The sequence below is a fragment of the Rothia sp. ZJ932 genome (assembly GCF_016924835.1).
Taxonomy (GTDB): Bacteria; Actinomycetota; Actinomycetes; order Actinomycetales; family Micrococcaceae; genus Rothia.
Map to the genome: position 1 here is coordinate 807,003 of NZ_CP070480.1, position 57,671 is coordinate 864,673.

Annotated in this window: 50 protein-coding genes, 2 tRNA genes, 1 other RNA gene and 4 pseudogenes (2 of these 57 cut by a window edge); 40 read left to right on the forward strand and 17 right to left on the reverse strand. The window is 54.1% G+C overall.

All coding sequences use genetic code 11. The features are described from left to right. Both JR346_RS03715 and JR346_RS03720 read left to right on the forward strand, forming a co-directional pair. On the forward strand, positions 1-706 hold the final stretch of the coding sequence (locus JR346_RS03715; RefSeq protein WP_204877032.1) for an ATP-dependent helicase. Its footprint begins 1,106 nt before the window's first position; the window shows 706 of its 1,812 coding nt (coding positions 1,107-1,812); its start codon lies off the left edge, out of view; it ends in the stop codon at positions 704-706. A gap of 23 nt (positions 707-729) precedes the next feature. Then, positions 730-1,326: a M48 family metallopeptidase gene (locus tag JR346_RS03720; RefSeq protein WP_240334011.1), complete on the forward strand. Its 597-nt coding sequence runs from the start codon at positions 730-732 to the stop codon at positions 1,324-1,326. A 102-nt stretch (positions 1,327-1,428) separates the two neighbouring features. On the opposite strand, the gene JR346_RS03725 is transcribed toward JR346_RS03720, so the two are convergent. After that, positions 1,429-2,790 (reverse strand): zinc-dependent metalloprotease, encoded by a 1,362-nt coding sequence (locus JR346_RS03725; RefSeq protein ID WP_205483334.1) that lies wholly within the window; start codon positions 2,788-2,790, stop codon positions 1,429-1,431. 140 nt (positions 2,791-2,930) lie between these two features. On the opposite strand from JR346_RS03725, the gene JR346_RS03730 reads away from it, so the two are divergent. The 3 genes from JR346_RS03730 (at position 2,931) to JR346_RS03740 (ending at position 7,553) form a co-directional block, all read left to right on the forward strand. After that, complete coding sequence (locus tag JR346_RS03730; protein WP_205483336.1) at positions 2,931-4,052, forward strand: PDZ domain-containing protein; 1,122 nt, start codon at positions 2,931-2,933, stop codon at positions 4,050-4,052. Positions 4,053-4,208: 156 nt separating this feature from the next. Beyond that, the gene (locus JR346_RS03735; protein ID WP_205483337.1) at positions 4,209-7,271 is read left to right on the forward strand and encodes a UPF0182 family protein; all 3,063 of its coding nucleotides are present in this window, start codon (positions 4,209-4,211) and stop codon (positions 7,269-7,271) included. 205 nt (positions 7,272-7,476) lie between these two features. Further along, positions 7,477-7,553, forward strand: a tRNA-Met gene (locus JR346_RS03740). Here the strand turns inward: JR346_RS03740 and JR346_RS10595 are convergent. After that, complete coding sequence (locus tag JR346_RS10595) at positions 7,510-7,878, reverse strand: helix-turn-helix domain-containing protein (protein ID WP_204877213.1); 369 nt, start codon at positions 7,876-7,878, stop codon at positions 7,510-7,512. The genes JR346_RS03740 and JR346_RS10595 overlap by 44 nt on opposite strands. 566 nt (positions 7,879-8,444) lie before the next feature. On the opposite strand from JR346_RS10595, the gene JR346_RS03750 reads away from it, so the two are divergent. From JR346_RS03750 to JR346_RS03765, 4 genes are all read left to right on the forward strand, one after another. Then, a complete protein-coding gene (locus tag JR346_RS03750) occupies positions 8,445-8,606 on the forward strand; it encodes a hypothetical protein (RefSeq protein ID WP_204877022.1) in 162 nt (53 codons plus the stop codon). Between the two features lie 20 nt (positions 8,607-8,626). Next, a complete protein-coding gene (locus tag JR346_RS03755) occupies positions 8,627-8,899 on the forward strand; it encodes a hypothetical protein (RefSeq protein ID WP_205483339.1) in 273 nt (90 codons plus the stop codon). A 130-nt stretch (positions 8,900-9,029) separates the two neighbouring features. Next, on the forward strand, positions 9,030-9,611 hold the full coding sequence (locus tag JR346_RS03760) for a sigma factor (RefSeq protein ID WP_205483340.1): 582 nt from the start codon (positions 9,030-9,032) through the stop codon (positions 9,609-9,611). After that, positions 9,574-9,885: a hypothetical protein gene (locus JR346_RS03765; RefSeq protein ID WP_205483342.1), complete on the forward strand. Its 312-nt coding sequence runs from the start codon at positions 9,574-9,576 to the stop codon at positions 9,883-9,885. Before JR346_RS03760 ends, JR346_RS03765 begins: the two co-directional genes overlap by 38 nt. A 337-nt stretch (positions 9,886-10,222) precedes the next feature. Here JR346_RS03765 and JR346_RS03770 read toward each other — a convergent pair whose 3' ends face one another. Next, positions 10,223-10,819: a hypothetical protein gene (locus JR346_RS03770; protein ID WP_205483343.1), complete on the reverse strand. Its 597-nt coding sequence runs from the start codon at positions 10,817-10,819 to the stop codon at positions 10,223-10,225. A 415-nt stretch (positions 10,820-11,234) separates the two neighbouring features. On the opposite strand from JR346_RS03770, the gene JR346_RS03775 reads away from it, so the two are divergent. Beyond that, entirely contained in the window at positions 11,235-11,615 is a 381-nt protein-coding gene (locus JR346_RS03775; RefSeq protein ID WP_205483345.1) for a DUF4190 domain-containing protein, read from the forward strand. Between the two features lie 91 nt (positions 11,616-11,706). Here JR346_RS03775 and hisN read toward each other — a convergent pair whose 3' ends face one another. From hisN to JR346_RS03795, 4 genes are all read right to left on the reverse strand, one after another. Further along, positions 11,707-12,531 (reverse strand): histidinol-phosphatase, encoded by an 825-nt coding sequence (gene hisN / locus JR346_RS03780; protein WP_205483353.1) that lies wholly within the window; start codon positions 12,529-12,531, stop codon positions 11,707-11,709. Between the two features lie 40 nt (positions 12,532-12,571). Next, positions 12,572-13,660: a ribosome small subunit-dependent GTPase A gene (gene rsgA, locus JR346_RS03785; RefSeq protein ID WP_205483364.1), complete on the reverse strand. Its 1,089-nt coding sequence runs from the start codon at positions 13,658-13,660 to the stop codon at positions 12,572-12,574. Further along, complete coding sequence (aroA, locus tag JR346_RS03790; RefSeq protein WP_370592593.1) at positions 13,660-15,036, reverse strand: 3-phosphoshikimate 1-carboxyvinyltransferase; 1,377 nt, start codon at positions 15,034-15,036, stop codon at positions 13,660-13,662. Before aroA ends, rsgA begins: the two co-directional genes overlap by 1 nt. A gap of 123 nt (positions 15,037-15,159) precedes the next feature. Then, positions 15,160-15,672, reverse strand: a complete 513-nt coding sequence (locus JR346_RS03795; protein ID WP_204877009.1) for a DoxX family protein — start codon at positions 15,670-15,672, stop codon at positions 15,160-15,162. A 278-nt stretch (positions 15,673-15,950) separates the two neighbouring features. Between JR346_RS03795 and JR346_RS03800 the strand changes: the two genes are divergently transcribed. Both JR346_RS03800 and rsrA read left to right on the forward strand, forming a co-directional pair. After that, on the forward strand, positions 15,951-16,583 hold the full coding sequence (locus tag JR346_RS03800; RefSeq protein ID WP_204877007.1) for a sigma-70 family RNA polymerase sigma factor: 633 nt from the start codon (positions 15,951-15,953) through the stop codon (positions 16,581-16,583). An 8-nt stretch (positions 16,584-16,591) separates the two neighbouring features. Continuing rightward, positions 16,592-16,852 (forward strand): mycothiol system anti-sigma-R factor, encoded by a 261-nt coding sequence (gene rsrA / locus JR346_RS03805; RefSeq protein ID WP_205483366.1) that lies wholly within the window; start codon positions 16,592-16,594, stop codon positions 16,850-16,852. 131 nt (positions 16,853-16,983) lie between these two features. Here rsrA and JR346_RS10600 read toward each other — a convergent pair whose 3' ends face one another. The 3 genes from JR346_RS10600 to JR346_RS03815 all read right to left on the reverse strand — a co-directional run bounded on the left by JR346_RS10600 (position 16,984) and on the right by JR346_RS03815 (position 21,796). Further along, a complete protein-coding gene (locus tag JR346_RS10600; RefSeq protein ID WP_370592494.1) occupies positions 16,984-17,058 on the reverse strand; it encodes a 50S ribosomal protein bL37 in 75 nt (24 codons plus the stop codon). Positions 17,059-17,251: 193 nt separating this feature from the next. Continuing rightward, positions 17,252-17,851, reverse strand: a complete 600-nt coding sequence (locus JR346_RS03810) for a GDSL-type esterase/lipase family protein (RefSeq protein WP_204877004.1) — start codon at positions 17,849-17,851, stop codon at positions 17,252-17,254. 222 nt (positions 17,852-18,073) lie between these two features. After that, on the reverse strand, positions 18,074-21,796 hold the full coding sequence (locus JR346_RS03815; RefSeq protein WP_370592594.1) for a multifunctional oxoglutarate decarboxylase/oxoglutarate dehydrogenase thiamine pyrophosphate-binding subunit/dihydrolipoyllysine-residue succinyltransferase subunit: 3,723 nt from the start codon (positions 21,794-21,796) through the stop codon (positions 18,074-18,076). A gap of 661 nt (positions 21,797-22,457) precedes the next feature. On the opposite strand from JR346_RS03815, the gene JR346_RS03820 reads away from it, so the two are divergent. The 5 genes from JR346_RS03820 to JR346_RS03840 all read left to right on the forward strand — a co-directional run bounded on the left by JR346_RS03820 (position 22,458) and on the right by JR346_RS03840 (position 27,887). Next, positions 22,458-23,798, forward strand: coding sequence for a hemolysin family protein (locus JR346_RS03820; RefSeq protein ID WP_204877000.1), 1,341 nt, complete (start codon positions 22,458-22,460; stop codon positions 23,796-23,798). After that, positions 23,795-24,874 carry a hemolysin family protein gene (locus JR346_RS03825; RefSeq protein WP_205483370.1) on the forward strand — a complete coding sequence of 360 codons (1,080 nt, stop codon included), beginning with the start codon at positions 23,795-23,797 and terminating at the stop codon, positions 24,872-24,874. Before JR346_RS03820 ends, JR346_RS03825 begins: the two co-directional genes overlap by 4 nt. A 229-nt stretch (positions 24,875-25,103) precedes the next feature. Then, positions 25,104-26,147: a metal ABC transporter solute-binding protein, Zn/Mn family gene (locus JR346_RS03830; RefSeq protein ID WP_205483379.1), complete on the forward strand. Its 1,044-nt coding sequence runs from the start codon at positions 25,104-25,106 to the stop codon at positions 26,145-26,147. Between the two features lie 4 nt (positions 26,148-26,151). Further along, entirely contained in the window at positions 26,152-26,994 is an 843-nt protein-coding gene (locus JR346_RS03835; protein WP_205483386.1) for a metal ABC transporter ATP-binding protein, read from the forward strand. Beyond that, complete coding sequence (locus JR346_RS03840; protein ID WP_205483388.1) at positions 26,991-27,887, forward strand: metal ABC transporter permease; 897 nt, start codon at positions 26,991-26,993, stop codon at positions 27,885-27,887. The genes JR346_RS03835 and JR346_RS03840 overlap by 4 nt, the downstream gene beginning before the upstream one ends. A gap of 100 nt (positions 27,888-27,987) precedes the next feature. Here JR346_RS03840 and JR346_RS03845 read toward each other — a convergent pair whose 3' ends face one another. Then, positions 27,988-28,395 carry a Fur family transcriptional regulator gene (locus JR346_RS03845; protein WP_204876984.1) on the reverse strand — a complete coding sequence of 136 codons (408 nt, stop codon included), beginning with the start codon at positions 28,393-28,395 and terminating at the stop codon, positions 27,988-27,990. 169 nt (positions 28,396-28,564) lie between these two features. Between JR346_RS03845 and JR346_RS03850 the strand changes: the two genes are divergently transcribed. Continuing rightward, positions 28,565-29,215, forward strand: a complete 651-nt coding sequence (locus JR346_RS03850) for an MBL fold metallo-hydrolase (RefSeq protein ID WP_204876982.1) — start codon at positions 28,565-28,567, stop codon at positions 29,213-29,215. Between the two features lie 27 nt (positions 29,216-29,242). Continuing rightward, positions 29,243-29,671, forward strand: a complete 429-nt coding sequence (locus tag JR346_RS03855) for an HIT family protein (RefSeq protein WP_205483390.1) — start codon at positions 29,243-29,245, stop codon at positions 29,669-29,671. A gap of 118 nt (positions 29,672-29,789) precedes the next feature. Here the strand turns inward: JR346_RS03855 and hrpA are convergent, their stop codons facing one another. Further along, a complete protein-coding gene (hrpA, locus tag JR346_RS03860; RefSeq protein ID WP_205483392.1) occupies positions 29,790-34,151 on the reverse strand; it encodes an ATP-dependent RNA helicase HrpA in 4,362 nt (1,453 codons plus the stop codon). A gap of 89 nt (positions 34,152-34,240) precedes the next feature. Here hrpA and JR346_RS03865 point away from each other — a divergent pair, with 89 nt between their 5' ends. Together JR346_RS03865 and JR346_RS03870 are read left to right on the forward strand one after the other, a co-directional pair. Continuing rightward, entirely contained in the window at positions 34,241-35,230 is a 990-nt protein-coding gene (locus JR346_RS03865) for a GNAT family N-acetyltransferase (RefSeq protein WP_205483394.1), read from the forward strand. A 338-nt stretch (positions 35,231-35,568) separates the two neighbouring features. Next, a pseudogene (locus JR346_RS03870) lies at positions 35,569-36,006 on the forward strand (CpaF family protein); the annotation flags it as partial. On the opposite strand, the pseudogene JR346_RS10605 reads toward JR346_RS03870, so the two are convergent. Continuing rightward, positions 35,945-36,257 (reverse strand): annotated as a pseudogene (locus JR346_RS10605) (recombinase family protein). The pseudogenes JR346_RS03870 and JR346_RS10605 overlap by 62 nt on opposite strands. 647 nt (positions 36,258-36,904) lie before the next feature. On the opposite strand from JR346_RS10605, the pseudogene JR346_RS03880 reads away from it, so the two are divergent. The 10 genes and pseudogenes from JR346_RS03880 to ssrA all read left to right on the forward strand — a co-directional run. Next, a pseudogene (locus JR346_RS03880) lies at positions 36,905-37,447 on the forward strand (type II secretion system F family protein); the annotation flags it as partial. Next, positions 37,444-38,376 (forward strand): type II secretion system F family protein, encoded by a 933-nt coding sequence (locus tag JR346_RS03885; protein ID WP_205483408.1) that lies wholly within the window; start codon positions 37,444-37,446, stop codon positions 38,374-38,376. The pseudogene JR346_RS03880 and the gene JR346_RS03885, both read left to right, overlap by 4 nt. A gap of 26 nt (positions 38,377-38,402) precedes the next feature. After that, a complete protein-coding gene (locus JR346_RS03890) occupies positions 38,403-38,606 on the forward strand; it encodes a hypothetical protein (RefSeq protein WP_204876959.1) in 204 nt (67 codons plus the stop codon). 4 nt (positions 38,607-38,610) lie between these two features. Further along, positions 38,611-39,003, forward strand: coding sequence for a TadE family protein (locus JR346_RS03895; protein WP_205483410.1), 393 nt, complete (start codon positions 38,611-38,613; stop codon positions 39,001-39,003). Then, positions 38,981-39,508: a hypothetical protein gene (locus JR346_RS03900; protein ID WP_204876955.1), complete on the forward strand. Its 528-nt coding sequence runs from the start codon at positions 38,981-38,983 to the stop codon at positions 39,506-39,508. Before JR346_RS03895 ends, JR346_RS03900 begins: the two co-directional genes overlap by 23 nt. Next, entirely contained in the window at positions 39,505-40,041 is a 537-nt protein-coding gene (locus tag JR346_RS03905) for a pilus assembly protein TadG-related protein (RefSeq protein ID WP_205483412.1), read from the forward strand. The genes JR346_RS03900 and JR346_RS03905 overlap by 4 nt, the downstream gene beginning before the upstream one ends. Positions 40,042-40,177: 136 nt before the next feature. Then, positions 40,178-41,299: a peptide chain release factor 2 gene (prfB, locus tag JR346_RS03910; protein ID WP_205483414.1), complete on the forward strand. Its 1,122-nt coding sequence runs from the start codon at positions 40,178-40,180 to the stop codon at positions 41,297-41,299. Positions 41,300-41,316: 17 nt separating this feature from the next. Continuing rightward, positions 41,317-41,811, forward strand: coding sequence for an SsrA-binding protein SmpB (gene smpB / locus JR346_RS03915; protein ID WP_204876949.1), 495 nt, complete (start codon positions 41,317-41,319; stop codon positions 41,809-41,811). A gap of 26 nt (positions 41,812-41,837) precedes the next feature. After that, a complete protein-coding gene (locus JR346_RS03920; protein WP_205483416.1) occupies positions 41,838-42,530 on the forward strand; it encodes a hypothetical protein in 693 nt (230 codons plus the stop codon). 161 nt (positions 42,531-42,691) lie between these two features. Next, positions 42,692-43,064, forward strand: a transfer-messenger RNA (tmRNA) gene (gene ssrA, locus JR346_RS03925). A gap of 73 nt (positions 43,065-43,137) precedes the next feature. Here ssrA and JR346_RS10610 read toward each other — a convergent pair. The 3 genes and pseudogenes from JR346_RS10610 to JR346_RS03940 form a co-directional block, all read right to left on the reverse strand. Beyond that, a pseudogene (locus JR346_RS10610) lies at positions 43,138-43,254 on the reverse strand (helix-turn-helix domain-containing protein); the annotation flags it as partial. A 128-nt stretch (positions 43,255-43,382) separates the two neighbouring features. Continuing rightward, the gene (locus JR346_RS03935; RefSeq protein WP_205483420.1) at positions 43,383-44,264 is read right to left on the reverse strand and encodes an alpha/beta hydrolase; all 882 of its coding nucleotides are present in this window, start codon (positions 44,262-44,264) and stop codon (positions 43,383-43,385) included. Between the two features lie 185 nt (positions 44,265-44,449). Next, positions 44,450-44,522, reverse strand: a tRNA-Arg gene (locus JR346_RS03940). A 231-nt stretch (positions 44,523-44,753) separates the two neighbouring features. Between JR346_RS03940 and argS the strand changes: the two genes are divergently transcribed. The 8 genes from argS (at position 44,754) to JR346_RS03980 (ending at position 56,183) form a co-directional block, all read left to right on the forward strand. Continuing rightward, positions 44,754-46,415, forward strand: a complete 1,662-nt coding sequence (gene argS / locus JR346_RS03945; protein WP_205483422.1) for an arginine--tRNA ligase — start codon at positions 44,754-44,756, stop codon at positions 46,413-46,415. Next, on the forward strand, positions 46,416-47,900 hold the full coding sequence (locus JR346_RS03950; RefSeq protein WP_205483424.1) for a diaminopimelate decarboxylase: 1,485 nt from the start codon (positions 46,416-46,418) through the stop codon (positions 47,898-47,900). It abuts the gene before it with no gap. Between the two features lie 145 nt (positions 47,901-48,045). After that, positions 48,046-49,344: a homoserine dehydrogenase gene (locus JR346_RS03955; protein WP_204876901.1), complete on the forward strand. Its 1,299-nt coding sequence runs from the start codon at positions 48,046-48,048 to the stop codon at positions 49,342-49,344. Positions 49,345-49,406: 62 nt separating this feature from the next. Then, positions 49,407-50,399 carry a homoserine kinase gene (thrB, locus tag JR346_RS03960; RefSeq protein ID WP_205483854.1) on the forward strand — a complete coding sequence of 331 codons (993 nt, stop codon included), beginning with the start codon at positions 49,407-49,409 and terminating at the stop codon, positions 50,397-50,399. A gap of 512 nt (positions 50,400-50,911) precedes the next feature. Then, on the forward strand, positions 50,912-53,008 hold the full coding sequence (gene rho / locus JR346_RS03965; RefSeq protein ID WP_205483426.1) for a transcription termination factor Rho: 2,097 nt from the start codon (positions 50,912-50,914) through the stop codon (positions 53,006-53,008). 142 nt (positions 53,009-53,150) lie between these two features. Then, on the forward strand, positions 53,151-54,230 hold the full coding sequence (gene prfA / locus JR346_RS03970) for a peptide chain release factor 1 (protein WP_204876897.1): 1,080 nt from the start codon (positions 53,151-53,153) through the stop codon (positions 54,228-54,230). Between the two features lie 6 nt (positions 54,231-54,236). Next, positions 54,237-55,142: a peptide chain release factor N(5)-glutamine methyltransferase gene (prmC, locus tag JR346_RS03975; protein WP_240334013.1), complete on the forward strand. Its 906-nt coding sequence runs from the start codon at positions 54,237-54,239 to the stop codon at positions 55,140-55,142. A gap of 39 nt (positions 55,143-55,181) precedes the next feature. Further along, the gene (locus tag JR346_RS03980; protein WP_240334014.1) at positions 55,182-56,183 is read left to right on the forward strand and encodes an L-threonylcarbamoyladenylate synthase; all 1,002 of its coding nucleotides are present in this window, start codon (positions 55,182-55,184) and stop codon (positions 56,181-56,183) included. Positions 56,184-56,298: 115 nt separating this feature from the next. On the opposite strand, the gene JR346_RS03985 is transcribed toward JR346_RS03980, so the two are convergent. Beyond that, a complete protein-coding gene (locus JR346_RS03985) occupies positions 56,299-57,369 on the reverse strand; it encodes an NAD(P)-dependent oxidoreductase (RefSeq protein WP_205483437.1) in 1,071 nt (356 codons plus the stop codon). Positions 57,370-57,630: 261 nt separating this feature from the next. Here JR346_RS03985 and JR346_RS03990 point away from each other — a divergent pair, with 261 nt between their 5' ends. Continuing rightward, positions 57,631-57,671 carry the start of a glycosyltransferase gene (locus JR346_RS03990; protein ID WP_240334015.1) on the forward strand. It continues 1,834 nt past the right edge of the window, so only the first 41 of its 1,875 coding nucleotides appear in the window; it begins with the start codon at positions 57,631-57,633; the stop codon falls past the right edge of the window.

Here is a 57,671-nt window from a genome sequence, read left to right on the forward strand (position 1 = left end):
TCGCGATATAGCGGTACTTTTTCGAACTAACGCGCAATCGGCTGCCCTTGAACAGGCTCTGAGCGAACACGGTATTAACTATCAGCTGCGCGGTGCCGAACAGTTTTTTGCCCGTCCTGAGGTTCGCAATGCACTTACCTTATTGCGTAATTCAGCCCAGGCGCAGACAGGGGAGAAGACTCCCAATTTTGTGCGCGATGTGCTGAAATCTTTGGGGTATTCCGATAAAGCCCCGGCATCTTCGGGGGCGGTGCGCGCCAAATGGGAGTCTCTTGCCGCTCTAGTATCAATGGCTGATTCGCTCACTGCGGTGCGAGACAAAGAAATCGAACAGGCACAGTCGAACGGTGCCAGCGAGCTACCCGCCCCGCTGTCTTTGCACGAGTTCGTGGCGCACCTTGCCCAGCGTCTTGCCAACCAGGACGCCCCCTCCATGGACGGCGTCACCCTCGCCTCCCTGCACGCAGCGAAAGGTCTGGAATGGGAAGCGGTCTATCTCTGCGGACTCAATGAGGGGCTCATGCCCATCTCTTTCGCTAAGACCAGCGATGACATCGATGAAGAACGCCGCCTGCTTTATGTTGGTATCACCCGTGCCCGCAAGTACATCACCTTTTCCTGGTCACTGTCACGCACCCCCGGCGGGCGCCCCAACCGTAAGCGTTCCCGCTTTTTGGACGCGCTCGCTCCACAGAGCATTTACTAATCTACTTCTTGAAAGGTTCGACCGTGCCCACTAGATTGCGCGCGTCCGTCCGCAAACCCTCTACCGAGTACCTTCCGGCAACGGACGATCACCCGGAACTTGAGATTGTTCGTTCGCCGCGTCGTACTAAAACGGTCTCAGGATCTTTCACGCCCGAGGGGCGGGTACGGCTTTTAGTGCCGGTGCAGACTACGGACGATGATATTTGGGAGTACCTGGAACACCTTTTGCCGCGCATCATCCGTCAGAAAGAAACCCAGGACGCGCGTAAGCGTACTTTCGTCAGTAACGACTACCTGGTGCAACGGGCACAAAATCTAATTGCGCAGTATCTGCCGGAAGTTGAGCTACCTCAAGAGATCCGATGGGTCACTAACCAATCAACCCGGTGGGGTTCAGCAACCCCCGCAACCTCGCGCATCCGCCTGAGCCACCTGCTGCAGGGGGCACCGGAGTACGTGATTGACTACGTGCTGCACCACGAGCTGTGCCATTTTGTGTACCTGAACCACAGCGCAGCTTTTAGAGGGCTGGAAGCACGTTATCCGCGCACCGCTGAAGCCAGAGCCTTCCTCGAAGGTCTGAGTTTTGGGCAGCAAAAGAACGCATCTGCTCGCTAGATGATAAAGAACCACCCGCTGCATGCCCGACAGAAAATATGCGGGCAAAACAGCGGGTGGTTTCTTCTACAGATAGGTAGCTAGTGAAAGCGTGAACAAACCTTAGGGCTTTTCATCGGGCTTGTTGTTGCCTTCTTCATCGGGGGCATCGTACCCACCGGAGAGCAACTTTTCTAGAGCCGCATCGAAGTCTTCATCGGTGGAGTTGAGGAACTCACTGCGATCCTCAAAAGCCTGAGAATCCTCTAGCTCATCGCTGGTGGGCAGGTTCTCGGGTGCGTTCCAGAGCTGGTCGCGGGCAGCTGCACCGTGCTCAGACTCGTAGCCGCGCCAGAAGTCGGTTGCCTCGCGGAACTTGCGGGGCTGAACCTTGAGACCGAGCAGACCCTGAAAGAGGTGCTGGACGGGGCCACCATCAGCGCGTCGGCGGTTCATTACCTCACTCATGCGGACGGTTGAGGGCAGGTTTTTGGTGGCTTCTTCGGTAACAACGGTTGCCCAGCCATCAATGAGCGCCAGTAAGTTCTCTAAACGGTCGAGAGCAAGTTTTTGATCTTCAGTGTGCTGGGGTTCGAACATCTCGGCACTGAAGGCTTCTTGAATACGTTCGGGATCCATGGAATCGAGATCGATTTCCATTGCCTGTGACTGCATACGTTCAATATCAACGTGAATGCCGCGGGCAAAACGCTGAATGAGTGCCATAATGTCTTCGCGCAGCCAGGGAACGGTCTTGTGCAGACGGACGAGGGCAGCCTCACGCACTGCCAGGTAGAGCATGACTTCTTGGGCTGGAATTTCAAGACCGTTGGTGAACTTCTTGATGGCATCGGGTAGCAGAGCACTACGTCCTGAGACCAGAGGAATACCGATATCGGTGGTGGAAAGAACCTCGGTGGAAAGGTGAGCTACGCCCGAGCCGATCTGCATACCGAACATCATGGAACCCAAGTTTCCCATAATGTTGATGCCACCGAGCATAGACTTCATCTCTTCAGGAATCTGCGATGAGATAGAAGAGTTCATAGCGGCGGTGGTCTCTTCGGCAACGGGCTGGGCAATCTCAGTCCAGGTGTCAAAGGAATTCTCAATCCATTCAGCGCGTGACCACGCCTCGGTGGAATACTCCGGACGCGAGAACTCAACCACAGGATCAAGCCATAAATCAGCCAGCTGTGAGGCGTCTTTAACCGCTGACTTCTGGTTCTCAGTCACAGAAGGATCCTCATTGCTTGCGGCAACCTGACGGGCGTGCTGACGCGCCTGATCCCAGTTCACGCCCTCACCCTGGTTGCTCATCATGGCAGAGAACTGCCCCATGATGTTCGAAAGCATCGCGGGGTCAAGGGGAATACCCATGTTCTTCATATCATCAGCGTTGAAACCGGCACCGCCGTTTTCTGAGAGCTTCTTAAAAAATTCTTCAAAGGGGTCTTGACCGTTGCCAAAAGGATTCTGTGACATACAAGTGTTACCTTTCTAGAGATTAATGCGTGCAGATTACTTTCAAGCCTACAGTTTTTTGCTGGGTATTTGGTGAGTATCGGCGCTCGCTGCTCGCGCGAACTGCGCTCGGTGAGAAGAGTCAGGGTATTCTAAAAGGCATGACTTCATCACCCCGCCGCCGTTTTTTTCGTGCATCGTCAGTATCTTCGGCATCCGCGTCCGCATCGCAGCCCCGGTGGACGTTGGCACGCACTTGTGGGGCAGTAACCGCTATCTTGACGCTGGGGTCTTTTGCCGTGCCAGTGAAGTATGTAACTGAGCAGCCCGGCCCTACCTTCAACACCATCGGTGAATACGAGGGCGCGCAGCTGATTGAGATTGAAGGGCGAGAATCACACCCGGTGACGGGCAATCTTGATATGACTACGGTATCTGTAGCGGGTGGTCCTAATACCAATATCACTGCTCTGTACGCGCTGGCGAATTTCTTTGATGCAAGTTCAACGGTGCTACCGAGCGATCTTATCTACGCTCCGACCGTGACCCACGAAGAAGTGACGGCGCAAAACACCGCGGAGATGACTAACTCTCAGGAGATTGCCCAGGCAGCTGCGCTGAATTATCTGGGGGAGGACGTGAACGAGAAGCTGGTGGTGAACGATTTAGCCCCCGACAGCGCGAGTAAAGGGCTCCTTGAGCCTGGGGACGTTGTTGTTGCGGTGAACGGTCAACGCCTGAATAAATACTCTGAGCTGACCGAGCAGGTACAAGCATCTGAGGGGCAAAAGCTGAGCGTCACCGTTGAGCGCGATGGCAAAGAACGCACCGTTGAGGTGACCCCTCGTTTTGATGAACAGTCACAAAACTACTTGCTGGGACTGATGATTACCCGCACCTACGATTTTCCTTTCACAGTGAACTATGGGCTTGAAGAGGTGGGCGGTCCCAGCGCGGGGCTCATGTTTGCCTTGGGTATTATTGACGAGCTGAACAAAGAAGAGATGACCGGTGGCAAGCACTTTGCCGGCACGGGAACCATTGACTCCGACGGCACTGTTGGCCCTATCGGCGGTGCGCCCCAAAAACTGGTGGGAGCAGCGGACGCCGGTGCCACCGTCTTTTTCCTGCCCCACGACAACTGCGCTGACGTTACCGGGAAAATCCCGGACGGGCTGACCATCATACCCGTCAAAACCCTCGACGATGCAGCCACCGCACTGAAAGATATCGGTGCCGGACGCGCGTCCGCACAGAGCTTCGACGCCTGCCCTGCGCCCTAAACACCAACAGTCACTGACGTAACACCGTTACTCATCGAGCACTATAACTGGCACAATAGAAGGTAAAACTTTATCTGCGGCTCAGCCTGCGGCAAAGCCCCTTCGCAACACCAGAAAACCCGGTGTTGCGCCACCCCCAATCGATGAGGATTCCTAGTGACTACCGGACCATCCCAACCACGGCCCGCCCCATCGGGTAAACGCAAAAACAACACACTGACACTCACACTGATAATCGTTGCAGTGCTCGTCATGGTCTTTGTTTTTGCCACCCAAATTTACACCGAGGTGCTGTGGTACAACCAGCTCGGCTTCTCCAACGTTTTCGTAACAGAGAACCTCACCAAAGCCGCTATTTTCGTACTCGGCACCTTACTCATTGCCCTGCCCCTGTGGGTCTCCCTCCGCTACGCTCTCAAGCACGGCAAAGCACCCCAGAGCGCACCGCGCAGACCCACCACCCCGCGTCCGCGCTTTGACGCCAACGGCAACCCCCTACCACCCCAGCAAGACCCTTTCGCTGACCTGCAGGAGATGTTCAACCAGAACCTCAACCGCTACCGCAAAAACGCAGACAACGCGTCCAAAGCCCTGACCTGGCTCATTCCCCTGGGCGTAGGTGCCTTCGTCGCAACCTCACTGATGACCCACTGGGAAACCGTACTGCTCTTTCTCAACGGAACAGAATTCGGTAGCACCGACCCCGAGTTCGGCAAAGACCTCGGCTTCTACATCTTCACCCTGCCCTTCTTGAACCTGCTAACCAGCATTGCCGGTTCAGCCATTTTGATTGCAGCCATCGGTGGCGCCTTCGCCCACTACCTCTACGGCGGAATCACCGTTCATGACAAAGGCATCGAAACCAGCAAACAGTTCAAGCGCCACGCGGCTCTACTGGTAACCCTCTACCTGCTGGTACGTGGCGCTCGCTACTGGCTGGAGCGTTACACCTCGATTCAGGAGCAATCCGGCAAGTGGGCTGGTGCTATGTATACCGATGTGAACGCGATTATTCCCACCCGCTCAATTTTGGCTGTTGCCGCGGTACTGGTTGCCCTGCTCTTTATCTACGCTCTGGTGCGTAACCAGTGGCGACTGCCTGTTATTGGCACCGCCCTGCTAGTCATCGTCAGCTTGGTTGTGGGTGGAATCTACCCCTGGATTATTCAGCGCTTTCAGGTAACCCCCAACGAACAGGCATACGAGAGCGAGTACATTCAGCGCAACATCGATATGACCCGCGCCGCCTACGGCCTGGATAAAATCGAAGCCAGCGATTATGACGCCACCACTAACGCACCCTCCGGCGCGCTCAAGGGCGAAAGCGAAACCATCTCAAACATCCGTTTGCTTGACCCCAACGTGGTCTCTGACGCTTTCTCACAGTTGCAGCAGTTCCGCCCTTACTACCAGTTCAACGACAACCTTTCGGTGGATCGTTACGAGGTAGACGGTGAAATCCAAGACACCGTCATCGCTGCGCGTGAGCTCAATCCCGCCCAGAACGCGTCCTCATCGTGGTTCAACCAGCATGTGGTCTACACCCACGGTTACGGCGTAATCGCAGCCTACGGTAACCAGGTCGAATCAGATGGTAAGCCCCGCTTCATACAGTCGGGCATCACCGCAACCGGTGAAATCTCTGAAGACTACGAACCCCGTATCTACTTTGGTCAGTCATCACCCAGTTACTCGATTGTGGGTGGCGCTGAGGGGGATGAGGCGCTTGAGCTTGACCGCCCAGCAACCGCCGGTGATGAAAGTTCAGACGCTAAGTACACCTTTGCCGGTAATGGTGGCCCGAACATCGGCAACGCTTTCAACCGCCTGGCATACGCTATCAAGTTCCAATCAACTGATATCTTGCTTTCTGACGGTGTGCGCCCTGAATCTCAGATTCTTTACGACCGCAACCCCTCAGAACGCGTGGAAAAGGTCGCTCCTTACCTGACCGTTGATGGTAACCCCTACCCGGCGATTATTGATGGTCAGGTGCAGTGGATTGTGGACGCCTACACCACCTCTGACCAGTACCCTTACGCTGAGAGCGCGCAGCTATCAGATGCAACTAGCGACTCTGAGACAGCAGCCGGTGTGACCCGCGCTCTGCCGCAGGACGAGGTCAACTACATCCGCAACTCCGTCAAGGCAACCGTGAACGCTTACGACGGTTCGGTGACACTATACGCCTGGGATGAAGAAGACCCGATTTTGCAGGCATGGCAGAAAGTGTTCCCCGGTAACCTTAAGAGCTACAGCGAGATGAGCGCTGAGCTTATGGACCACGTGCGCTACCCGCAGGATCTGTTTAAGGTTCAGCGTGAGATGCTCAACGCCTACCACGTGACTAACTCCGGCAGCCTTTACGCTGGCGATGATGTGTGGTCAACTCCGAAGGACCCGACAGTAAATAACGATCAGCCGCTGCCGCCCTACTACTTGTCTTTGCAGATACCCGGTCAGAAGCAGGCGTCCTTCTCACTCACCACCTCTTTTATTCCTCAGCAGTCTGATTCGAACACCCGTAACGTGATGTACGGCTTCCTCTCAGCGAACGGTGATGCCGGTACCGGCAAGGACGGTGAACGCAGTGAGGATTACGGCAAGCTGACCCTTTTGGAGATGCCTCGATCGTCCGTTGTTCCCGGCCCCGGTCAGGCGCAGAATAACTTCAACTCTGATGCTGATGTATCAACTGAGCTGAACCTGCTGCGTCGCGGTGCTTCGGACGTTATTAACGGTAACCTGCTGACCCTGCCCGTGGGTGGGGGTATCTTGTACGTTCAGCCGGTCTATGTGCAGTCATCGGGCGACTCTGCCTACCCGACCCTGCGTCGCGTGCTAGTGAGCTTCGGTGACAAGGTGGGTTTTGCTCCTACTTTGGAAGAGGCGTTGAACGAGGTCTTCGGCGGTAACTCTGGTGCTGCTGTTGCTGAGGATGCTGGCGTGAATGAATCTGCTGCGGCTCGGGCTGAGTCTGCTGATGCTGAGGAAAGCTCATCTGATGATTCTTCTGCCAGTGCGGTTGATTCCCGTTCATTGAAGGAGGCTCTGACCGATGCCAACCAGGCGATGAAGGATTCAGATGCCGCTATGAAGGCTGGCGACTGGTCAGCTTACGGTGAGGCTCAGGACCGTTTGCAGGAGGCACTCGACCGCGCTGTTGAGGCAGACAGCGGTGTAGGCACTGGCGCAGAAGAGGAAAACTCCGACAACTAGCCGGTAAGTACCCCTAGAAAACAGTTTCCCCGTTTCGCACCTGTCTACCTACCTAACGGTGGGTGGGCAGGGTGCGAGGCGGGGAAACTTTTGTTTAACTCCCTGGTAGTTGAGTGAGGCACCTGCTTATAATTGTGTTTTAGCTCTCAAATGCCAGTTTTGGTTTGCGCCGGTGAAAAAGGGCGTGTAGAGTAAATATCAACGCCGCGGGGTGGAGCAGTTCGGTAGCTCGCCGGGCTCATAACCCGGAGGTCGCAGGTTCAAATCCTGCCCCCGCAACCATTTCATAAGTCGTCCCGATTGGAACAAATCCGATCGGGGCGACTTTTTTCTTGCCCTTTTCGTCCTCTATAAAGCTTGGCATGGGGACGCGCTGGGCGGTGAGTGCTTCGCCTAGCAGCTCAGTGAGGGAGAGCTCTAGAACTCCAGCAATGGTAAGCAGATCCTCAAGACTGAAGGACAGTTTGCCGTTCATTTTTTCTGAGAGGTTACTAGCTGAGAAGCCTGCCTTGGTTGCAAGTTCTCGCTGTGTCATTTCTGCTCGCCCCATAGCGCTCTTGATTTCGCGAGTGATGGCTTGACGAGTGGTGATAGTCTTGGTGGTCATGGCGAAAGTCTATCGTCAATACGATAACACCGCAAGCATAAAACGATGGAAAGTTCTGAAAAAGAGAACATTTATCCTTGATTGATTCTGAAAACAAGAATATAGTTCTTAATTATGGCAGAACACCTGACAATCCAACAGATCGTAGCCCGCAACGTCCGCACCCAAGCCCGCCACAGGAAACTCAAATACAGGGATATAGGTGCAATCCTCGGAAAAAGTAGACCTGTTATCCAAAGCAGGATGTCAGGCAGCGTCGAGTTCAGAATCAGCGAACTCGAAACCCTTGCAACAGAGAGAATCTAGAAGTTATGGACTTCTTCGCAGGAACCACACACCGAGACAACAACACCTGATAACCAAAAATTTTTAAAAAATATCCGTCCCCAGCCCGCCGATTCGGTCATCTCAGTGCATATACATAATGACGGGTTAAAACGCTTAAACTTTGAGCTTTTCAATGACTGCCTCTAAAGGACCCATGTTCATGCAGCAACACCGCCCAGGAAACCCAGCTAGTTGCCTCATCTGCCCCGCTACCCTCAGCCCCTGTTGCTTTCTGCCAGGTGCACACTCGCGAGTACACCGGTCACTGCCCCTTGTGCCTCAAGGAAGCTACCGGTGCTCTGACTGTCGAAAGCCCTGAGACTCCAGCAGATCCTGAAGCTGGTAAAGCCTTCCGTGACCAAATCCGTGCCCGCCGCCTATCTCAGAACCCAGCTGCCTAACCAGGGTAAGAAAAACACTCATGAACCTCCAACAATCCACTCACTCACCTAGCATCATCCGTACCATCGCGACAAACCTCCTAAACCTGTTCTGTCTGTGCTTCACCGCTTTTCTGTGCGTCAGTGTTGGCGGTGCCGTGGCTCTCAAGAACCAACTAGGTGCTTCATCAGTAAACGAAGAAGCCATTGTATACGCCTCTGGTGGCCTGAACCTTTTCTTCATCGTGCTTGCCATCATCTTTGTGCTCAAGACTATCCGTGACCTTTACTGCCGCAAGAAACTAGCCGATTAAGTAGATCACGAGCATAACTCATGATGTGCCTAGCCCGCTCCGACCGTTTCCGCCCTGCCCCTATCACTTAGCCGCACCAGCAGAGCACCACCACCGACTAAAACATCAACCCCAAAGAAAGAAAACAAACATGACCCACACGCAAACAGGAGCTGCCCGCGCCTGGACACCCCAAATGCTCCAAGAATGGCAAAACACCCTCTCCTTGATCCGCTCCCGCCTCACCAGCGATAGCCCTGCCCACGACGCCCACGACGTCCACCAAAACACTTGGCTAGCAGCCCACCAACGCTTGGACTCCTATGACCCCACCAAAGGCCCCTTTGGTCCCTGGATGCGATACGTAGCCCTCACCGAAATCAAAACCTACCGGCGCAAAAAGCTCACCGAAGCCCGCCGCGATGAAGAATACAGCGACATGGCGCATATCGGCATCACCGAGACGCTTACCCTGATCGAAGAAGACATCGCAACCGGCATCATCGAAGAAGACGGCGACTATAACCGCCTGCATCACATCATGGGAATCCTGGCCACGATCATGGAAAACCCCGCCCACCTAGAGCGCACCCTCAAGATCGTTCTAGCCTTTGACGGCAACGTAGCTGCCGCCTCTAGAGCTTTGGGTATCGCCGCGAAGACCTTACGGGATAACCAGGCCAATAACCGTGAGATTGGCCCAAGTTATTCATCGGGCTCTGGATGCTCATGAACGGCTTGCTGCTCAGGGAGGCTCTGAGGCTGTTACTGTTGATGGTTTGCTGGACTGTCTGCCGGGTAAGGAGGCTAACTTGCCTGCTGGCTTTAGTGTGCTGGTTTCGATGATAGCTACCGGAACAGACCTTAATACCGCTGCTGTGGCCGCGCTTGGTGAACAGCTAGGCATCTCTCATTCTCTGAGCCGGGATTACTACAACCAGACTATCAAGATGCTGGCGGTGGCTAAGTTGGTGATTGATAGGGGGGGGCTAGCTGCTTATGGATAAGCAGAGTTATATAAAATGAAACCACATTATTTCATGTGATATGAAACGATGTGGTTTCAATGTGGAGGTGAGATGTCATTCCTTGTTCTGTTCTGCTTTTTCTGTAGGTGGCCGAACCATCCAAAGAAATTTATCAAAGCCACAAATGAGGCAATCCAACTCGCTAGCCCTAGCCATGTGAAGTCAACATCTTCGGGGGCACCAGGTTTCTGGCCGACAGAGATGTTGAACTCTACGCGTAGGTAGTAGAAAAATATGCCTAATGCTATTCCCTTTCCCATGAGAATTAGGCTTTGCTGCCAGAATGGCTGGTCTTCACGTTCTGTATTGAACATAATTATTGATTCAGATCTTTACAACTGAGGACAATATCTCTGTACCCTAATATCCTTCCAAGCAAAAATCCCATTTCCTTGCCATACTTACTGGTCGTGCGATTGGCCCAATCTTCTTCAGCAGTTGACTGGAGAATTTGGGAAATGCCCTGTGCGAGCTCCACCACTCCACCAATTGTTTCTACAAGGGACCAGAACTGCCCGATAGGTGTGCCATGTTTGACCAGTGTTGAAACAACAGCCTTTGCGCAGGCGCTAGCTTTGCCGATATCAATGCCACTTGCAATTGCTCCGCGAGCTAGTGATGGGGAAGTGGCTGCCAGTAAGGCATTTTGTACATCAGGTGAATCAAAGGGTGCTTCTTTGAGATGTTCAGGTAGGTTGTGATATGCGTTGATAACCTTTTGGAGTTCAATGGCAAGCTCTGTTGTCTCGGTATCCAAGCCTTTGGTTAGGGCTTCAGTTCGAATGTCTGCCAGTGATCTGTAGGGAAGATTTGCAGGTGTTGCCTGGCTGGTTGTCTCTGTTGCACTGGTCGAAGTGATTGAAGTGGGTAATGATGTTGTGGTTGCGTGGGCCGCTGGGAGCGTACCTGCCATGAGAGTGAGGCTGGTTGCTGCTACTAGGGATGGTGTGGGGCTAGTCTGGCGTACATGATTTCCTCCAGGAGGTTGGCACGGGACTTCTTTGTGATGTACGTCTTATATTTTAGTAACATCTTTGGGGCGAAACAGGTTCGCTTATCATTTGGGCGGGGGCTTCTATAGTTTTCGTCAAACTCAACTGCATACCGCAGAATCTGTGCGTAGTTTACCGCTCGGCGTACTATAACAACTACATCCACTCCAACATGTGGGGGTTTCCGCCTGCTGCGCGATCTCTAAAATGTTTCTGGTAAAGTCGGGGTGCCCGCAGCCTTATGATCGCGGGGCTTACCTCGGCTTTGACCGTGAGGGTGGACGCTGGTCTATACGGTAAGGTTGATATCACACGTTCATTGGCGAAGGAGTTTTCATGTCTACGATGCAGCAGCCCTTTGACTTTTCGACTCCGCGTGAGCCGCAGGAGTTCCGGATTCCTTCTGAGTATCGTCGCCCTCTGGGGGAGTTGCCCATTGATAAGCGGGGTAAGGGCTGGTACTTGGCGTGTGCCTCTATGGCAGCGATGGTGTTGTCTATTCTGACCCCGATACTGAGCGCCGGTATTCCGGGTATACCTTTGGTACCGCCGCTGGCAGCTATTGTCATGGGCGTTATCGCTCTGAAGCGTTATCAGAAGTATCCCAAGACTTTTCTTGCATCGCGCACTAAGACCTTTGCGATACTGGGTATCGTAGGTGGAATATTCGGGCTCATAATCGGCGCTGTGATTACCGTACTCATCACCTTCTCATAAAACTTCAGTTCTATTTACTAAACCCCGGTGGGGTAGCTACTTCTAGCTATCCCACCGGGGTTTTCTGTGCAAAGAGTGAGTACCTAAAAAATTACTCTTCGTTATCTGCTGCGTCTATACGAGCATCGGTGCCCAGACGTTCCAGAACCGCGTCGTGCAGCAACCCGTTGGATGCTACCGCGTTGCCGCCGAAGGGGCCATCTGCACCGGCAAGGGAGGTAAAGCGTCCGCCTGCTTCTTGAACAATGGGTACCAGTGCCGCCATGTCGTAGAGTGCGAGTTCGGGTTCAGCTGCGATATCAACTGAGCCTTCAGCCACCATGCAGTACGACCAGAAATCCCCGTAGGCACGGGTACGCCAGACCTCATCGGTGAGGTTGAGAAAATCATCGCGTTTGCCCAGCTGTTTCCACCCGGTCATCGAGGAGTAAGAGAAGGATGCATCCGCCAAAGATGAAACCTGCGAAACGTGGAGGCGCTTGGCTGATGAGAGGGAACGTCCGGTGTAGGCACCGATGCCCTCCGCAGCCCACCAGCGGCGTTGCAGGGCGGGTGCAGAGACAACGCCCACTACAGGCTTGCCGTTATCAATAAGGGCAATAAGGGTCGCCCACACGGGCACTCCGCGCACGAAGTTCTTGGTGCCGTCGATGGGGTCAATAACCCACTGACGCGGTGAAGAACCGGTCACGCCGAACTCTTCACCCAGTACAGAGTCGCGGGTGCGCACGCGCGATAGCTGGGAACGAATCAGCCGCTCAGCCTCGCAATCTGCCTCGGTGACGGGAGTAAGGTCTGGTTTGGTTTCAACGGTGAAGTCTTGCGTTTGAAACTTTGAGAGGGTGAGGCGGTCTACGGTGTCAGCGAGAATGTGTGCTAACCGCAGGTCGTCGGTGTAGTTACTGGAGGATTTCATACTGTTGTTTTTCTGATTAGAGGTGCGTGGAGTGAGGGGCTTAGAGGACGACGCCGAGCTCTTTATCGTGATCGCCTCCATCTGCGGCGGCAACCTGGAGAAGCTTTTGGAGAGATTCCAGGCGGGCTGCGCCTGCCTCACCAGCGTGCCCCGCCTTGACATAAGCGATAATGCCGCAGTCCGCGGTACCCGGCGCGTGCTCGCAGCCCTTGGGGCAGTGCGCTGAACCGGGGGAGAGGTCACTGAAAGACGCGACAATGGTTTCAGGTTCAACGTGCGCCAGCCCGAAGGAACGAATACCGGGGGTGTCAATAATCCAGGTGCCTGCGCTTCGATCTGCCGGACGCACCGCTAGGGCTGAGGAGGAGGTGTGGCGGCCTCGTCCGGTGTGGGCATTGACGTGGCTGGTGGCGCGTTCTGCCCCGGTCAGGGCATTGACGAGGGTGGATTTTCCAACCCCGGAGTGCCCCAGAAGCACGGAGACCTTACCTTCTAGTACCTCGCGTACTGCCTCAATGAGGGAATCTTCAAGACCTTGCGCGTCCTCTTCGCTGGGCGCTTTGCCGTCAGAAGATTTCGAGAGCACTATCTGTACGCCGGTGGCGCTGTAGTAGTCCAATAGCTCTTGGGGGTATTTGAGGTCTGTTTTGGTGATGCACAGAATGGGTGTGATGCCAGCGTCGAAAGCTGCGGCGACGGAGCGGTCAATAAAACCGGTGCGGGGCTCGGGGTTTTGCGCGGCCACCACAATGACGAGCTGATTAGCATTAGCTACCACCACACGTTCTACAGGGTCGGTATCGTCAGCGCTGCGTCGCAAGAGGGACGAGCGCTCTTGGAGTTTCACCAAACGCGAAAGGGTGTCAGTGCCTCCCGAGGTGTCACCCACCAGCCCCACGATATCGCCGGGAACAATGGGGGTGCGTCGTAAATCCTTGGCACGTACGGCGGTGACGGTGCGCTCGGTGTCACTGTTCTCGTCGATGACAGCGGTGTATCTGCCGCGGTCAACGGTAATAATGCGCCCCCACTCGGCGTGATCGTAGGTGGGGCGGTCTTTGGTGCGCGGGCGTGAGCCCTTTTTGTTGGGGCGGGCTTTGACCTCGTAGTCATCCCATGAGCGTGCCATTATGCACCCTTCTGCAGTTCAGCGAGCATGTTAGACCACAAACCGGTGAAATTCGGCAGGGTTTTTGAGGTGGTTTCAACGTTTTCGACGATGATTCCTTCGACAGCTAGACCCATCATTGCGGCGGCGGTTGCCATGCGGTGATCGGCGTAGGTGCGTACGGTGCCTGATTTTTGCACGGGGGCTGTAATACGAATACCGTCTTCGGTTTCTTCGCAGGTACCGCCTAATCGGTTAATTTCAGCGGTGAGGGCAGCCAGGCGATCCGTTTCATGTCCGCGTAAGTGGGCGATACCGCGCAGGACGCTGGTGCCTTCGCACAGGGCTGCAAGGGCAGCTACGGTGGGGGCTAGTTCGCCTGCCTCTGAGAGATCAAGATCAAGAGAAACCGTTCGTCGGTAGAGTCCGCCATCGGCGCCGGTAACGGTCAGTGAGTTTTCGCCCTGCTCGACGGTCGCGCCAAAGAGAGGTAGAATACTGCGCCAGTGGTCGCCACCCTGGGTCGTTTCAGCGGGCCAGTGAGGAATCTCCACTGTTCCCCCCGTAATCACAGCGGCACCAATAAAAGGCCCGGCGTTTGAAAGGTCAGGCTCAATGGTTACCTCAAAACCGGGGAATCTTTGTGGTTCAATGCGCCACTGATTCGGTACGGAGTCATCAATTTCAAGGCCCACCGACCGCAAAATCTCAACGGTCATCTCAACGTGGGGCATAGAGGGAATCGGCTTTCCACTGTGCTTGAGCGTCAAACCATGGGCAAAAGAAGCACCGGCTAACAGGAGAGCCGAGACAAACTGAGAAGAACCCGAAGCGTCAATGCTCAACTCCTGCCGCTCCACGCGTCCGAAACCCTCAACGGTAAAAGGCAAAGACCCCGAGCCGCCATCATCAACGCTCACACCCAAAGAACGTAGGGCATCAATCACCGGCAACATCGGGCGAGCATAAGCGTGCTCATCCCCGTCAAAATAAACCTGTGAGTTCACCAGAGCCGCTACCGGAGGAACAAAACGCATGACTGTACCGGCTAAGCCCACGTCCACGCGAACATCCCCCAAAGAAGTGCCCCGCGTCAAGGGAGTGACCCTGAGATCAGGACCAAACGGGGAGCCCGTCTCAACCTCGGTAAAACACGCCCCGAGAGCCTCCAACGCCGCAATCATCAAAGCGGAATCACGAGAATGAAGCGGCGCGTGAATCACCGACTCCGACGACGCAAGGGCAGCTAGCAATAGATACCGGTTAGTCAAAGACTTCGAACCGGGTACCTGAACCCGCGCCCGCCCGCTTGCCTGAGGCATGAAAAGCGCCAACCAGTCACCGGAATCCTGAACCTCGCCAACTGAGCGAGGACTATTTGCTAGGGGCACAGTCAATCCTTGAAAATCGGTAAAAATGTATTCTTCACCATTTTACGGGTGAGCCGGTTAAAGCACGAACGCCCCGCCCCTGCCCTTCACAAATATGAAGAGCAGAGCCAGGACGCTCGCACCCAGTATTTACTTACCGAAGATATCCTCAGCCTTCTCAGCAACATCAGCGGTAATCTTCTCAGACTTCTTCGCAACAGTCTCACCGAACTTGTTAGCGCGCCAAGCCAATGAGGGGTTGCCGTCAGTATCAACCGATGCCAAAGCAATAGCACCCAGCAAAGAACCGTTCTTCACCAAGTTATTGCGGCGAACAGCCTTCTGTTCCTTGGTATCGTGCTCCGCTGCCTTGTGCTCAATGTAAGCGTTCAGCGCACCAGCGCCCAACAACACAGTTGAAGAAATACGGGGCAGCTTACCCAAGGCAAAAAGCACACCGGCACCCACCTGAGCACCAGCCAACGCCTGACCCACCAAACGCTCCTGACCACGCAACACCGCGAGGCTGGGGTTAGTTGAAGCAGCCAAAGAAACAGCCTTCTTCAAGTGAGCGGACGAAGCCGGATCCTTTAAACGGTCAATGCCAGAAATAATAAAGCTAGAAGCCAAAGCAGGACGCGCAAGACGGCGTACGAGGGACATAAAGACACTCCTTAGTGCGTAATGTGATTGAAGAGGTATCGCATCTGAAACCTCACTCCTTACATCATAAACCTACTGGCAGAGCCAAAGGGATACGGCATCACACCCCGCCCAACACCAGAAATGACAATATTTCTTACCCCGACTCATTCATTTACTGAAATAAACAGAGGTGCTCTAGGGTTATACACAATGATTCTTTAACGGCACAGCCATAAGTGCCCACCACCGTCCCTCACCCGAGAACGACACCGGGCACTGTGAAGAAGGAAAACACTATGACCCCACCTGCTGTAGCTAACACTCAGCAAACGGTAGACCCCACCCAAGAGGACGCCGCTGCCCGCAAAGCGCGGTTCGAACGCGACGCCATGCAATATATCGACCAGCTCTACGCAGCAGCACTGCGCATGGCACGCAACCCAGCAGATGCCGAAGACCTGGTGCAAGAAGCGTACATGAAAGCCTTTTCGTCCTTTCACCAGTACACCCCCGGCACCAATCTCAAAGCGTGGCTTTACCGCATCCTCACAAACACTTACATCAACCTCTACCGCAAACGTCAGCGCGAACCTTATCAAGCAAACACTGACACCGTTGAAGACTGGCAACTTGCCCAAGCAAGTCAGCACGACTCCACCGGTCTAAAATCAGCCGAAATGCAGGCACTAGAAAACCTCCCCGACGCCGATGTAAAACAAGCTCTTCAACAAATCCCCGAAGATTTCAGAATGGCTGTCTACTACTCAGACGTCGAAGGATTCTCCTACAAAGAAATTTCAGAAATCATGGGCACTCCCTTAGGCACCGTGATGTCGCGCCTGCACCGCGGACGCAAACTCCTGCGGGACGCGCTCGCTGACTACGCCGTAGAACGCGGCTTCATTTCGACCACCACGCAGAAAGGATAACCACTGCAATGACCGATCTCAACGAGTGCAGCGGCAGCCGCTGCGAACAAGAAGTCAACAAAATTTATGAGTACCTTGATGGGGCAATCAGCAAAGACGATGTCATCACCCTCAAACAGCACCTCACCGCCTGCAGTAACTGCTCCCACGAGTACGATTTAGAGCTGATGATTCGCGACGCCATCAAGCGATCCTGCTGTGAGAAGGCACCCGAAGATCTCAAAGATAAAATCCGGGTGAGTCTTGATGAGATCAGAACTCAAAGCTAGGAAGTCACCCTCCTACCTTTTGCCCACGATGCCCAGTTATCTAATGTGGGTAGCTGGGTGCTGTGTTTTTTATACAAAAAACAGGCTCTGACACTTTTAGTGTCAGAGCCTGCAAAGTATTTCAAGGTACCTTATGCGTTGGGGCGCTTACCGTGGTTTGCGTTGCCCTTACGACGGTCCTTGCGCTTACGACCGCGCTTGCTCATGAGAGCCTCCTTTTACATGGTCGGTAGCAGCAATCATTCTCAAGAAGAATAATGAGCTACCGGTTGTACTGCTGCAACCGGAAAAATGGTCACAGCACTGCCGTCCATTTTCGCACATCTAGCAAGCGAATGCACCTTTGCGTCAGTGCAAGCTACCCCACGTTGAGCGGGGGATAGGCGAGAGGTAGCGAGTTTAGACAGGCTCGGGCAGGTTCAACCAGGAGTACCAACCGCGATGCAGTACCAGCCACGCAATCAAGCCGTAGCCTGACTGACCTGGCTTGCCGTCGTTAGCTGCCAAGTCGTTGCGCCACTGCTCATGGTGCAACAGCGGGTTGAACGTATCAACGTAAACATGGTTACGGCGGGTGACCACGTCAGCATATGCTGCGGAAAGGTCAGCGATACGGCGGTTGCGTTCAGCGTCCAAGGTGGGGGGCGGGCCAACTACTAACACCTTGATATTGCTCTGCGAGGCCATATCAACCATGTTCGCCAGGTTCAGGCGTGAACGCGCGTGAGTAAGACCCAAATCAATATCGAGGGTCGAGGGCGCAATGACCAGACGGTTATCTGCGCCCTGAGCAAAACGACGTGCCGCTTCTTCAAACCAGCGTGCATTCAGGGCTTCACCACCCTCGCCGGGAGCCGCCAGGTTGTAGGCAGCCACAGAGGCTACATTTTGCGGGGTACGTGCCATGACACGTCCGAACCAACCCAGGGCGCGCGGGTCGCCGACGCCTGAAAGCAGTTCATCACCCACCGCTACAATTCGAATGTTTCGCTGATCCACGAGAACCTTTTCTGTTGACTTAAACTCTTTAGACTCTAAAAATCTAAAAACTACTTATACATAAATATAGGCTGTGCAAGGCGGGCTACCCAAACTATCGCGGTTATTTCGTCACCTTACTGTCTCAGCACATTCTTTTACGCCGCAAAATGGGGTCTACGCCATGGAAAATGCGGTGCACAGGTTAGTTGATTAAACCTGTACACCGCATATTCTTTATTTTTAGCGTTCGAAGACCTCAGTCAAGATGTTATCAAGCTCAGCCTGGTGACGCTTACCGGTACCGGCAGCGGGTGAGGCTGACGCCGGGCGCGAAACCAGAGCCATCTTGTACCCAATATGAGGCATGAGATTGACCGCCAAGAAGGGCCACTGACCCTGATTAGCAGGCTCATCCTGAGCCCAAATGACCTCAGCATTGGGGTAGAGAGCAATCTGCTCCTTGATTTCATCTAAGGGCAGCGGGTAGAGCTGCTCTACACGAACAATCGCGGTCTTGGCGTCCTGACGCTTGATGCGCTCACCGTTCAAATCGTAGTAGAGACGACCAGATACAAAGACCAAGCGCTCAACTTCTGACGTGTTCAGGTTGCCCTGATCCTCAATGACGGGCTTGAAGCTGCCCTGAGTGAAGTCCTCAACCGATGACGCTGCTGCCTTCAAACGCAGAAGCTGCTTGGGGGTAATCAGCACCAGCGGCTTGTGCGGACGCGAGTGAGCGTGCTTGCGCAGCAGGTGGAAGTGCGATGCCGGGGTAGAAGGTACCGCTACGGTCATGTTGTTCTCAGCGCACAGCTGCAAGTAGCGTTCCATACGAGCTGACGAGTGGTCAGGGCCCTGACCCTCAAAACCGTGGGGGAGCATTAGAACCAGCGATGAGCGCTGTGCCCACTTCTGCTCTGCTGATGAGATGAACTCGTCAATCACGGTCTGGGCGCCGTTGGCGAAGTCACCGAACTGAGCCTCCCAGATCACCAGTGAGTCGGGGCGCTCTACGGAGTAACCGTACTCAAAGCCCAACACACCGTACTCAGAGAGCAGTGAGTTGTAGATGCTGAACTTACCCTGATCAGCGCTCAGATGCTCCAGCGGATTCCACTGGTTGCCGTTTTCGCGGTCGTGCAGAATCGCGTGACGCTGCACGAAGGTACCGCGCTGAACGTCCTGACCGCTCATACGAACGTCAATACCCTCAAGCAACAGTGAACCGAAGGCGGTGAGCTCACCGAAGCCCCAGTTGATGCCGCCCTTGGTTGACATAGCGGTGCGCTGCTCCAGCAGCTTCTTGAGCTTCTTGTGAATGGTGAAGCCTTCAGGAACATCAGCAAAAGCCTGACCAATGCGCTTGAGCATCTCGGGTGAAATCGAGGTGTTCTTGGGTACGTGTACTGAATCCTCAGACTGCTGGGCAGCCGGACGTTCAATGTTAGCAACAGCCGCCGCATCCGCGGTTACTAGGGGAGCAGAGGACGCCTGAGCCTCGTGAGTCTCAGTGAAGATCTGCTCCAGACGTGACTGGTAGTCCTTGAGCGCGCGCTCTGCTTCGTCCTGAGTGATGTCGCCGCGACCCACCAGAGCCTCGGTGTAGAGCTTACGGGTTGATGACTGAGCCTCAATCTGGGTGTACATGCTGGGTTGGGTCATCGAGGGATCATCCGCCTCATTGTGACCGCGACGGCGGTAGCATACGAGGTCGATGACCGCGTCCTTATTGAAGCGCTGGCGGTACTCGAAAGCGAGACGACCGGCGCGAACAACAGCTTCGGGATCATCTGCGTTGACGTGGAAAACGGGTGCCTGAACTACGCGAGCAACGTCGGTGGAGTAGGTGGAGCTGCGACCGTCTGCGGGGGTGGTGGTAAAGCCAACCTGGTTGTTAACCACGATGTGAACGGTACCGCCCACCTTATAGCCAGCAAGCTGTGACATCTGCAGGGTTTCAAAGACGATGCCCTGACCAGCAAATGCAGCGTCACCGTGAACCAGGATGGGGAGCACGGGGTAATCCTTGGTGCCGGTTGCTGTCAGAACGTCCTGCTTAGCGCGCACAATACCTTCAAGCACAGTGTTGACTGCCTCAAGATGTGAGGGGTTAGCGGCCAGGTACACCTGAGTCTGGTTGCCGTTATCAGAGGTGAATACGCCCTCGGTGCCTAGGTGGTATTTCACGTCGCCGGAGCCGCCGGTGAGGCGGGGATCCAGCTCGCCTTCGAATTCACGGAAAATCTGAGCGTAGGACTTGCCCGCAATGTTTGCCAAAACGTTGAGACGACCGCGGTGCGCCATACCAATAGCAACACCTGAGAGACCGTCATCTGCTGCTTCAGAGATGATGTAGTCCAGCAGTGGAATTAGTGATTCGCCGCCCTCAAGGGAGAAACGTTTCTGACCGAGGTACTTGGTCTGCAAGAAAGTTTCGAAGGCTTCAGCGGCGTTGAGCTTACCCATGACGCGGAACTGCTCTTCGCGGGTGGGCTTATTGTAGACGTGCTCAAGCTGTTCCTGGAACCACTCGCGCTCAGCGGGGGTTTCAATGTGCATGTACTCAACACCCATAGTGCCACAGTAGGCTTCGCGCAGCAGCTCAAGAATGGTCTTGAGAGTTAAGGTATCTTTCTCACCGAAGCCACCGGTGGGCCAGTAGCGATCAAGATCCCAGAGGGTCAAACCGTAGTTTTCTAAACGTAGATCGGGGTGGGAGAGCATCTCATAACCCAGGGGATTGGTCTGGGCGATGAGGTGACCGCGCACGCGGTAAGCGTGAATAAGTTGCTGGATGCGGGCAACCTTGGAGACCTCGATGGAAGGATCGACCTGGTTATCCACTGCCCAGCGAACAGGCTCAAAGGGAATACGCAGGGCGGTGAAGATATCGTCGTAGAAACCGTCGTTACCCAGCAGGTAGTTTTCGATGATCTTGAGGAACTCACCAGAACCTGCACCCTGAATGACGCGGTGGTCATAGGTTGAGGTCAGGGTCAGAATCTTTGAGACACCGGCGTTGGCAATGGTCTTTTCGGACGCGCCGCGGTACTCAGCGGGGTAATCCAGCGCGCCAGCGCCAATGATGGCAGCCTGACCCTTGGAGAGACGGGGCACGGAGTGTACGGTGCCGATGCCGCCGGGGTTGGTCAAAGAAACGGTGGTGCCGCGGAAGTCCTCGATAGTGAGCTTGCCGTCGCGTCCGCGCTTCACAATGTCATCGTATGCTGACCAGAACTCAGCGAAGGAGAGCTCTTCTGCACCCTTGATGTTAGGTACTACCAGGTTACGGCTACCATCGGGGCGGGGCAGGTCAATAGCGAGACCAAAGTTCACGTGTGCAGGCTGAACAGCAGCGGGGCGACCCTTCTCGTCCTCACCGTAAACAACGTTCATAGAGGGGAAGTTTGCTAGCGCACGAATGATGGCGTAACCAATGATGTGAGTGAAGGAAATCTTGCCACCACGGGTACGTGCTAGGTAGGTGTTGATAGCGGTGCGGTTGTCAATGAGAACCTTAGCGGGGACTGCACGCACAGTGGTTGCAGTTGGTACTGACAGGGACTCTTCCATAGTGGAGGCTACCGCCTTGGCAGGACCACGAAGGGTGGAGACGGTATCGACCTTCTCATCGGAGGAATCTGGGGTAACTGCGGTGTTTGACTCTGAGGGGCTCACTGAATCTGCCTTAGGTTGAACGGGTTGTGCTGTGGGAGTTGATGTCTGTTGCGGACGCGCGGGTTCGGCGTCTGTTGCCTCAGTTTTCTTCTCTGAAGCCTGAGATTCCTTCGTCGCTGAAGGGGAGTTTGAGGTGGTGGCGTCGCTGAGCTTTTCCTCAAAGAGCTGCCACCAGGACTCTTCAACGGATGACTTATCTTTTTTATACTTCTCGAACAGTTCGTCAATGAACCATTCGTTGCCAGCAAATTCTTCTGGCCAACTATTCTCTGACTGGTTTGGCACGCAATTCGCCTCTTCCATATCGTTTATTCTGTGCGCAGCGCCCACCGTGCGTTAGTCTTACTGCGCGGTGCGGTAACCCGCGTGCAAGTATTCAGCACAAATGATGGCGTCCTTTATAGATACAGTCTAGTAAGCTTGTAGGCTTATGACGAACACCACGGGTCGCTAAATGTCATAAATGACGATCGCGAAGGTGCGGTCGGTGAGTGGGACTTAGGGGGAAAAAGCTATTAACCACACTCTTGAGAGTCATTTTATGTGGTTTTTGAGGGGAGGTCGGTAAGATTCATGTGGTTTTTAGTGGGGTTTTGCTCTGTGGTTACAGGTTGGCTGTGGGTGGAAAAATTTTATAAAAATTTTAGGTTTTCACCGCGCGAGCACACCTTTGAATTCTTTCGGCAACAACCAAATGTAGCCCATTCCTCATGGTCTTAGCCCCTCACGAGGCAACTTCGCTATGCATACCTCAAGGTATCGTATTTCGCACCTGTTGCTGTAGGCGTCTTACCCTCAACTTCGCTACACTAGAAAACACTATGGACGACCCTTTTAGTTGCCGCCCACCCCAGAACGCCCCCTTGCAGGCAGCGCGTGCTGGACGCTCGGCTCATCTGATCATGAACCCTTGCTCCTTTAATAACTTCGCGGAGGTGACACCTTCGTGGAATGGATTCTCCTCGTTGTAGGTTTGCTGCTGATTCTCGGCACAGGCTTCTTCGTCGCCATGGAATTCGCGCTTGTAGCCCTTGACCAGTCAGCTGTTCAACAAGAAATCGAGAAGGGCGATTATAAAGGTAAAGCTGTTTTACAGTGCCTCAAGACTCTCTCAACCCAGCTTTCTTCGTGTCAGTTGGGCATCACGATTACAACCTTGCTCACCGGTTATACCCTTGATATTGCCTTGCAGTCGATGGCGGTTGGCACCATTTCAAGCTGGGGCTTATCAGAGTCGGTGGCTCGTGTTCTCACCTTAGTCTTCTCTATGGGTCTGGCTACCGCGCTTTCCATGATTATGGGTGAGTTGATTCCCAAGAACATGGCAATCGCCATCTCATACCCGACTGCTCGCGCGCTGGCGCCCTACCATCTTCTTTTCACCAAGATGATGGGCCCTTTGGTGCGCAGTATGAACGGTGCCGCGAATAAGATTCTCAACCTCTTTGGTCTTGAAGCTAAAGAAGAACTTTCGAGCGCACGTACCCCCGAAGAGCTTTCTTCGATGGTGCGTCGTTCAGCTGACCAGGGAACTCTCGATTCAGACACCGCTCGCTTTGTTGATAAAACCCTTTCCTTTGCTGAACTCACCGCAGTGGATGTCATGACATCGCGTCGTCAGATTCAAATGCTTGAAGACACTGCCCCTGTATCAGATGTCATTGAGCTGGCGCGTACCACCGGTCACTCACGTTTTCCTCTCTACCGTGAGGATCAAGATAACGTGGTTGGCGTAGTACACCTCAAGAAGGCTGTGGCTGTTCCCGAAGACATTAGACCCACTCTTGAGGCAGGGGCGCTCATGGAAGACGTACTGCGTGTTCCTGAGACCGTTCACCTTGATTCACTGCTCATGCAACTGCGTGAAGGCGCCTTGCAGCTTGCCATCGTCCTTGACGAGTACGGTGGCACAGCGGGTATGACCACCCTCGAAGATTTGGTAGAAGAAATTGTGGGTGAAGTATCTGATGAACACGACACCGGTAACACCGAAGAACTCGCTCTGAAACTCGGTAGCGGCGACTGGATTTTCTCAGGTTTGCGCCGTCCCGATGAGGTGAATGAATACATCGAACCGCTCACCGTCATGGAAAACCCTGCCTTTGAAACAATGGGCGGTTTTATGATGCATGCCCTCAGACGAGTCCCCGAAGAGGGCGATACCGTACCCGTTGACGGTGGCATCCTGCGCGTTGAAAAGATGGAACAACGACGCGTTGACCGACTGCGTTTCATTCCGCAAGCAACCGAGAATACTGAAATCACTGAGGGGAGCGTGCGCGCATGAACGACTGGTTAGCGCTTTCACTGCTGGTAGTTCTACTGGTGGGCAACGCCTTCTTCGTGGGTGCTGAGTTCGCGATTATGTCAACGCGCCGTTCGCAGATTGAACCGCTGGCGGACGCCGGTAACAAGCGGGCAAAAACAGCCCTTTACGCTATCGAAAACGTTTCTCTGATGCTGGCAACCTGTCAGCTGGGTATTACTGTCTGCTCGCTGTTGATTCTGAACGTTTCAGAACCCGCGCTGAAGCACCTGATGGCGGGTCCGCTTGAAGCTGTTGGTATTCCCTACCAAGTGGTATCAATTCTTAGCTTCGCGGTCGCTCTGATTATAGTGACCTACCTGCACGTGATTTTTGGTGAAATGATCCCCAAGAACGCAGCGGTATCGCTGGCAGCCCAGGGCGTTGCCCTGCTGTTCGCACCTCCGCTGGTACTACTCTCACGCATCTTCAAACCCGTGATTGCCCTCTTGAACTGGATTGCAGATCACACCCTCAAACTCATGAAGATTGAGCCTAAAGCTGAGGTCTCATCGACCTTCACCTTGGACGAGCTACAGAACATTGTGGCTCAATCTACGGCGGAGGGCACTGTGGCTGATGAAACCGGCGTGCTTTCGGGCGCTCTGGAATTTAGCTCAAAAAAGGTAGAAGAAATCATGGTGCCCCGAGAGGCAGTTGTTACCCTTAATTTCCCCTGTACACCCCACGACGTTGAGCGTTCCTGCGCGCAAACCGGTTACTCCCGCTTTGTTCTTCAAGACTCAGCCGATGAAACCTTCATGGGGTACATTCACGTGAAAGACACCCTGAACTTTTCAGGTGATCGCGCCGAGGAGAATATTCCCTGGTCGCGTTTGCGTCCGCTCGCTAGCCTGCGTCCTGAAATGGAAATTGACGAGGCGCTGGCAGTCATGCAGCGTAACCAAGCGCATCTTTCACACGTTGTCTCAAAGACCGGTCAAAGTCTTGGCGTGCTCTTTCTTGAGGACATCTTGGAGCAGCTGGTTGGTGAAATTAAGGACACCACCCAGGATCATATTCGCAGACGTGAAGCGGCAGCCCACCGTGCGCCCTAGATCAAGGTGGTAGTGAGAAAAAGCGAGTAGTGGCGGATTGTTAACAACTTGCGCCGAAGGCTCGGAAGGTTGATGCTTCCGAACCTTCGGTGCTTTAAAACAGGTCGAATCACAGGCGAAATCATAGGTGGACTAATGCGTCACACTGTGGCAGCTGTGGCTTGCGTGATTCCCTCTACGCCTATTAGTCTGAAACTGATAATCATTCTTATATAAAGGAAGGCATGTCATGTCAGTTCAACGTAAACTCTCGCTTCTTTCCCTCGCCACCCTAGCTCTTGCAGGCTGCTCTGCAAACGACGAAAATGCCTCCTCATCACCCGATGAAACGCTCGATATCGTAGCGACTACCGACGTGTACGCGGACGTCGCACGGGCGGTCGTTGGTGATACCGAGGGCGTGGAAGTCACCTCAATCATCGCCTCCACCAGCCAAGACCCCCACTCCTACGAAGCAACGTCTAACGACCGTCTAACGGTCAAGGACGCCGAGGTGGTAGTGCTCAACGGCGGCGGTTACGACACTTTCATGGAAGAGATGGCAGGCACCGATAATACCGAGCAAGCTGTGGTGAACGCGGTTAAGGTCTCAGGTTTCGTCTCTGGCGATGAATACGCAGAGCTGCTCGAAGGTCACCAGCACGGTCACGACCATGCTAAGGAAGAACACAGTCACGACCACGAGGATGAGGCACACAACCACGCCAAGAAAGGGCACCACCACAGCGAGGACGCCCACGACCACCATGACCACGGCTCATTCAACGAGCACGTGTGGTACCACTTCGATACCATGGGCAAGGTAGCGCTTGCGCTTGCTGATCAGCTTGCTCAGGTTGATACCGAGAACGGAAAGACTTACCGCGAAAACGCTGAATCCTTCGTGACAGAGATGAAGCAGCTAGCGGTAAATACCGAAGGCTTGAACCTCAAGGGCAAAAGCTTCGTATCATCAGAACCGGTGCCCAACTACATGCTCACCTCAGCCGGTATGGAAGACAAGACCCCCGCTGACTACGTAGAGGCGGTTGAGGCAGAATCTGATGTAGCTCCCCTCACCTTGCAAGAAATTAAGGACGAGATTACCGACGGCGATATTCACTTGCTCGCCTACAACGAGCAGACCGAAACCAACCAGACCGGTGAAATCCGAGCAGCAGCAGAAAACGCTAACGTCCCCACCGTTTCATTCACCGAAACCCTGCCCGAAGGCAAAAACTATGTAGAGTGGATGAAAGAAAACCTGGACAACCTGAAAAGTGCAGTAGCGTAAATCTATGACGATTATTAGTAAGCCTACCGCCTCCGTTGAAATCAACGGGGGCGGGCTTTCTTTTGGGCAGCGTAAACTGTGGGATGAACTCAACCTGATTATTGAACAGGGGGAGTACTTCGCGGTGCTCGGACCTAACGGCTCCGGCAAATCCACCTTCCTTAAAGTAGTCTTGGGTCTCACACCCATGAGTTCGGGCGTTATCAAGGTGTTGGGACGCCCCGCTCAAGCTGGGCACCCCGGCGTAGGCTATATTCCCCAGCAGAAGACCCTGGGTGGGGTCACCCTGCGTGCCAGAGATCTGGTGGGGTTAGGGCTAGACGGTCATAAGTGGGGCATTCGCCTCAACACCCGCAAGCACCGAGCTCTTGTCGATCAACTACTAGAATCCGTGGGTGCTAGTGACTACGCAAACGTCCCCGTAGGGCTTCTTTCGGGTGGCGAACAGCAGCGCCTGCGCATCGCCCAAGCGCTCGCTAACGACCCTCAGATTGTATTAGCTGATGAGGCATTACTGTCACTGGATTTGCACCATCAATATGCGGTGTCTGAGCTGATTCATCGCTATAACAAAGACCGTGCTGCCACGGTTATTTTCGTCACCCACGAGATTAATCCCATCATTGATCACGTTGATCGCGTGCTGTACCTTGCCAATGGACGCTTCACGGTGGGTGCGGTAGATCAGGTGATGACCAGCGAAGTGCTCAGCGATCTTTACCAAACTCCTGTTGAGGTTATTCGTTCCAACGGGCGCTATATCGTTGTTGGTGGCGACTCCCACACAGAACACTGTTCCACACCTGATATCGCACCGCACGTTCTACCTAAGGGGGCTTCACGATGACAGCGCTGATTCCTGCTGTGGCCCTCCAAGAGCTTTTTTCTCGCGTTTTCGTGTTTGAACGCTACGGTGAGCTTTTAGATTTACTCTCTACCTCTATTTGGGCGGGCGCTGTTCTGGGGCTTATTGGTGGTTTCGCTGGCACCTTCGTGATGATGCGAGATCACTCCTTTGCAGTACACGGCATTGCTGAAATGTCTTTTGCTGGCGCGGCCCTGTTTTTGCTGGTTGGCTACGATGTCGTTACTGGCTCGCTGGTTGGCTCCATTGTTGCCGCGCTGCTGATTGGTGCGTTGGGCGTCCGCCGTTCAGAATCTAACTCCGTTATTGGTGCGCTCATGCCTTTTGGTCTGGGGCTGGGTATTCTTTTTCTGTCGCTGTATCAAGGACGCAGCGCCAACAAGTTCTCTTTGCTGACCGGTCAGATTGTATCGGTAGATGCTTCTCAGCTCACCGAAATGATTCTCGGTGCAGTTATTGTGATTGCTGTGCTACTGGCTGTCTGGCGTCCATTGACCTTCGCTTCGCTTGATCCCGAGGTGGCACGCGCCAAGGGGGTGCCGATGGGTCTGCTCTCCATGATTTTTATGGTGGTGCTGGGCATTGCGGTTGCTCTATCAGTGCAGGTGGTGGGCGCTCTGTTAGTGCTTTCTTTGCTCGTCACCCCTTCGGCAGCGGCACAGCAAATCACCGCGTCCCCTCTGAATGTCCTCATCTTTTCGGTGATATTTGCGGAAATCTCAATAGTGGGCGGCATTATGTTGGCGTTGGCTGGCACTTTACCTATCAGCCCCTACGTTACGTCCATATCGTTCGCGATTTACCTAGTGTGCAGAGTGATCGGTAGGTATAAACGTCGCCATAGCGCATCCGGTAGAGCGCTGCCCGCAGTCTAAAATCACCCCATCAAACAGAGCACCGAGGCGTTGAATGTACCTCGGTGCTCTTGTCTATGAGTCTATGAAAATGTGGAGTGCGCGGGGCAGAGGGCTCGATTTAGCCGTGGGAACACTCGGCGCACAAACCGCTGATTTCAACGGTGTGGTTGATATCAGTAAAACCGAACTTTTCAGCCATGCTGTGAGCCCACTGCTCAACATCGGGTGCCTCAAGCTCAACCGCCTTACCGCAAGAGCGGCACATGAGATGGTGATGATGGTGCTCAGCCTGGCAACGGCGGTAAACAGACTCGCCGTCCTCGGTGCGAATCACATCAACCTCATTATTGGCAGCCATAGATTGCAGGAGCCTGTAAATGGTTGCCAATGATACTGTTTCATTACGTGAGAGCATGAGCTGGTGCAGCTCCTGGGCGCTCATAAAATCGTCAAGGTCAGCCAAAGTAGCCGTCACAATGCGTCGCTGCTTGGTGTTGCGAACTTCAGGCTTAGGCGCTTGTGTCATGGCTCGTGCCTCTTTCGTCAGTAGACTGATGTGGAAAATGTTCAGACAAAACTTTACCGGAAGCTTGAGGTGATTTCTTCGGTAGAAGCGTGCGGGGCGCGTCCGCTCGGCGCGTATTGCCAGGGGTGAAAATCAGGCGCGGGTGAGGTCTTTCTATTAGGCTGGAACTATGAAACTCACTAAATACACCCATTCATGTGTTCGCCTTGAAAATGAGGGCAAGGTACTGGTACTTGATCCCGGTGGCTTTTCTGAGGTTGAGACGGCGCTCGATGGCGCCGATTACATCTTTGTTACCCACGTTCACCCTGATCATTTCGATGTTGAGCGTGTTGCCGCTTTCATCGAGAAGAATAAGCAGGTTCCCGTCTATGCTCCGCAGGCTGTTCTGGACGCGCTGGTCGAGAAGGTTGAGGATGCTCAGGTGTACCTTGCAGACGCTAAAGAAACCATCTTACTGGAGGGCTTTGAACTGAAAACCTTTGGTGGTCAGCACGCGCTCATTCATCCCCTCATTAAGACCATCGACAATGTGGGTGTGTTGGTGAACGATAACGTGTTCCACCCGGGCGACTCTTTCACGGTGCCTCACGGTATCCAATCGAAAACTTTGCTGGCTCCGATTCATGCCCCCTGGAACAAGATGAGCGAGGTCATTGACTTTGTGATTTCCGTGGGTGCCTCCACTGTTTACCCGATTCACGATTCTCTCCTGGCAGATTCGGGGCGCAACTTGATTGAAACCCAGGTAACTAACCTGACCGCTGATTACGGAGTGAGCTACAAACACCTCGATACCGGCGACACTGTAGAACTTTAAAGACCTAGAAACAAAAGGGAGAAGAAAATGTCTACTATTTTCACCAAGATTATTGAGGGTGAGTTGCCCGGACGGTTTGTGTGGAAAGACGATGAAGTTGTTGTCTTTTTGACTATTGAGCCCCTGGCTCATGGGCACGTGCTGGTGGTACCTCGCGCTGAGATTGAGCACTGGGTTGATATGCCCTTAGAGCTTTCAGCCCGCGTTTTTGAGGTCGCTCACACCGTAGGCAAGGCGATTAATACCGTCTGGCAGCCCGCTAAGGTTGGCGTTGAGATTGTTGGTTTGGATGTACCGCACGTTCATGTGCATGTGTTCCCGGCCAAGAGCATTCAGACCTTCAACTTCGCTCATGCTGAGAAGAACCCCGACGCTGTTGCCATGGATGAATCGGCGCAGAAAATCCGTGACGCCCTGCGCGCAGCGGGCCACGGGGAATTCGTGCCTGAAAGCTAAGCCCTAGCCAGTAAAGCATCATATTAACAGGAAGAAGGCGGTCTTACAAGAGACCGCCTTCTTCTTGCTTCTTAGGGAGTTTTTGCTGAACGAGCAGCGCTAACTATGTTCAGTGCTACTACTTATTTAGTGCCTCTACCGCCTCTCGCAGCGCTTTGCCAATGCGCTTTTCAGAAACGGTGTAGGCGGTGCCCAAGTCTTGGGCGAAGAAGCTAACGCGCAGCTCTTCGATCATCCACTCCACACGTTCCATCTCGCGTGAGGGAACAGTACCCGCAGGGAGCTTTTTGACCGCGGTATCGTAAGCGTCTTCGAGGTCTTGCACTGCCAGCATCAGCTGGTTATCCCGGTTGATTTGAGCACCCACCAGCTTGTTAATGCGAATCTGCATAGCTTTGAGGTAGCGCGGCAGATGCACTAACTGGTCGTAACCGGTCTTGGCAACAAAACCGGGGTAGATGAGGTGCTCCAACTGAGCCTTGATGTCACTGATTGCGTGAATGACCGCCATCGACGAAGACTTTTTGATGAGCTTACGTACCGTTGCCGCCTCAGAAAGAATTTCAGCAACGAGCTTGGTGACCTCAAAAACAGTGTCAATCAATTCTGCCCGAACAGCGTTGAACAGTTGCTCAAACTCTGCCTTCTCAAAGATAGGCGTGTGTGGGGTGAGCTTATCAACGGCAGCAACCGTACAGTCAGTAATAAGCTGATCGATTGAACCGTGGGGGTTCTGCGTGAAGACGATTTTCTCTTTATTGTTTAGGTGATCGCTGACATAGCGCACGGGGGAAGGTACCTGCAACTGTAAGAGGCGAATGACGCCTGCTCGCTGGGCGCGCAGCTGCTCCGTTTCGTGGGGGAAAATCCTTACACCCACGCTACTGCCTTCATCCACCAGGGCGGGGTAGCCTGCCACCGTTTGTGTTGCGATGGATCGCTCAATTTTGCGCGGTAGATCGGGCGTTGGCCACTCGGTGAGACCGCTGCGTTCAACGCTCTGGGCTGAACCTGCTTGGTTTTTGCCTGCACGGCAGCTAGCATCCATTCTCGGTGAGGGGGCGGACGCGCGTCCGCCCGTCGCTTTACCCTGGGCAGGTTGAGCGGGGGCACCACTCAACATTGCTGCCAAAGCATCGGGGGAAGCACCCAAAGAAGCCGCTAATGCCGAGCGAATCTCGGTGTGTAGCCTGCTCTGAAGCTCCTTGAGATCCTTACCTTCACCCAGAATCTTGTTCTGGGGATTGCGCACCTGAAAAGTGAAACGCAAATGCGGGGGCACAGCGTCCCACTCGAAAATATCAGGGTCAACCACGTGCCCGCGCAGACGGCGCAATACCAAGGCAAGTGCCTCTTCGAGGGATGACTCAGTCGGTGAGAACTCCTCATTGAGCAGGGCAACCGCTTGGCGCGCTACGTCCGGGGCAGGCACAAAGTTCTTGCGCTGCTGCTTAGGCATAGACTTAATGAGCGCCGTGACCAGCTCTTCACGCAGACCGGGAATCAGCCATTTGAAAGGAGCGGGCTCCAACTGGTTAAGAAAGAGAACCGGCACCTGCACCGCGATACCATCGGTCTGGGCATCGTGGGAACGTACCCCGCCAACTGCCACCGCAGGGGCGTATTCGTAGCGTAAATCCAGCACCAGCTCACCGCCACTGCCCTGAGCAACCCAGGTACGCGGGAACGCCGACTCATCGTAATCGGCAGCCTCTTCATCAATCAGATTTTCCGGGCTGAAGTCTAACAAGTGTTCGTTGCGTGTGCGCTCTTCCTTCCACCACTTATCAAAGTGGCGTTCAGAAACAACACCAGCGGGAACTCGTGCGTCGTAGAAATCAAAGAGGATTTGATCGTCCACCCGCAAATCGCGGCGACGCAAACGAGCTTCAAGCTCTTCAACGGCCGCTAGGGCTTTCTGATTGCGCTTGAAGAAATGATGACGGGTATTCCAATCGCCCTCCACTAGAGCAGAGCGAATGAACATCTCACGCGAAAGCACCGGGTCAATACGCCAGTACTGCACGCGACGATCAGCAATAATCGGCACCCCGTGCAGGGTTACCTTCTCATACGCCATCACAGCGCCCAGCTTGGACGACCAGTGTGGCTCAGAATAATGACGTTTAACCAGGTGAGAGCCGACTTCTTCAACCCATTCCGGCTTAATATCGGCATTCATACGTGCCCACAGACGAGAAGTTTCTACTAACTCAGCAGACACAATCCAATCGGGGCGTTTCTTGAACAGAGCAGACCCCGGGAATATCGCAAAACGGGTACCGCGGGCACCTAAATACTCATTCGGGTTGCGCTCATCTTTCAAACCGATATGCGAGAGCAAACCAGCCAACAGCGATTTATGCAGAGCTTCTTCGTGGGCAGCAGGGTCAATATCGCGCCCGCTGGACACTGAAATGCCAGCCGAACGACCCATCTCACGCAACTGGGCAAAAAGATCCTGCCACTCGCGCACCCTCAGAAAGTTAATGAACTCCCTGTGACACATCTTTCTCAACTGGCTGGAGGAAAGCTCCTCCTGCTTCTCATTCAAAAAGCCCCACAGCAACAAGAAACTCAAAAAGTCTGAGGTTTCATCGGCATACCGCTTGTGCATGGCATCTGCCTCACCGCGCTTCTCCGACGGACGCTCGCGCGGATCCTGAATAGTCAACGCAGCTGCAAGCACCATCATTTCTTTGGCGCACCCGCGCTGATTAGCCTCAACAATCATGCGCGCCAAACGCGGGTCAACAGGTAAAGCCGCCATCGCGCGTCCGGCAGCAGTGAGAGGGGAAGACGCGCCGCGGCGGCCCCTGGACGCTGACTTCTGGGCGTCTTTGAGAGCGCCCAGCTCACGCAAAAGATTCACACCGTCATTGATCGCGCGTTTTTCGGGCGGCTCCACGAAGGGGAACTTCTCAATATCACCGGGGGAGCGCACCACACCAATAGCCGTCATCTGCAAAATAACCGCAGCTAGATTGGTACGCAGAATCTCGGGATCGGTAAACTCCGGGCGAGAAACGAAATCCTCTTCAGAATAAAGACGAATCGCGATACCGTCACTGGTACGTCCCGCTCGACCAGAACGCTGGTTGGCGCTCGCCTGTGAAATGCGTTCAATGGGTAGACGCTGAACCTTGGTGCGGGCAGAGTAGCGTGAAATGCGGGCGGTGCCGGTATCAATCACGTACTTAATGCCGGGTACGGTCAGGGAGGTTTCAGCGACGTTGGTTGCCAGTACAATGCGGGGCTTACCTGAGGGGCGGAATACCCGGTGCTGCTCTGCCATTGACAGGCGGGCATAAAGGGGCAAAATCTCATAGCTACCAAAACGGCGCGATGAAGCAACCAAAGAACGCAGAGCGTCCTCAGCATCACGGATTTCGCGTTCACCCGAGAAGAAAATCAGAATGTCGCCGGGTTCTTCTTCTGATAGCTCGCGGACGGCCTCTAAAATACCGTCGATGGGGTCGCGGTCTTCATCTTCAAGACCATCACCGGCGTCCTCAGCATCTTCACCACCGTCGCCCGTGCACGGGTTGTTCAGGGGCCGGTAGCGAATTTCTACGGGGAAAGTGCGTCCCGACACCTCAATGATGGGCGGCGCATCATCGGGCACCAGCTGCTCGGCGATTTCTTTTTCTTCTGGGCTGAGGCTCTCGTCAACGATTCCTTTACCGGGCACAAAGGACGGCGCGAAGTGGCGGGCAAAGCGTTCGGGGTCAATGGTTGCTGAGGTGATGATGACCTTGAGGTCGGGGCGCTTGGGCAGCAGACGCTTGAGGTACCCCAGAATAAAGTCAATGTTGAGTGAGCGTTCGTGTGCCTCATCGATGATGATAGTGGAGTATTTACGCAACTCGCGGTCATTGGCGATTTCTGCCAGCAGAATACCGTCGGTCATCAGTTTGATGGCTGAGTTCTCTGAGACTTCAGAAGTAAAACGTACCTGGTAGCCCACGGTCTGCCCCAGCTTCTCGCCCAGTTCTTCGGCGATGCGTTCGGCAACGCTGCGGGCGGCTAGACGGCGGGGTTGGGTGTGGCCGATGAGACCTGTTTCGGCAAGACCGAGTTGCAGGCACATTTTGGGAATCTGGGTGGTTTTACCCGAGCCGGTTTCGCCAGCAATAATCACTACCTGATGGTCACGAATTGCCGCCATGATGTCGTTGCGGCGTGCTGAGACGGGCAGCGATTCGGGGTAGCTGATGGCTGCCACATCGAGGGTAACCACCGGGGGAGTGAACTGGCGTTTACTGCCTGAGCGGTTGTTGTTCTGCTGGTTGCGACGTGGTGCTGAGCCTTTACCGCGCTGGGAGCGTTTCTTATTGCGGTTGCCCCGCGGTGAACCCTGAGCGGACGCGCCTGCCTCCGCCTGCTGGGACACTTCGGTTTTTTCGGGCGTGCGGGTGGACGCTGCGTGCATAGCCTGAGCCATAGCGGCAAAAGAAGGCTGAGAAGATGAAGTAGACATACTGGTTACTAGTTTAGTGGGTGTGCAAGACTGAAAAACAATATTCGTAAGAAGAGCCGTGCTGTGGCACCTTACAAGGAGTTTCTCTCATGACCGTTTTTTATCTGAGACCGTGGCGGCTTGAGGATGCCGGTGAGCTTTTCAGGCTCTACCGGGAACATAGCGATCTCCACCGGCAGATGAGGTCTCTGACCGGTGAGGGTGATGCCAGGGTGCTGATTGAAGAGAACTTTATACCGGCTAAAAATCGTAGTGTCTGGTGCGTGGAGCACGCGGGTAACCCGGTGGGGTTGGTGGGCATTAGCTTTGAGGGGCTCTGCGGTGACTCGTATGATCGCGGCTGGGTTTACTACTGGAACGGTGGCACCTTGCGCGGCTTAGGCGTTATGAAACACCTGGTCAAAGCCGTGACGGATTGGGCTCTTGCCTACCCTCACGCGCAGACGCACGCGTCCTTAGAACTGGGTGAATACACCCTAGAAGTCAGCGAGCTACTTGCTGCACCCAGCCCCCGCCTTCGCCGTCTTGAACTGGGGTGCCGCACCAATAACCCGGCATCGGGTGCTATTGCCGTCTTTGCCGGTTTTAGGGGTGAAGGATGCGAGCGCGAAAAATTCGTGGTGGACGGTGAACCGGTAGATGTTATGGTGGCGGGCAGGCTGGCAAGCGATGGAGTAGACGGTGCGCAGTCAGCTTCGTCGATTCACCACATTGAACTATGGACAAGCGATTTCGCGAAGAATCTGCCCGCGTGGGAGGCCCTCTTTGCAGCTCTCGGTTGGCAACAAGAATCGACATGGCAGAACGGAATATCCTTCACAGAACCAACGGCGAATACTTACGTCGTGATTGAGCAGTCACCTGACGTCAGCGGTAGCCATCAGCGCACGCATGCAGGGATGAATCATCTAGCTTTTACCACCTCCCGTGGGCTGGACGATATCTGCTCGTATCTAACGCGCCGGGGATGGTCTGAGCTCTTTGCCGAGACGTACCCTTACGCTGGCGGGCAGGAGCATTGTGCCCTCTATCTTGAGAATGAAGAAGGGTTCGAAGTTGAGATTGTGGGCAGCTGCTAGAGCCTTCGTGCTGGGTACTAGGACACCTTCTTGCACCATTTTGTGACAGATTGTTACGTGCTTTCGCCAGAGTACGGACGTGTGTCCCCCATTCTGTGTAGAAGCTAAGTTACCAACGCGTACCCCTAGGTCAGCACATCGTTACCCGCGGGTAATAGAACGTATGTTACTGGTTAGGAAATATGGTGCTGAGGAGTTATCCACAGGTTGGTAGAAACCCGATTGAATACACCCAGCGCTTTCGCTAGATTCATGGAAGCCAAGTTGCTTAGAACCCAGCTTGGTATGCAACCACGAACTGAACCACATGAACCACTGGAGGAAGGGTAGCCTTGGCTATAGCGACCACTGACAACCGCCAGGGCTACCGCCTCGTCGAAAATGAAGTGCGTGAACTGGTGCGGCGCAGCGGCATTGACCCGCTGACTGATTTTGAGCAAACCAAACGGCTAATCCAGTCTGCACTGGCTGACTACGAGAAGCGCATGATGACAGGTTCACTGCCTTTTATCGATGACTTTGCCGCTGCGGAACGCTGGCTAACCGACGCTATCTGCGGCTTTGGCGAACTACAGCCCTACCTGGATGACCCCACGGTAGAGGAAATCTGGATTAACTCACCCCACGAAGTTTTCATCGCCCGCGCCGGTGAATCTGAGCTAACGGGCTTGAGTCTCACCGATGACCAGGTGCGCTACCTTGTAGAACGCATGCTCAAAAGCTCGGGTCGCCGCCTAGATCTCTCCAGCCCCTTCGTAGATGCTGCATTACCCGATTATCCAAGTCTTGTACGGTGCGGAGAATATCGACAGTTGATCGGCCAAGCCTATCGAGACGAGTAACTACAATTGAGTCTTTTTTCTCGCGCGTACTCCAAGGCAGCTGCTAGGCCGGGGCGACTTGATTTAGCACCTGATAGCTGGTCTGTATAGATTTTTCCACAACCATAACTTTTAAGGACTTGTTGCTGAGCATTTAGCGAGTCCTGTTGATATTGCGTTGAAACTCGCGCGTATCCAATCTTCACACCTTATTCCTCTTCTAGAAGGTTCAGCAGATGGGTTGAGTAGAAAAACGGAAATGCTAGGATCACGCACGCCATGATTGAAAACAGAAAAGTATCGCTCATAATTGTGTTTGATTGCTTGTCTTCCATGCTGAATAGGGGGATAGAGGCGATAAAAGCCAGAGTCACTGCGAAACCTGACTTAATTGCGGTTAGCTGGGTCTTTAAACGCGCTTTAAATTGCGATGGTTCTGCTTTGAGGAAGCGGAAGAGGCGAATGCTAAAGAACAAAATAGCTCCGGTAGGTACGAAGTACAGCAAAAAAATATGGATAAAGCTCCTTTCTCATGTTCCCCCCGAAAGGTGAGATAGGACAAATAGACAAAAAGAAAAACAACACAGATGATAGCGACCAGGGGAGCTAGACACCGATGACGAGACAGAGACATACCACTTCTTTCTATGTGATTGATAAACCAACGTTTTTGACGCACTCACCGAGCAGTACGCAAGAAGACCTTCAACTCCCTGAGAGATGTATCAAAACATTGCGTCAAAATGATTATGCGTCATAACCGGCAAGGTTTACGTTTTTGACGCACATGGCAAGACACGAGCGGTAAAAAACATCAAGAAACTGCTACTTTGAGTAGCACTTGCTTAGTGGAAGGGAACTCTGGCCTGATGTGGTTGACCACCTGCGATCAGCTATCCGCGCCGGTCTTTCGCTCCCTGAGGCTCTCATGCAGTTGCAGTATCGCGGGCCTGAAGTGCTACGTCCTGCCTTTGAAACTTTCGCCCGCGACTACCGTGCCAGCGGTGAATTCGTGCCCTCGCTCAATAGGCTTAAAGAACGTCTAGCTGACCCCACCGCTGACAACATCATTGAGGCTCTCAAAGTTACCCGTGAGGTGGGTGGCACCGATCTCGGGCGGTTGCTGGGCACCTTGAGCGAGTTTTTGCGCGAGAGCGCCCGAACCCGCGCGGAACTTGAAGCCCGCCAGTCGTGGACGGTCAACGCGGCACGTCTTGCTTCTCTTGCTCCCTGGCTGATTCTGTGCCTAATGGCTACCCAGCCCGGAACCGTGCAGGTGTACAACTCTTTTGCTGGGCTCATGGTGATGGTCGGTGGCCTGGTAATTACCGGTATCGCTTACATCTTGATGCTGAAACTCGGTGCCCTGCCCCGCGAAAAGAGGGTGCTGGCATGAACTGGTTAATTGTTATCGGGTGTACCCTGGCTGCGGGTATCTGGCTGGTGTTCCTCAGCGCCAAAGCCGCCCGTTCTATTGATTTTTCCGAACGCATTGCCCCCTATATGCGTAGCTCAGAACTGAAATCGACTCTGCTTGAAGAAACAACCTTCAATAAACAGGGAATTTGGGGTGGTCTTTACCAACTGGCGCTGCCTTTTGTGACGGACGCGCTCAACCGTTTTTCACTGGGTACAGCTAGTGGCGCTGCTCTTGAGAGACGCCTCGAACAGGCTCATGAGGGCAAAACTGTTGCTGATTTTCGTGCCGAACAGATTGTGTGGGCGCTGGCGTCCTTCGCTTTTAGCATCTTTCTCGTGAGCATTGCAGCCTATCAGGGGCGAACCTCACTGGTAGCTGGTGCAGCCCTTTCAATTGCCTGTGGTATCGCTGGTTTCATCGGGCGGGATTGGTGGTTGAGCCAGAGTATTCAGCGCAGGGAAAAACAGATGCTTGCGGAGTTCCCCGCGTTGGCTGAGCTCATGGCGCTATCCGTGACCGCCGGAGAGTCAGCGGTCAACGCTCTCGAACGCGTCTGCCGGGTATCGAACGGTGAGCTTTCCACCGAATTCAAGAAGATTCTCGCGCAAACTCGTTCCGGCGATGGGCTGGTGCCCGCCCTGCAAGATTTTTCTCAACGCACCTCAGTCACTGCACTTTCCCGATTCGTAGATGGCATTGTAGTGGCCGTTGAGCGCGGTACTCCACTCTCTGATGTTCTGCGAGCCCAAGCCCAAGATGTGAGGGATGTAGCCAAGCGCGAGCTCATGGAAACAGCCGGCAAGAAAGAGATCGCCATGATGGTTCCCGTGGTGTTCTTCATTTTGCCACTGACCGTGATTTTCGCGGTATTCCCCGGTATATCCCTTCTCCAACTCGACTTTTGAAAAACCTAACGAAAGGAATAAGAACCATGAAGTTCTTGATGATGATTCAGACCCTGCTCACTGCTTTGCAGCTGCGAGTGAGCCCCTCAGACGACTCCGAACGCGGCGATGTTCCGGGCTGGGTCATGATTACGATGATGACAGCTATACTCGTTGCCGCCCTCCTGGTAGTAGCCCAAGACGCGCTGGTTAATATGTTCCAAAACGCTATGAGCAAGATTAGCGGCTAAGCCCATGCGGCAGAACATCTGGGAGTCATATGAGCGGGGGAACGCCACCGCTGAATTCGTGATGGTGGTGTCACTCGTGATTCTGCTGTTTGCGGGTGTTCTGCAGCTGGCTTTTATCTTGCACACCCGCAATATGTTGCAGGACGCGGTGTCCTCTGGCGCTCGCTATGGAACGCTGTTGGATCGTTCTCACGGTGAAGGGGCTGTTCGCGCGCAGGAGCTCATTCAGCAGACTCTGCCTGATGATTACGCTTCTGATGTCTTTTTTGAGGAGACAGCTGTCGATGGTGTTCGTATGCTCAAAGTAACGGCACGTACGCCTCTGCCGATTATCGGCTCCTTTGGTATTTCGGACGTTATAACGGTGAGTGGTCATGCCATTATTCAAAGCCAGTAATTTGTTGAGCGTCGGGCGGACGCGTCTGACCCACCTGGTAGCTAGGTGCGGCTCTTGCACACAGGATGCCGGGGCTGAAGATCCGCAGGAATCTACGGCTCAAACAGCTGAGAGCGGTAACGCCATGATTGAGTTTATTGTGCTGGGGCTGATGCTTTTGTTGCCCACGGTCTACTTCTTACTGGCTGTCTTTAGCGTGCAATCAGCGGCTTTAGCAGCGAATGCGGCAAGCTCGGCAGCAGTGCAGTACGCCCAATCAACTCCGCGCGAACAGCTTTCGGCCACTAACGTCAGCCAGGTAGCGCAGATGGCAGCATCTGACTATAAGATTCCGCCCGATTCTACGAGCATAGTATTCAACTGCGTAGCCGACTGCTCTGCATCATCGGCTGTTCAGGTGACCGTCACTGTCGAAGCTCAAGTTCCCCTGATTCCCTGGATAGCTCCGGGCGGATTTGCTGAACTGAGCTCAACAGCGGTGGGCTGGGGAGGGAAATACCAATGAAACCTACCCCTTCGCGCTGGGATTGGGTGAGCGCGTCCGCCCGGCGAATTGCTGCCGTGACAACCCGTAGCAAAAGCGGTGCAATACACAAAGGCGAAACCGGGAGTCGGGATGAAGGCTCCATTTTGCTGTTACTGATTGGTCTGTGCCTGATCGTTTTGTTGATTGCCTCGGTTGTTACCGGCATTACCGGTGTCTACCTTGAACGGCAAAAACTACAGGCGCTGGCCGACCGAACAGCCTCAGCCACCGTGCAAAACTTTGCCGGTCTTAGCGGTGACCTTGCCAATAAGCCCTTGCCCGTGCTCACCTCCGCTCACATCCACGAACAAGCAGGTATCTTTCTCATTGAAAGCGGTGCCTACACCCAATTCGATCAGCTAGTTCTCGCACCGGGTAGCGGAACGGCAGACGGCACCACCGGCAGAGTTCAACTCAGCGCGGTAGCTCACCCACCACTTGTCTCTATCATTGTGCCGGGCGGGGTGCCCATCAGCGCCACCGGAACAGCCCGCATCACCGCCCAACAGTAGAAACACAGCAAGCCCGCTTCCAATCGTCCATCTCTTACTCCACACAGCCGTGCAGGGTAACAAGACCGCATCTTTCACCGTTACCCGCGAGCGCCCATTGCACACAGCCACTGGTTATCAGCTAGGCTTAATAATCATGGCTTCCATCGACTTTAACGCAGAAATCAAAACCCTCCGTTCAACCTATTCATCTATTGAAGAGGTCAGCAACGTCGAGGGTATTCGGGCTACTATCTCTCGGTTATCAGAGGCTGCCAATGCGCCCGATCTCTGGGATAATCCCGATGAAGCCCAAAAGATTACCTCGCAGCTCTCTCGCTCTCAGAGCGAACTCGATAAGCTGGTGAAACTTCAAGAGCGCATCGATGATCTTGAAGCGCTCGTGGAGTTAGCCGAAGAAGAAGACGATGCTGATACCTTGAGCGAGGCCGAGCGCGAGTTGGGCGCTATTCGCACAGTCTTAGCGGAGCTCGAAGTCGTTACCCTGCTTTCGGGGGAGTACGACCAGCGTGAGGCTGTTGTCACCATTCGCTCAGGCGCCGGTGGTGTGGACGCTGCTGACTTCGCTGAGATGCTGCTACGCATGTACCTGCGCTGGGCTGAGAAAAACAACTATCCCACCCAGGTGCTCGACACCTCCTACGCTGAAGAAGCGGGGTTGAAGTCTGCGACTTTCGAGGTCAAGGCACCCTACGCTTTTGGTCGTCTCTCGATTGAAGCAGGAACCCACCGCCTGGTGCGTATTTCCCCTTTCAACTCTCAGGGTAAGCGCATGACCTCCTTCGCAGCAGTTGAGGTTATTCCGTTGATTGCTCAGACCGATGTCATTGAGATTCCCGAGTCTGAAATTAAGGTGGATGTCTTCCGCTCGTCAGGCCCCGGCGGCCAGTCAGTGAACACCACCGACTCAGCGGTGCGTATGACTCACATTCCTACCGGCATCGTCGTTTCCATGCAGAACGAAAAATCCCAGCTGCAAAACAGGGCAGCTGCCCTGCGCGTCCTGCAATCCCGCTTGCTGCTGGTACGGCAAGAAGAAGAGGGCGCGAAGAAAAAAGAACTTGCCGGGGATGTGAAAGCGAGCTGGGGCGATCAGATGCGTTCCTACGTGCTCAACCCCTACCAAATGGTCAAAGACCTACGAACCAATTACGAGGAGGGCAACCCGTCAGCGGTGTTCGACGGTGCCATCGATGGATTCATCGATGCCGGTATTCGTTGGCGAGCATCAGCCCGTAATGAAACTGAAACGGCGTAAAGACTAAAGAGAAAACAATGGCTACTAAAAAGAAAAAAGCGGACCCTAAAGATCCCAACAACCGGATTGTCGCCCAGAATAAGAAGGCGCGCCATCTGTACAATATTGTTGATACCTATGAAGCTGGACTAGTGCTCATGGGTACCGAGGTGAAATCTCTGCGTGATGGTGGAGTATCTATCACCGAGGGCTTCGTGCAGGAGTACAACGGCGAGCTATGGCTTGAAGCTATCAATATCGCAGAATACGGTCACGGTTCGTGGACGAATCACGCCGCCCGCCGTCGCCGCAAGTTGCTGTTGCACCGTCAAGAAATCAACAAGCTCATTCAAAAACTGAAAGAGACCGGTTATACGATTGTGCCGCTGAAACTGTACTTTGTGAGCGGACGTGCCAAGGTTGAAATCGCGTTGGCCACCGGTAAACGCGACTACGATAAACGCCAAGCGCTACGTGAACGTCAAGATAACCTCGAAGCTGCCCGCGCCATGCGCTACAAAAACCTGGGTTAAACCCCACAAACACGAAGGAGTGAACAATGTCCCAAGACAACACCCCGAACAATTCCTCAAACTCACCCTACGGTGCCTACGGTAACAACCAGCCCGCAGATAACAACACCACCGGCACCGGTAGCTACAACGGATCATCTAGCTACAACGCTCCATCGGCGCCCGGTAACCCAGTAGCCGGTGCTGCTGGCAACACGCAGGGCACTGGGGCTGAGTACCCTGCTTACTCTGGCACCCCTGAATACTCTCAGCAGTACTCCGGCGGTCAGTACGCTGCACCCAACCAGTACGGTCAGACCGGTGACTTCAACAACTACAACGGTCACAACCAAGCCTATGTAGCACCAGAAGGCAAGGGCATGGGTATTGCTTCGCTGGTGCTGGGCATCTTGGGCATCCTCACCTCATTCATGCTCGGTCTGGGCGGTTTGCTGGGACTCGTAGGTCTTATTCTCGGTATCATCGCTGTGCGCAAGCTGGGTAGAACAGGTGGTTCTAAAGGCGTGGCAATCGGCGGCATTGTCACCAGCATCCTGGCTATGCTCGCAGGTGCTGTTGTTTTCGGTCTGATGCTGTGGGGCCTGAGCCAGGTTGACTTAGGTGCAATCATGGACGCCGCCGAACACTGCGAACAGTTCACTAACAATCAGCAGGCCTTGGAGCAGTGCATGGCAGACTACCTTCGCGAGAACGGTCACGAAGTACCTGAAAATTTCTAACCTTTAGCCGCAACCGGTCTTGTGACTCTACCCCGTGCGTCTACCCTCTTGAAATAGGTGGACGCGCGGGGTATAGTTTTACTTCTAGGCTTTAATAGTTCGGTGCGTTTTTAGGTGAACGTGCTGATAACTTTGAAGCGAGTTCTTTGATAAAAGAATATGGGGATGATCGGTTTCGACGATGTGGGTTGAGACAGGGGAAGCGTGCCGAGGATGCAGAGTTATCTCGTAAACGCTCTCTGCAAAACAATAAGTGCAGAATCTAAGCGCACTGACTTCGCTCTCGCTGCCTAAGCGCGACTAGCGAATCTGCTGGCCTGAGCTTGCCTTTAGCTCAGCTCCCAGTATCAGTTTAAAAGGCCACTGCTTCTTGCCCTCGTCGTAGGGGTAAGAGGAACACTTATACGAATAGGTTTGGCAGCATCTGTGTTTGTGCAAATGCTGGAGCCGAAAAGTACCGTTACGCAAACTGCGCACGGAGAAGACCTGACGATGTCACATCGGACCGGGGTTCGATTCCCCGCATCTCCACCATGAGAAAAGCTCGGGCACTCACTGTAGTGAGTGCCCGAGCTTTTTCTTTTTTGGATTTTTGGATTCGGGCAGGCTATAGAGAGAACCGGTAGCCGGCACCCCGCACTGTTGTTAGTAATTCTGAATCGTAGGGCACGTCAATCTTCTGCCGTAGTTTGCGTACATACACTTCAACGATATTGTCGTTGCTCTCAAAGTGAGAACCTCACACATTATCAAGGCTCTCTGCTTGCGAAAGCACCATGCCAGGGGTGTACATGAAGAAATACAACTGAGTACCGGAATCCACCGTGCTTCCGGTAGTCTTTTATGATTTCTTTACTTTTCGATATGTTTCTGCGCCCACGCCACCGCCTGCTCAAGGCGGTGGGCATCGGCGTAAATAGCAGAATCGCCGTGTTCAGCACCGTCAACAAGCACTAACTCCGTATCAATACCGCGGCGCTGCAAGACACTGTGTATTTTCGAGGACTGATTCCACGGCACGCAGGTATCTCCGGTTCCATGAATCAAATAGAGCGGGGCATACCCGGTGGTGGCAGTTTGGGCATAATCAAGTGGATGCGCGCTCGCCCACGCTTTTTCAGCCGCAGTTCCGGTGGGGGCAGGGTAGGTGCTGCCCAGTAGACGCCATTCAGCACCGTCATCTTCGGGGTGGTCATAGGGCATACCTAACGCAACGCGGTCGTTAAAAATAGTGCGTAAGTCGCTGACCCCGTAAATACTGAGACCTGCGGTAATAGCAGAAGAGGGCGCGTCCTCGGCTTTCTCGCCTTCAAGGTACTTATCTAAGTGATTAGCAGTACCCGCTAGCAACGTGGTGAGGTGCCCCCCAGCGGAGCCACCGGCGGCAAAAATATGTGCAGGATCAATATTGAAGTGCTCAGCATTAGTTCTGAAGAACCGCACGGCTGCTTTAACATCGTGTAGCTGCGCGGGAAACTTCGCCTCGTGCGAGAGCCTGTAATTGATGGAAGCTACCGCAAACCCAGCCTGAGTGAACTCGATGCGTAGTTTATGAACGCCGGAGGGCGAGAACCGGGCAACTTCCTTATCGCCAAAACGCCAAGCACCGCCGTGAATATAAATCAGCAGAGGAGCGGGCGAAGAAACAGGAACAGAAAGCGGCGGGTAGAAATCATAGGAACGTGAAGTATCTTGATGATCGGTATAAAACCCTGAGTGAGTAGCAGTTGCCATAAAAGCCTTTTGTCATTGAAACGGCAAGAAGTTTTATAGGGTATAGCCTACCCCTCCATCCGACACAAATCGCTGAGGTGCGGGCAGCTACCGGTTCAATGCAAACTGCTTCTGCCTGCAAAAATTTGTTTCCTCACTTGGAAATAAAAATCCCAGCGCAGAAATTTCTGCACTGGGAATGTTTGTACCCCCGAAAGGAATCGAACCTTCGACACCAGGTACCGGAAACCTGTGCTCTATCCACTGAGCTACGGGGGCTTATTTAGTTTTTGTATCAACTACCGTAGCTTCAGTGGATGTCACAGCTTTCACTGTGTTCTACGCCTTGATTTTTGTTTCCTCGCTCGCTCGGAAAATCAACGCGTAGCTGAGCTACGGGGGCATCTTGCTTGGAAAACCCCAAACAATACCCGTCATCCTATCACTTTTTCGTCTCATTGACTAAGCGCTGGCTGTGTGCGCTGGCGGGGGTTGGGTAGACTGGTGTGCATGACTCCCGAAGAATTATCACTTGCTATTGAAAACAGCCTTAATGAGGCTATTACCCAGGGTGAACTGACCCTGGTGGACGGCACTGAACTGCCTGCTGTGAAGGTTGAACGCCCGAAGAACCGCGACCACGGTGACTGGGCGACCAACGTCGCTTTGCAGCTTTCTAAGAAGGTGGGCAAAAACCCGCGCGAGGTTGCGACTTTGCTTGCTGCTCGTATTGAACAGATTGCCGGTGTGGCTGGTGTTGATATTGCGGGCCCTGGCTTTTTGAATATTGTGTTGGATGCTGCTGCTGCCGGTGAACTGGCGAAGACCGTTGTCGAGGCGGGGCAGAGCTTTGGTACCAATGATGAGCTTTCCGGTAAAACCATTAACCTTGAATTTGTGTCTGCTAATCCGACCGGCCCCATTCATTTGGGCGGTACCCGCTGGGCTGCGGTGGGCGATTCAATGGCGCGTATTCTTGAAGCATCCGGTGCCAAGATTGTGCGTGAATACTACTTCAATGACCACGGTAACCAGATTGACCGTTTTGCTCGTTCCCTGCTGGCACGCGCGAAGAATGAGGCAGCCCCTGAAGACGGCTATGGTGGCGAGTACATCACCGATATCGCTGATCGTGTGATGGACGCTAACCCCGGCGTCCTTGAATCTGAGGATCCGCAGGAGGGCTTCCGCGCCGCAGGTGTTGAGTTTATGTTTGAGGATATTAAAAAATCGCTGCACGAATTCGGTGTGGATTTCGATGTTTACTTCCATGAGAATTCCCTGTTCGAGAACGGTAAGGTTGATGAGCTTCTGGAGAAGCTCAAAGAGTCTGAGAACCTTTACCTGAAGGACGGCGCATGGTGGCTGAAATCTACCGATTTTGGTGACGATAAGGACCGTGTTGTTATTAAATCTGACGGTAATGCCGCCTACATCGCCGGCGATATTGCGTACTTCCAAGACAAGACGAAGCGCGCAGAGAACCCCGCTGATCTGGCAATTTACATGCTGGGCGCTGACCACCACGGTTATGTGGCACGTTTGAAAGCTGCTGCTGCGGCTTTGGGTGATGACCCTGATATGGTGGAGGTCATGATCGGTCAGATGGTGAACCTTGTCAAGGACGGCAAGCCCATTCGTATGTCAAAGCGTGCCGGTACTGTCGTTACTTTAGAAGACCTGGTAGAGATTGTGGGCGTGGACGCCGCGCGTTACTCCCTGACCCGTTACTCGGTAGATTCAAACATTGATATTGACCTTGATTTGCTCACCAAGCAGTCAAATGAAAACCCTGTTTTCTATGTGCAGTACGCGCATGCTCGTACCTGTGCTGTGGCGCGTAACGCTGCTGCCGCCGGTGTTGAGCGTAGCTCTTTCGATGCGTCCTTGCTTGACTCCAACGCCGATTCAGCATTGTTGGCAGCTTTGGGGCAGTTCCCGGCGACCGTCAAAGAGGCAGCGAACTTCCGCGAGCCGCACCGCGTTGCCCGCTACTTGGAGACCTTGGCGGGTGCTTACCACCGCTGGTACGGTGCTTCTCGTGTTGCACCTCAGGGAGATGAAGAAATTACTGACCTGCACCGCACCCGTTTGTGGCTCAACGATGCTGCTCGTCAGGTTCTTGCTAATGGTTTGGGTCTGTTGGGTGTTACTGCGCCGGAGAAGATGTAAATGGGTGCTGAGGCAGCTTTGTACAAGCCTGAGTGGCTGACGTACCCGGAGTATCCCGAGGCACTGGATCGCCGTATCTGGACTTCCTCTTTTGCTCGTGACGATAGCGGTGAGCTTACCGTCGATGGCGTAAAAGTCAGCCAGCTGGTGCAGGAGTTCGGTACTCCCGAGTACGTTTTTTCTGAAGATACCTTCAGAGCACGTGCTCGCGAGTTCCGCGCTGCCTTTGAGGGCGCGTTTGCTCCCTTTGGTGCGGAGGTTTCGGTCTACTACGCAGGTAAGGCTTTTTTGACCACTGCTGTTGCTGCGTGGGCAAAAGAAGAGGGGCTGAACCTTGATACAGCTTCAGGTGGTGAGTTGGGTATTGCCTTGTGTGCGCAGGTCCCGGGGGAGCGCATTGCTTTGCACGGCAACAACAAGTCCGTGGCTGAGATTCGCCGCGCTTTGGAGAACAAGGTGGGTCGTATTGTTGCTGACTCTGTTCCTGAGGTGCAGCTGATCGCTCAGGTTGCCGCTGAGATGGGGGTTGTAGCCCCTGTGATGCTTCGGGTGACTCCCGGTGTACACGCGTCCACTCACGACTTTATTGCTACCGCCCACGAAGACCAGAAGTTCGGTCAGTCCCTGGTAGAAGGTACGAGCGGTCTCTCTGGTCTGGCGCTGGAAGACCTGCTGGAACTTGGTCTTGATGCCAATGATTGCTACGCGGCGATTTCTGTGGCGATAGCTCACCGTGAACCTTCCCTTGATTTGCGCGGTCTGCACTGCCACATTGGTTCTCAGATTTTTGAGGCTGACGGCTTTGGCAAAGCAGCTGAAAAGGTGCTGGACTTCATGCACGAGATGAACCAACGCTTTAGTATTACTATGCCCGAGATTGACCTTGGCGGTGGCTACGGTATTGGTTACACTGAGGCGGATCATCCGCGCGGTGCTGCCGAAATAGCTCAGTCTTTGGCGCAGATGGTGGCTGATACTTGCACCCGTTTGGGCATGAAGATTCCGCACCTCTCCTTTGAACCGGGGCGTTCTATCGCTGGTCCTTCGGGTATTACGCTTTACACGGTTGGCACTATCAAGAACGTCTCTATCGAGGATGAAAACGGTGACACTCGAGTGCGTCGCTATGTTTCGGTCGATGGTGGTATGAGCGATAATGCGCGTCCGGTTCTCTACGAATCTGACTACACTGCAACCCTTGCCAACCGTGCCCCGCGCGGTAGCCAGGTGCTCTCACGCGTGGTGGGTAAGCACTGCGAATCAGGCGATATCGTGGTGCGTTACGTTTACCTGCCAGAAGACCTGAGGGCAGGAGACATCTTGGCAGTACCCGCTACCGGTGCTTACTGCTTCGCGCTGAGTTCAAACTACAATTACCTCACCAAACCCGGTGTGGTAGCAACCAGTGCCCAGCACGCTCCGCGCGAAATCGTTCGCCGCGAGACAGAAGAAGATATGTTGGCGCGCGATATGGGTATTGTTTAGAACCATCATCTGCGTACTGCGCCCGTAATACGGTAACAGTGCAGCACAAACTCTAGTGGGGGAGCCATCTAAAAGGTTCACCCGCTAGAGTTATCAGTACATCGTCCATCAACGAGTTATTAGCTGATTTTTCGGAGTTTTATTTATGAGTGACCCCCAGCCCATCAAAGTAGCCCTCTTGGGCGCAGGTAACGTCGGTGCGCAGGTTGCGCGTATGTTGATGGATGACGCTTCGGTGCTGTCTCAGCGTATTGGTACCGGTGTGGAGCTTATTGGTATTGCTGTGCGCGATACTGCGGCCCCTCGCCAGGTTGATATTGATTCTTCTTTGCTCACAACCAATGCGGACGCTTTGATTGACGCCGCCGATGTGGTGATTGAGCTGACCGGTGGTATTGAACCGGCGCGCACTCGTATTCTTCGTGCCCTCAATGCCGGTAAGTCGGTGGTTTCCGGTAATAAAGCGTTGCTGGCTAAGCACGGTATGGAGCTGCAAGCAGCTGCTAATAAAACCGGTGCCCAGCTATCTTACGAGGCAGCAGTTGCCGGTGCTATTCCGATTATTCGCCCCTTGCGCGATTCGTTGGCAGGCGATCATGTAACCCGCGTCTTGGGCATTATGAACGGCACCACCAACTACATTCTCGATCAGATGGACACCACCGGCGCTCAGTTCTCGGACGCGCTGGCTGAGGCGCAGCGTCTTGGCTACGCTGAAGCTGACCCCACCGCTGATGTTGAGGGTCACGACGCAGCGTCCAAGGCAGCTATTGTTGCTTCCCTTGCCTTCCACTCAGAATTCACTATCGACGATGTTCACATCGAAGGTATTACTTCTATCAGCGCCGAAGACGTTAAAGCGGCAGCTGATGATGGTTTTGTCATCAAATTGCTGGCAGTGTGCGAACGTGACGGTGAGGGCGTTAACATTCGAGTGAATCCCATGTTGATTCCCCGCGAGCATCCGCTGGCATCGGTTCACGATGCTTACAACGCCGTTTTTGTGCAGGCTGATAACGCGGGTGAGCTTATGTTCTACGGTCCCGGTGCAGGTGGGGCACCTACGGCGTCCGCTGTACTGGGTGACTTCGTATCGATTGCCCGCCGCATGGTCTTGGGCGGTCCCGGTATTCCTGAGTCTTCCCACGCGTCCCTTGTAGCAACTAGCCTGTCTAATGTTGTTTCGCGTTTCTCCGTTGGTCTGCAGGTTGATGACAAGCTGGGTGTACTGGCTGATATTACCCGCATTTTCTCAGAACACTCTGTCTCGATTCAGACCATCCGTCAGACCCGTACCGGCGGTAGCGCTGATAATAAAATGGCGACCATTCGTATCATTACGCACCGCGCGACCAACGAGAATCTCACCAAGTGTATGGCTGTGGTAGATGCGCTGGGCACCGTGCGTAAGATTACCAGCGTCATTCGTGTTGAGGGCGAGTAGCGGCATAGTCCGCGCGATAGTTTTTGATAGATAAAGGTGAAGTTTCAGTGTCTGTTCTGCCTATGATTGATGGTTCTGATGAGGCTCAGTATTCCCCGGATATCATTCCGGTGGGTGCTAGCGTCACAGTCAGTGTTCCCGCTTCAAGCGCAAACCTGGGGCCGGGGTATGATTCCCTGGGCGTCTCGTTAGCGTACTTTGATGAACTGACGGTAACCCGCATTGAACAGGGACTGGAATTTGAGCTGACAGGTGAGGGCTCAGACGAGGTTCCCCACGACGAGACCCACCTAGTCATCAAGGCAATGCAGACTGCTTGGAAGGCAGTGGGGCTCTTCGAGTTGCCCGGCTTGCGCTTGAAAGCTGAGAACAAGATTCCTCATTCACGGGGCATGGGGTCATCTGCCTCTGCGATTGTCGCAGGTGTGGTGGCGGCGAATGCTTTGCTGCCCCAAGAGGTTCAGCTTGATGCCGATGCTGTTTTACAGATTTGTTCGGGAATGGAAGGGCACCCTGATAACGTGGCGCCCTCACTGTACGGTAACCTCGTGATTTCTTACGGTGATGAGGAAGGCTGGCACTCGCTACCTGTTGCCGTGCATGAGAGAATCAAACCCGTGGTTGCCGTTCCCGATTACGAGGTGCCTACCAAGGTTGCTCGTGGTCTGATTCCCGAAACCGTACCGCACCGCGATGCTGCCGCGAATTCAGGACGCGCGGCACTGCTGACCCAGGCTTTGAGCAGCTCACCGGAGTTTATGGTGGCGGCAACCAAGGATTTGCTGCACCAGTCCTACCGAGCTACCGCTATGAAGCCTAGCGCGGCGCTGGTGGCGGTTCTGCGCGGTCACGGCTACCCGGCTGTTATTTCAGGTGCTGGTCCCACAGTCATGGTGTTTGCCCGCGGCGAGGAAGAACGCGCGTCCGTTATAGCGACTATTGAGAATTTCGCGGCAACCGCCCCTGCCTCGGTCTACCATGATCGCCGTCTCACCTGGCGTGTGCTGCCGGTGGAAATTGATACGCAAGGTGTTATAGTTACTAGAGCACAGTAAGCCGCTGGTTTCTTGACTCAAGACGCGACCGGCTTGATGTGCTTGAGACAGGCGCTCACTCTTGAGGGCATCTGATATCACTTATAAGTTTATGCGTGCGGTTCTCAGTGTACAGATAATTATCTATACCTACCGCACTGAGTAGATGCGTTTCCTTGATGCGCTCACTTGACTCATAAACTTTCAAATGCATCGGTCATGCGAAAAAACATAGCCGTGTTCGCACGCTCCGCTGATTTGAAACGCCCGCTGATGAGTTTGTGGTCAGCGCATGGCACTAACACCCGCTCTTTGTAGCACCGGGCACCCGGTTCATTGAATTTGGATGTCATGCCCGTGTTGGGATTTCGCCTGAGGTGACGCCCACCGGCAAAGAACGTTTATGCTTTATGTTTCTTACACATAATTGCTACGCAAATAGACATCGCTTGCTATAGCGATGTCCGGGTGTGTCTTCTGAAATCGCACCGTCATATCACTACATTTTCCACATAAAGAGGGAAGGAACCTTCGTGGCTGAATCTACCGACCAGACAACTGGCGCGGAAATTACCGACAACAAATCATCAAGCCTGAGCAGCCTGAAATTGGCTCAACTTCAGTCTTTGGCATCGCAGTTGGGCATTGTTGGCGCTCGTCGACTGCGTAAATCAAACTTGGTGGAGGCTATTGCAGCCCACCAGCGTGGTTCCTCCGTCGCAGATCGTGCCGAAGAAACTCAGGCACCTGCTGAAAAACCTGCTCGCAAGCGCGCAGCTCAGGCAAAGGCATCAGAAACTGCTGATGAGAACACCCAGCAGAACACTGAAGCATCACAGGGCGAGGTAACAGCGGAGGACGCTAAGCCCGTTCGCAAGCGCCGCGGTAACCGCCGCGCCACCAGCAACGCTTTAGCTGAAAATCAGGAATCAGCAACCGAAAAGGGTACTCAGGAAAGCGGTGAGCAGAAGGATGCTTCTATCGACGCTGTTGCTCGTGAGGGTGCAGAATTATCAGATGATTCCACCGAAAACACAACTAACCGCCGTACCCGTACCCGCTCAGACCGCCGCCGCAAAAAGAGCGACGATAACAGCGAGGCAACAGAGACTCAGGATTCTTCACAGCCGTCCAAGTCCTCCAACGAGTCATCAGATTCAGCAGAGAAGACTGAGAACAACGATGGTGCTGACGAGAAGTCAGAGAAGAATAACCGCAACGAGCGTTCTGAACGCCGTACCCGCCGTGAGCGCCCCCAGCGCAACAACCGTGAAGACCGCTCAGAAGACAAGTCTGAGAAGTACGACAGGTCAGAACGCCCGAACCGCGATGACCGTAGCAATCGCGATGACCGCAACAACGGCCCGGACGATAACGACCGCCGCGAGCGCCGCAACCGCAATCGCCGCGACCGCAACCAGGAACGCCGCGACCGCCGTAACCGTCGCGGTGATAACGATGAACCCGAGATTTCAGAGGATGACGTTCTAGTACCTGTGGCCGGTATCTTGGACGTTCTTGATAACTACGCTTTTGTTCGTACCTCAGGCTGGCTGCCCGGCCCCAACGACGTTTACGTTTCTTTGGCGCAGGTCAAGCGTTACGGTCTGCGTAAGGGCGATGCCGTGGTGGGTGCTATTCGTGCTCTGCGTGAAGGTGAGAATCAGAACAACTCACGTCAGAAGTTCAACGCTCTGGTGCAGCTGACCTCTATCAACGGTCTGACCCCTGAAGAATCAGCTCAGCGCCGTGATTTTGCGAAGCTGACCCCGCTCTACCCCAAGGAGCGTCTGCGCCTTGAGACTGAGCCTAAGAAGCTGGGCACCCGCGTCGTTGACTTGGTTGCACCGATTGGTAAGGGTCAGCGCGGTCTGATTGTCTCACCTCCTAAGGCAGGTAAGACCCTTATGCTGCAGTCTATTGCTAACGCAATTACTACCAACAACCCTGAGGTTCACTTGATGATGGTGCTCGTTGATGAGCGTCCTGAAGAAGTAACCGATATGAAGCGCACTGTTAAGGGTGAGGTTATCGCCTCAACCTTTGACCGCCCCGCCGAAGATCACACCACCGTGGCTGAACTTGCTATTGAGCGCGCTAAGCGCTTGGTAGAACAGGGTCACGACGTTGTTGTGCTGCTCGATTCAATGACCCGTTTGGGACGCGCCTACAACCTAGCGGCTCCTGCGTCTGGTCGTATTCTCTCGGGCGGCGTTGATTCTGCTGCGCTCTACCCGCCCAAGAAATTCTTCGGTGCTGCACGCAACATCGAGGAGGGCGGCTCACTCACCATTTTGGCAACCGCTTTGGTAGAAACCGGTTCAAAGATGGACGAAGTCATCTTCGAAGAGTTCAAGGGCACCGGTAACATGGAGCTGCGTCTTTCACGTCAGCTTGCTGATAAGCGCATCTTCCCCGCTGTTGATGTCAACGGCTCAGGTACCCGCCGCGAAGAGAACCTGCTTTCTGGTGAAGAAGTCAAGATTATGTGGGGTCTGCGCCGCGTCCTTGCAGGTATGGAACAGGAACAGGCACTGAACCTGCTGACCTCACGCCTGCGTGAGACCGGTTCAAACGTTGAGTTCTTGCTCGCTGTGCAGAAGTCACAGCTCAATAAGAACCACGACTAACCGGCGGCGTTCGTCACTGTTTATAGACGCTACCTTGCTGATACCCCCTTCAGTAAGGTAGCGCCCTACCCGGTTCATTCCCGATCATTTTTTGTGGTTTGCTGCGGCTGCCACCTTTTACATCTACAAGAAAGCATGAACAATGTTTGATTCCATTCAGACTCTGCTTGATGAACACGCTGAGCTGCAGAAACAGCTGGCTGACCCCGCGGTACACGCCGATCAGGGTAAAGCGCGTAAACTGGGCCGTCGTTACGCCGAACTTAACGGCATCGTAGAGGCACACACCCGTTATCAAGGTATCAAGGGCGATCTCGAAGCTGCTCAGGAGATGGCTGATGAAGATTCCGATTTTGCTGCTGAGGTCGAAGAGCTCGAAGCTGCTTTGCCCGCGGCAGAAGAGAAGTTGCGCCGTTTGTTGATTCCCCGTGACCCGGACGATGGCCGTAACGTCATTCTTGAAGTTAAGGGCGGTGAAGGCGGCGATGAGGCTTCACTTTTCGCTGGCGATTTGCTGCGTATGTACACTCGTTACGCTGAGTCTAAGGGCTGGAAGACCGAAATCATCGAGTCGAATATGACCGATGTGGGCGGCTACAAGGACGTTCAGGTAGCTATTAAGGGTAACTCCAATGATCCTGCTGAAGGCGTTTGGGCGCACCTCAAGTATGAAGGTGGTGTACACCGTGTGCAGCGCGTTCCCGCGACCGAATCGCAGGGACGCATTCATACCTCGGCTGCCGGTGTGCTGGTCTTCCCCGAAGTTGATGAGCCCGATGAAATCGCTATCAACCAGAATGATTTGAAGATTGATGTTTACCGTTCGTCAGGTCCCGGCGGTCAGTCAGTGAACACCACTGATTCCGCTGTTCGTATTACCCACTTGCCTACCGGCATTGTGGTTGCGATGCAGAACGAGAAGTCGCAGCTGCAGAACCGCGAAGCGGCAATGCGCGTGTTGCGTGCTCGTTTGCTGGCGCACCAGCAGGAACAGATTGATGCTGAGAACGCTGCCCACCGTGCCTCTCAGGTGCGTACCATGGACCGTTCCGAGCGCATCCGCACCTACAATTACCCCGAAAACCGTATTGCTGATCACCGCACCGGCTACAAGGCGTACAACCTTGACGCTGTGATTGATGGTGCTCTGGAGCCTGTGATTCAGTCTGCCATTGAGATGGATGAAGCTCACCGTCTTGAGGCACTGGGCCAGGAGAAATAAAACTCAGTGACTGATTTTCAGATACAGCCCGGTGAAGAACTAGATTCAGCTCTTCGCCGGGCTGGCGCTTTTCTTATTTCTGCTGGCATTGAATCTGCGATGGTTGATGCTCAGCTTTTGGCTGCTCACCTTGTGAGCGCTGAGCTGGGGGAGAGCGTGTCGCGTGGACGTGTGCAGGCGCTCGCTCTGTCAGGAGCGCAGGTGCCTCCCGGTTTTGCGGAGCTGGTGAGTCAACGTGCCCAACGTGTTCCTTTGCAGCATTTGACCGGTGTTGCTTACTTTCGTCATCTGGAGCTGAACGTGGGACCGGGAGTTTTTACCCCGCGTCCTGAGACTGAGTTGTTGGTCGATCACGCACTGAACGCCTTGGAGCGGTTCAAGGCGCAGGGTGTAGGTAAGCCTGTGGTGGTTGATTTGTGTACCGGCTCTGGTGCCATCGCTGCTGCTCTTGCCACGGAGTTTCCTGCTGCTACCGTTCACGCGGTAGAGCTGAGTGCGGAGGCATATGAGTGGGCACATCTGAACCTTGAACCGTTGGGAGTCGATCTGCGCCGGGGCGATGCAACGGTTGCGTGTGAGGATTTGCTGGGAGAAGTTGATGCGGTGGCAACCAACCCACCCTATATTCCAACGGGTGCTGTTCCGAAAGACCCTGAGGTGCGTGAGCACGATCCTCAGATAGCGCTCTACGGTGGTAGCGAAGACGGTATGGATATTCCCTATAAGATAGCCTTGCGCGCCTTTGAATTATTGAAGCCGGGAGGGTACCTCGTCATGGAACACGCTGAAACTCAGCGGGAGTTAGCCGCCGCTATGTTCGCGGTCGTTGGCTTTGAGAAGGTTGAATCTATAAATGATTTAGCGGGAAAACCTCGCCACACGAGCGGCTATAAACCGCACCTGATTTCGTGAGTCAGTAACTTTTGAAGGTTTCGTGAAAGAATGGATGCTGTGAACGCAAAGATTTATTCTGTTGAAACTGCCGCCGAGCGCGCTGAAGCCCTTAGCGCGGCAGCTACCGCTGTGCAGGGCGGCAAAGTAATTGTTGTTCCCACCGACACCGTCTACGGTATTGCCGCCGACGCTTTTTCGGCAGGGGGAGTTCGAGCGCTACTGGCGGCGAAGGGACGTTCCCGGCAAATGCCGCCGCCCGTGCTGATTTATAGCAGCTCGGTCCTGGCTGGGTTAGCCGATGATATCAGTGATGAGGCGCGCGCTCTTGCCGATGCTTTCTGGCCCGGTCCGTTGACTCTCATCTGCTATGCCCAGCCATCACTGACCTGGGATTTAGGCGATACCAAGGGCACTGTGGCGCTGCGTGTGCCCAGCGACGATTTGACCATTGATTTACTGCGCCAAACCGGCCCGCTAGCGGTTTCTTCCGCAAACAAAACCGGTCGCGTTGCCGCAACTACTGCTGCTGAGGCAGCCGACCAGCTGGGTGAAAATGTCGAATTGATTGTGGACGGAGGCATCCGCCCGGTTAATCGCGGTGAAGATGTTGAAGCCAAAGATATCATGCCCTCCACCATTGTTGATTGCACCGGAGAAACCCCGGTTATTGTGCGTGAGGGCGCTATTGGCGCGGACGAGATTCGTTCTGTGGCACCCGGTGCTTTAACCAAAAGACAGTGGGACGAACAGCGACGCATTGAAGCTCAACAAGCACTAGACGCTCGAGCTATGGCTGAGGAACCGACCGCAGGTAGTGTTTCTGCGGCTCAGGTAGCAGACGAGATTGAGCACGAGCCTATCAAGCCTGCCCGCCGCGCGTCTGCACCCAGCAACACCAGCCATCTCAGCAAACTGGTGGGAGCTAGCACCTCAACGGGCGGGGTGGACCAGCTACGTACTGAGGGCGCGCACTTTGTAGAGAGCCAGCGCGCTCAGGATGTTACCAAGCCGCTCTCTGTTGATACGGCGCGTTCACTGGTGTTCGGCACTAAGAAGTAGAACACCGCACTTCAACACGGGTATAGAAAGAGGGGGTCGGTGACTGAACAAGTCATCGATCTCCTCTTTTTATGGGCTGTATGTGCTGCAACTCTTAGATACCGCGCTGCTTTCGCTAGCTGATGAACCGAGCATCCTGCTTTTTGCCCAGCGCTGTGTGCGCATCGCGTAAGACCTCGCTCACCCGTGGGGTGGGAATCAGCTGGTGCTCTTGTGCCCATGAATCGTCTTGATCTTGCCCGAACCACATTAGCTCAATGCGGCGCACGGGTGCTTGAAAGCGGTCACCCAGTGCTTCAGAAATAGCGTAACCGGCTGCAACGGCGACGCGGGCGATGCTGGCAGGAATCTGCAGGGGTAGGCGGCGTCCTGCATCCACCAGCACACTCTTGGCAGTTGCTCCTTCCCAGGGTTGCAGAACGATGCTGGGGAGATGTCCGTCGAAAGCACCGACCTTAACCGTGAACTCAGCGAGGGCGTAGTTTGAGGCAATGGGGGTGCGGTGGTTACCTGCTGCGACAGATGCTAGGGGAGAAGATGCAAAGCGGGCAAATGCCTCGGTGGTGCGCCGTCCTCTGCCCATCACTGACGTCGCACGCACAATGCACAGCTCAAGTGCATGATGCGGTGCCACCGTTGCGGGGGCGGACGCGGGTGCCGCCGGGAAATCTGAGTGTGCGGAGCCGGGGGCAGCACCTGCAGCAGCCTGCTTGTTAATGAAACGTTCGAGGTTCAACAGAACTTCTTCGCCGAGAGCTTTGGAAAATGAGTAAGCGGAGAATGGCTGGGTAACGGGGGTAGAGTCAAGCACTTCCACGTTGCCCTGCACCGCTGCACTGCTCATGTGAATTAGGCGCTTGATGCCTGTTCGTTGAGCTGCGATAGCGATAACAGCGGGGAGCAGGGCGTTGGCACCGACTAGGGGCGCTAAATCTTGTTGTGAGGGGGCAGCTAAGCCAGAAGCGTTAATAACAACTTCAGCCCCGGCAAAAGAATCTGCGAGAGAGTCAATAATTGCTTCTAACCGTCGTGCCTCTTTAATCAGGGTTTTAGCATCGGTTGCGTGAGTTGATAGGCGGGGAGCCTCAATAGGGTCAGCTTCAATACCTTCAGCTCGCAGTCGAGCTAAAATGGCAGACCCCACGAAACCGCTGGCTCCAATGACTTTCCACGGTGATGAACTCATCTGTTGTATCTTCCCCTCTTTTATAAAAATAGGTGTGCTGCTTACTGATAAGCACTTTTGAGGTACACACCTATAACTGTGACACAGGAAGAGGTTAAAAACACGAAGATTTATCAGAGTCGGAGGGGACAAAGGTAGAAGTAGGCAACAAAGTCTTCTCTGACTTTCGGTAAACTTACCTAAGATAGTCGTCTCTCGCCGCACCTTCATAGTGGAGGGTGCTGCGAGCTACGAATTTTCAGAAAGGCTCTGTTCTCTTCGATGAATCAACTGCAACCGGCAGTGTCGGTCACTTCAAGCAC

Coding starts and splice junctions, on each gene's coding strand:
- JR346_RS03725 (WP_205483334.1), bottom strand. CDS start 2,790: ATGTCACAGAATCCTTTTGGCAACGGTCAAGACCCCTTTGAAGAATTT.
- JR346_RS03730 (WP_205483336.1), top strand. CDS start 2,931: ATGACTTCATCACCCCGCCGCCGTTTTTTTCGTGCATCGTCAGTATCT.
- JR346_RS10595 (WP_204877213.1), bottom strand. CDS start 7,878: ATGACCACCAAGACTATCACCACTCGTCAAGCCATCACTCGCGAAATC.
- JR346_RS03755 (WP_205483339.1), top strand. CDS start 8,627: ATGAACCTCCAACAATCCACTCACTCACCTAGCATCATCCGTACCATC.
- JR346_RS03760 (WP_205483340.1), top strand. CDS start 9,030: ATGACCCACACGCAAACAGGAGCTGCCCGCGCCTGGACACCCCAAATG.
- JR346_RS03770 (WP_205483343.1), bottom strand. CDS start 10,819: ATGGCAGGTACGCTCCCAGCGGCCCACGCAACCACAACATCATTACCC.
- JR346_RS03775 (WP_205483345.1), top strand. CDS start 11,235: ATGTCTACGATGCAGCAGCCCTTTGACTTTTCGACTCCGCGTGAGCCG.
- hisN (WP_205483353.1), bottom strand. CDS start 12,531: ATGAAATCCTCCAGTAACTACACCGACGACCTGCGGTTAGCACACATT.
- rsgA (WP_205483364.1), bottom strand. CDS start 13,660: ATGGCACGCTCATGGGATGACTACGAGGTCAAAGCCCGCCCCAACAAA.
- JR346_RS03795 (WP_204877009.1), bottom strand. CDS start 15,672: ATGTCCCTCGTACGCCGTCTTGCGCGTCCTGCTTTGGCTTCTAGCTTT.
- JR346_RS03800 (WP_204877007.1), top strand. CDS start 15,951: ATGACCCCACCTGCTGTAGCTAACACTCAGCAAACGGTAGACCCCACC.
- rsrA (WP_205483366.1), top strand. CDS start 16,592: ATGACCGATCTCAACGAGTGCAGCGGCAGCCGCTGCGAACAAGAAGTC.
- JR346_RS03825 (WP_205483370.1), top strand. CDS start 23,795: ATGAACGACTGGTTAGCGCTTTCACTGCTGGTAGTTCTACTGGTGGGC.
- JR346_RS03830 (WP_205483379.1), top strand. CDS start 25,104: ATGTCAGTTCAACGTAAACTCTCGCTTCTTTCCCTCGCCACCCTAGCT.
- JR346_RS03835 (WP_205483386.1), top strand. CDS start 26,152: ATGACGATTATTAGTAAGCCTACCGCCTCCGTTGAAATCAACGGGGGC.
- JR346_RS03840 (WP_205483388.1), top strand. CDS start 26,991: ATGACAGCGCTGATTCCTGCTGTGGCCCTCCAAGAGCTTTTTTCTCGC.
- JR346_RS03845 (WP_204876984.1), bottom strand. CDS start 28,395: ATGACACAAGCGCCTAAGCCTGAAGTTCGCAACACCAAGCAGCGACGC.
- JR346_RS03850 (WP_204876982.1), top strand. CDS start 28,565: ATGAAACTCACTAAATACACCCATTCATGTGTTCGCCTTGAAAATGAG.
- JR346_RS03855 (WP_205483390.1), top strand. CDS start 29,243: ATGTCTACTATTTTCACCAAGATTATTGAGGGTGAGTTGCCCGGACGG.
- hrpA (WP_205483392.1), bottom strand. CDS start 34,151: ATGTCTACTTCATCTTCTCAGCCTTCTTTTGCCGCTATGGCTCAGGCT.
- JR346_RS03865 (WP_205483394.1), top strand. CDS start 34,241: ATGACCGTTTTTTATCTGAGACCGTGGCGGCTTGAGGATGCCGGTGAG.
- JR346_RS03885 (WP_205483408.1), top strand. CDS start 37,444: ATGAACTGGTTAATTGTTATCGGGTGTACCCTGGCTGCGGGTATCTGG.
- JR346_RS03890 (WP_204876959.1), top strand. CDS start 38,403: ATGAAGTTCTTGATGATGATTCAGACCCTGCTCACTGCTTTGCAGCTG.
- JR346_RS03895 (WP_205483410.1), top strand. CDS start 38,611: ATGCGGCAGAACATCTGGGAGTCATATGAGCGGGGGAACGCCACCGCT.
- JR346_RS03900 (WP_204876955.1), top strand. CDS start 38,981: ATGCCATTATTCAAAGCCAGTAATTTGTTGAGCGTCGGGCGGACGCGT.
- JR346_RS03905 (WP_205483412.1), top strand. CDS start 39,505: ATGAAACCTACCCCTTCGCGCTGGGATTGGGTGAGCGCGTCCGCCCGG.
- prfB (WP_205483414.1), top strand. CDS start 40,178: ATGGCTTCCATCGACTTTAACGCAGAAATCAAAACCCTCCGTTCAACC.
- smpB (WP_204876949.1), top strand. CDS start 41,317: ATGGCTACTAAAAAGAAAAAAGCGGACCCTAAAGATCCCAACAACCGG.
- JR346_RS03920 (WP_205483416.1), top strand. CDS start 41,838: ATGTCCCAAGACAACACCCCGAACAATTCCTCAAACTCACCCTACGGT.
- JR346_RS03935 (WP_205483420.1), bottom strand. CDS start 44,264: ATGGCAACTGCTACTCACTCAGGGTTTTATACCGATCATCAAGATACT.
- argS (WP_205483422.1), top strand. CDS start 44,754: ATGACTCCCGAAGAATTATCACTTGCTATTGAAAACAGCCTTAATGAG.
- JR346_RS03950 (WP_205483424.1), top strand. CDS start 46,416: ATGGGTGCTGAGGCAGCTTTGTACAAGCCTGAGTGGCTGACGTACCCG.
- JR346_RS03955 (WP_204876901.1), top strand. CDS start 48,046: ATGAGTGACCCCCAGCCCATCAAAGTAGCCCTCTTGGGCGCAGGTAAC.
- thrB (WP_205483854.1), top strand. CDS start 49,407: ATGATTGATGGTTCTGATGAGGCTCAGTATTCCCCGGATATCATTCCG.
- prfA (WP_204876897.1), top strand. CDS start 53,151: ATGTTTGATTCCATTCAGACTCTGCTTGATGAACACGCTGAGCTGCAG.
- JR346_RS03985 (WP_205483437.1), bottom strand. CDS start 57,369: ATGAGTTCATCACCGTGGAAAGTCATTGGAGCCAGCGGTTTCGTGGGG.